This window comes from Acinetobacter schindleri CIP 107287 (assembly GCF_000368625.1).
Taxonomy (GTDB): Bacteria; Pseudomonadota; Gammaproteobacteria; order Pseudomonadales; family Moraxellaceae; genus Acinetobacter; species Acinetobacter schindleri.
The window spans coordinates 114,124-171,794 of sequence record NZ_KB849576.1; the positions used below are offsets into that span (position 1 = coordinate 114,124).

Genomic DNA, 57,671 nt, shown 5'->3' on the forward strand with positions numbered 1-57,671 from the left:
TTACAGCTGTTATCTTCACGCAGATAAGCCAGAGGTTTTGGATCCTGAACAGGTGAACCGGTTTTAAATGGTTCAAGCGCTTCCATGGTTACGATCCATGGCGAGATCGAAGAAGCGAAAGTTTTGGCATTGAATGGACCTAGGGGCACATATTCCCATTGCTGCAAATCGCGCGCCGACCAGTCATTAAATAGCACCATACCAAAAATGTGGTCCCAGGCATTTTCAATCGCAATTGGCTCACCCAGATGATTTGGCTTGCCAATAATAAAACCAGTTTCCAGTTCGAAGTCGAGTTTGCGGCATGCAGAAAAGACTGGACGTTCAGAATCCGGTAACTTGATCTGTCCAGATGGACGCACAATCTCTGTACCGCTGACAATCACGGAGCTGGCACGACCGTTATAACCGACCGGAAGTTCTGACCAGTTGGCTAACAGTGCATTTTTTGGATCACGGAACATACAGCCAACATTGGTGGCATGTTCTTTAGATGAATAGAAATCGGTATAGCCCGGGATATGCACCGGCAGATGCATTTTGACATCTGCCTGTTTAAAGAAAACCTGATCACGGAGTTCCTGATTATCACGCAGTTCGGCATGATCTGCTGACAACAGCGTCTGTAACTCTGCTCGTACTTTAGACCAGTTGGCTTTACCCGACTCAATAAAGGCATTCAGAGTCGGCTGGTTAAAAAATTGCTGGCCTTGTTCCAGCTTTAAATATCCATTGGCTTCCAGTCCTGCCAGGTCAATCACCCATTCTCCCAGTGCCATCCCGGCACGTGGTTGGGCGTTTTGCGCATCACTGAAAATACCATAAGGCAGGTTTTCTAAAGGGAAGTCTGAATCAGGAGCGATGTCGACAAATGACTTTAAACGCGTCGTCATAAATATGGATCCTTTCCGTGGAAAATTTAAGTGCTATACAGAATCATACTTACATTTTTAGATTACGCAATAAATAATTTAATTATGAATAATGTAAATTTGTTAAAATGCCGTTATGATCTGAATCTGGAATCAGATTTGGCTGAGCAAGATTTTTGATTTCAGTAGTAGAATAGATCCCTGGAACCACGAAAATTAATGCATAAATGCAGGATGGAACGATGAGCGTTGAGGAAGAAAAATTACAGGGAGGAGTGCAGTCTCTAGAAGTAGGATTAACTGTGCTCGATGCATTGACTGAACATAATGCACCGATGATGTTAAAAGAGCTGTCAGAAGTCCTGTCTATGCATCCTGCAAAAGTGCATCGCTATGTGGTGAGTCTGATACGTAAAGGTTATGCACAGCAGCTCAGTGACGGGCGCTATAGCTTGGGTGAGCGTGCTCACGTATTTGGGTTGAATGCCTTAAAACGTACCGATATGCTGGAATTAACGCAGAAATATATTGCGCAGATTCAGCAGCATTTAAATTGCAGTATTCATGTCAGTAAGTGGTTTGCCGATGGTGCTGTAGTGGTTCAGTCGCTTGAATCCAACCATGTATTTAATATCATTACCCGGGTCGGTTCGCGCATGCCTTTGCTGAAGTCGGCAACAGGCCGCTTGCATGCTTGCCTCCAGCCGGAACACATCATCAAGCCCTTACTGGAAAAAGAATGGGCAAGTAATGCTAAAACCGGTCAATATCCTGCGAACTGGGAAGAATTCTTGCAGCTTAAGGAGCAAATTCTGCAACAGGGTTATGCCTCAGTCACTGGCGATATGATGGCGGGCATCCATGCCGTGGCAATTCCAGTGTTTAGCTTTAGTCGTCAGCTCGATCATGTAATTACTTGTATCGGTACGGAAGACCAGTTGCCAGCAGACCAGATGAAAGAAGCCATTGATTATCTGCTTGGAATCCAAAAACAGATTGATGGCTTGTTTAATCCAGAGGTTGCTGTCTAAAACTTTCATTTATTGCAGATAAGTTTTCTAAACCTGAACTTATTTCACAGATCCAGATCTGATTCAGGGGTTGGATCTTTTTTTATCAAGATTTTGATCGCTAAATAGGATTAAAAAATGATTTTATTTTTGTAACATAAAACCAAGATGATCACTCGCTTTTAATTTAAAAAAGAATAAAGCAAGATCCATAAAAAAGCCTTCCAATATTAGAATTAGAAGGCTTTCAAAAACTCAATGTTTTTTAAGCAATCAAGGGCTCAGCTTCATTTTGCATTTTAATCACAGCCGCCATCGACTTGGCAACATAATCAATATTGCTGAGGTTCAGGCCCGCCGTACACATCCGGCCACTACGAACCAGATAAATCCCGTAATGCTGTTTTAATAGATCCACCTGATCGGCAGTGAGGCCGGTATAACTAAACATGCCTTGCTGCTGGGTCAGGTAAGTAAAATCCAGTTCCGGCAGCGCCTCGGACAATTTTTCTTTGAGTAAGCCTCGCATACGTAAAATCCGCTGGCGCATTTCTTCAACTTCAGCCTGCCACTGGCTAAACAGTGCAGGATTATTTAATACTTGGCTGACCAGCAGGGCACCATTCGCTGCTGGACTTGAATAAATCCGGCGCACGGTAGCTTTTAACTGACCCAACACATTTTTCGCACTGCTGCCATCATCACAGACGAAACTTAAGCTACCAATACGTTCTCCATATAAAGAGAAGATTTTGGAAAATGAATGGCTCACGATGAAGTTCATTCCGGCCTGATCGAGTGCACGAATGGCATAAGCATCCTGTTCCAGACCCTGACCAAAACCTTGATACGCCATATCCAGGAACGGAATTAAGGATTGAGATTTCAAGACTTCAATGACTTGATCCCACTCATGCGGCTGTAAGTCGGCCCCGGTCGGATTATGACAGCAGGGATGCAGTAGCACGATGCTCTGCGCTGGCAACTGTTTTAAGCATTTCAGCATCGCCGGAACATTTACGGCATTGGTTTCTGCATCATAATAAGGATAAAAATGGGTTTGAATACCAGCGCCATTAAAGATCGCAATATGGTTTTCCCAAGTCGGTTGACTGACCCAGATTTCTGATTCTGGAAAATATTTCTTTAAAAAATCTGCGCCGACTTTCAGCGCTCCCGAGCCGCCCAAGGTCTGAATTGTGACTACACGGCCTTGCTCGCGAGCAGGGCTGGAAGTTCCAAAAATTAATTTCTGTGCAGCCTGGTTAAAGCTGTTCAGTCCATCCATCGGCAAATAGACACGAACTTTATGATAGTCAGGGGTCAGGTAAGTATAAGCTTTCTGAACTGAGTCTAGCTGCGGCACAATGTTATCTTCATTGTAGTACAGACCAATACTTAAGTTGACTTTGTTACTCCGTTGATCTTTGTTGAATTCCTCCATTAAAGAAAGAATCGGATCACCGGCATAGGGATCAATATGTTGAAACATGAATATTTCCTAATCTAATTAATATAGTATTACGCTTCTGGTAAAGAGCTGATTTTGGTCGTGTTTAACACAGCTGTCTGATTTTCTTTTTTGCGTTTGAAGAAATAAGCAATCATCAGAAGTCCAATCCAGACCGGGATCATAACAACCGCAATTCGCATTTCTGGGGTACTGCTCATAATCAGCAGAATACCGCCCATAAATGCGATACATAAATAGTTAGTGAATGGGTAAGCCACACTTGGAAAATCTGTTTTGGTCTGCATGCGGTTCATTGAGGTCTTGAATTTTAAATGGGTATAGGAAATTACCACCCAGTTAATCACAATGGCTGCGACCACCAGCATCATCAGCATGCTAAAGGCTTTTTCTGGCACCAGATAATTCAACAAGACACATAGGAGCGTACAGAACGCCGAGACCATAACGGCATTGACCGGAATACCACGCTGATTGATTTTAGCTAGAAATTTAGGTGCATTACCTTGTTGAGCTAATCCCAACAGCATGCGGCTGGTACAGTAATTAGTACTGTTATAAACCGAAATCGCTGCGGTTAAAACCACAAAATTCAGAACTGCGGCCACCGTTTGGCTACCAAGTGAATCGAAAATCAGCACGAAAGGACTACCGCCTTGCGCCATCATATTCCAAGGATAAAGCGATAGAATCACCACTAGGCTCAGGATATAAAATAACAGAACACGGTAAACAATCTGGTTCACTGCTTTAGGCAAGGTTTTTTTCGGGTTATCTGTTTCTGCCGCTGCAATGCCGACCAGTTCAATACCGCCAAAAGCAAACATGATCATGGCCATTGCCATAATCAGGCCCATAATCCCATTGGGGAAGAAGCCACCTAATTGCCACAAATTTTCCAGACTGGATTGGCTATGACCACTGCCACTGGCCAGTAAATAACTGCCGAAAGCAATCATGGCAATAATGGCACCGACTTTAATGATTGCTAGCCAGAATTCCATTTCTCCGAATAATTTTACGTGAAGTAAGTTGATTACATTAATGAAAATAAAGAAGCCGAGCGCAGACACCCAGGTTGGGATTTCGGGCCACCAGTAATGCACATACAAACCGACAGCGCTTAATTCGGCCATACAGACCAGAATATTCAGTACCCAATAATTCCAGCCAGACATAAATCCGGCAAACTTGCCCCAGTATTTATAAGCGAAATGGCTAAAAGAACCGCTGACAGGTTCATGTACAATCATTTCACCCAACTGGCGCATCATTAGAAAAGCAATCAAGCCTGCAATGGCATAACCCAGAATAACGGAAGGCCCAGCCAGCTTGATGGTTTGTGAGATGCCGAGAAACAGGCCGGTACCAATGGAACCACCCAGTGCAATAAGTTGAATATGCCGGTTACTTAAACCCTTTTTCAGGTTTCCTTGTTCAATATGCTGCATTTTTATTCATCATCCATGTGAGATTAAGTACTGAACAGTGATGATGGGCTTTATTATTTTTATACCGTCATCGGTGCAGAATCTTAAGTTTTATATAAGCGTATATGTTGAAACAGAGGCAGTAATACCGATGCATATGAACTATATGCATCGGTATATTTTAAACAAAGATCAGGCTTTCGAGATGTCCAGAACGCCACGTTTGATCTGATCACGTTCAATGGATTCAAATAAGGCCTTAAAGTTCCCTTCACCGAAGCCATCGTCATCTTTGCGCTGGATAAACTCAAAGAACACCGGACCAATCATATTTTCAGAGAAAATCTGTAACAGCAGGCGTTTATTACCGTCTTTGGTATTGCCATCTAGCAGGATGCCGCGTTTTTGCAGTTCATCTGCCGGTTCACCATGATTTGGCAAGCGCTCATCCAGCATTTCATAATAGGTGCTTGGCGGCGGTGTCATAAACTTGGTACCTAAGGCTTTAAGCTTGTCCCAGGTTTCCAGAAGATCATCACAAATAAAGGCAATATGCTGAATGCCTTCACCATTAAATTCATTTAAGAATTCAGCAATCTGACCATTACCTTTGTCTGAATCTTCATTCAGTGGAATACGGATCTTACCGTCGGGCGCTGTCAGGGCTTTAGAAGTCAGGCCAGTGTATTCACCTTTAATATCGAAATAGCGGATTTCCTGAAAATTGAAAATCTTTTCATAGAAATCTGACCAGTACTGCATACGGCCTTTATACACATTATGGGTTAAATGATCGATTTCATTTAAACCTGTACCCAGTGGACGGGATGGAACGTTATCAAAGAAAATAAAATCATTCTGGTAAATGTCACAATCCACCAGGAAGATTGGAGAACCGCCAATGCCTTTAATCGCCGGAATGTTCAGCTCCATTGGGCCGATTTTGTTGTAAATTGGCTCCGCACCTATTTCAATTGCTTTTTGAAAGGCTTTCGCAGCATTTTTGGTACGGAATCCCATTGCACAGGCAGAAGGGCCATGCTCTTTATAAAAATATGCTGCATATGATTCAGGCTGATAATTCAGAATGATATTAATATTGCCTTGGCGCCATAAGTAAACATTTTTCGATTTATGCTTCGCCACTTTGGTGAATCCGATGGTTTGAAAAACAGGATCCAGCTGGCCATCTTCAGAGACAAATTCAATAAATTCGAATCCGCACAGTTCTAATGGATTGGCTAATTCATTCATACAACATCCTCATTATTTAAAAGCAATCCTATTGCTCATCTTTTACTGTCTTGTTCAGGACTCACGGATGTATCACTGCCATTTTATATTGAGTAGACAAATCCGTTTGCCTGACTTCTTTTCTTGCTGAACTGCATCGATTCCTGATGCATACAAGAAAAAGAAGGAATTTACCTCATCATACTGGATATAAGATATTATTCAATACGTAATTTAATTACGCAATAAATAATAAAATGAAATAATGGGGTAATTTATAACATAAATTAATGTTATTCATAAAAATATTTTTTAGATGATTCCAAGAAATTAATGCACGGGAAATGTAGCTTTTTGTAAGGCTAAGCCGTCTTAAACGAGCTATTTTGCAAGGCTTGCTGAGCTCAGGTTTTTAGGAAAAGAACCTGAAAAATTGAAATATGCAGAACTTGGTTTTAAATTGATTTTCCACAAAGAAAGAAAAGGCCCTTAAATGGTTAAAGGTTTTACTGCTTGAAAGGAATTTAATCTGTCAGTTTTTCCACTTCTATACTTTCACGATAGATACAGGCAACCTTTATACAGTAGGAAAACACCAATTACCTCGGCCACCGCATTGACGATAGAAATGGAGTTTCCGACCATTAAGGTATTTTCATCATATTTATGTGTAATCAGGGTAAATGAAAAAGCAAGGCATATTGTCGACTTGGACATCGACAACTTTATAAACATTTTGGTGGCTTGGAACAGCTGCAAAGTACTTTATAAAATCTGCGGCAGATCAAGAAGTACCTGCTATTACAATTCGAAGAATAAAAACACAATAAAGAAACTGGCCTTTTGCCAGCTTAGGTCGAATATAGAACGCACAGATAAATTTGTGTAGCCACTCAAAAACGTAAAGCATGGCTAAACAAATGCGTCATCTCTTAATCTCTACGCAGAGGTGAGATCATGAATATTGCAAAAAATACCATCTGCCTTTGGTACGATCACGATGCTGAAGAGGCTGCACGGTTTTATGCGCAAACCTTTCCAGACTCGTCAGTAGGAGCAATAGTCCTTGCCCCTGGAGATTATCCGTCAGGAAAAGAGGGAGATGTCATTACAGTCAATTTTACGGTCTTGGGTATTCCATGTATTGGTTTAAATGGTGGACCAGAATTTAAGCATAATGAAGCTTTTTCCTTTCAAGTGGCCACACAAGATCAGGAAGAAACGGACCGATACTGGAATGCGATTGTGAACAATAGTGGGCAGGAAAGTGAATGTGGCTGGTGTAAGGATAAATGGGGAATTTCCTGGCAGATTATCCCCATGGCTTTACTTGAAGCATCTTACAGTCCAGATCCATTAGTAGCAAAAAGGGCATTCGATGCCATGCTTAAAATGAAGAAAATTGATGTAGCAATAATTCAGGCAGCGGTTCGTGGTTAAGTTATGTGGACTGATACAGCTTATATATCTGATGTTTCCGATGAAGCGAGTCACTTTATGAATAGACATAGATTGAACTAAATTTTAAAAATCTTGCGCTTTTTATTTGTACCGACTCAGATTTAAACTTTAATGAATTGTCAGCTTGAGTTAAACAATACTTTTATAAAAAAGCCCTTGGATTTTTAGAGCCAAGGGCTCTAAATTTTCTGCCATAAGCTTGGTTTTACTGGCTTTTAGGAGCTTGATAGTGAGTAAGTTGCAAATTCATTATTAATCTTTATCAAGACAGAAATTGAGAATTTTATTTATAAGTTTTATATATAAATAATAAGGATTAAAGCAGCTTAAATCATAAAATCTTGCAGTATAAAATTGTAATTGATTGAAAAGCTCAGCTTATAAATTAGCGCCATTCCCTCGAATTTTGATAGAAAAGGCTAAACCATTTTTTAAAAAACCGCGTATTATTTCTGCATTCTTTTTTAACATTGATGTTGAGACTATGATTCGCAATGACTGGACGCGTGACGAGATTCAGGCACTTTATGATCAACCACTGATGGATCTGCTATTTCAGGCACAGCAAATTCATCGTGAGCATTTTGATGCCAATACCGTACAGGTCAGCACCTTGCTCTCTATTAAAACCGGTCGTTGTCCGGAAGACTGTAAATACTGCTCCCAGTCTGCCCATTACGATACAGATCTGGAAATTGAAAAAAGGGTAGAGGTACAAAAAGCGATTGCTGAAGCAAAACAGGCGAAAGAATCAGGATCGACCCGTTTCTGTATGGGCGCAGCGTGGCGGAATCCGCATGAGCGCGATATGCCTTATGTGCTGGAATTGATCCAGGAAGTAAAAAAGCTGGGTATGGAAACCTGCATGACCTTAGGTATGTTGAATGCCTCTCAGGCAGAACGTTTAAAAGATGCTGGACTGGATTATTACAATCATAACCTCGACACTTCGCGTGAATATTACGCGAATGTCATTAGCACTCGAACTTTTGACGATCGCTTAAATACTTTAGACCATGTCCGTTCAGCTGGAATTAATGTATGTAGTGGCGGGATTGTCGGGTTAGGTGAAGGTAAACAGGACCGTGTGGGATTATTATTTGAACTGGCGACCATGCCAATTCACCCAGAATCGGTACCAATTAATATGCTGGTGCCAATCGAAGGAACACCGCTCGCCGATGTGGAAAAGCTGGATGTGATTGACTGGATCCGGACGATTGCCGTAGCACGTATCATCATGCCAAAAAGCTATATCCGTCTGTCTGCAGGCCGTGAATCTCTATCTGATTCGGATCAAGCCTTAGCGTTTATGGCAGGTGCTAACTCGCTGTTCTCAGGTGATAAATTGCTGACTGCACCGAATAGTGGTGAAGGCAAGGACAAAGCACTGTTTGCCAAACTGGGGTTAAAAGCGGAAGCACCGAAGAAAACCGGCCGCGAGCTTGCTATGGATGCCATGCAGCCTGCTTAAATTTTTCAGCTGTATATCAGGGATCATTTCGAAAGAGATTGGTCCCTTTTTTATTGAATAGATGACAAAAAATAGGGAACAGGATTGATGAAAATTCTGCTCATCAGCGGCTGGGGACTGGGGACTCAGGTACTGAACGAATTTGTACAGCAGCTAGAACAGCAGTTAACACCACAGCATCAGATCGAAGTCTGGGATATCTTTGATCCGAATAACGCAGCAGTACTGGCAGAAAAGGTACAGGCTGCAGCTGATAAAGATGTACTGATTGGCTGGTCACTTGGCGGGCAGTTAGCAGTGTTATTGGCTAATGCAATCTATCAGCAGATACAAGTCGCCAAGCCCGTAATTGCCTGTATGTCAAACCCTTGCTTTGTGGCGCAAGAAAACTGGCCTCATGCTATGCCCAAAGTGCAGTATGAGCAATTTAAACATGCGGTGATGTTACAACCTCAACAGGCTCTAAAACGCTTCTGTGCACTGGTCACTTTGGGTTCAGTAGCACCACGAGAACGGGCAAAACATTTACAAGAGCAGTTGGTAAATATTGATTTATCCTATCAGCAGGCTTATCTCTATCTTTTAGAACAATTAAATTTGGTAGATATCTTAAAAAGCTATCCTGGCAAGATGCTATTTATAAATTCTGAGAACGATATGTTAGTTCCCTGCAAAATTATACAAAATATTGCACAGTTCAATGCAGATCATCTGAAGTTGGTAAAAATTTCAGCTGCGCACGATGCTATCCTGTTCGATACCAGTTTGGTCATTGAGCCAATCTTGCAATTTTTACAAAAACTTCGTTAATCAGAAAAATGCTAAAGGTCAGCTAGATGTTCATTTCAGAATTAAACCGTTAAGATCAGGACAGCGCTATTGTTTAGGTTATTTTCCGTGCACGATTCTTTTGATCAGCAGCATATCTGGCATCCCTATACTTCCATGAGTCATCCTTTGCCTTGTTACAAGGTGAGGGCGGCACATGGTGCTGTAATTGAACTGGAAGATGGCACACAGCTGATTGATGGGATGTCGTCCTGGTGGTGCACGATTCATGGTTATAACCATCCAAAGCTGAATCAGGCGGTGCAGACCCAGTTGGAATCCATGTCACATGTGATGTTTGGTGGCCTGACCCATCAGCCAGCGATTGATCTGGCTAAATTGCTGATTGAGATTACTCCAGAGCCACTGGATCGGATTTTCTATGCCGATTCCGGTTCGGTTGCTGTGGAAGTGGCTTTGAAAATGGCGGTGCAATACTGGCATGCGCGTGGTCAGGCACAGAAAAGCAATTTTGTTACTACACGTTCTGGCTATCATGGCGATACCTGGAATGCTATGTCGGTCTGCGATCCGGTCACGGGCATGCACCAGATTTTTGGTTCTAGTCTGCCGAACCGTTATTTTGTTCCAGCACCACAAAGCCGTTTTGATGGTGAATGGCAAGTTGATGATATCCGGCCACTGGAACAATTGTTAGCAGAAAAGCATGAACAGATTGCAGCCATGATTATTGAGCCGATTGTGCAGGGAGCAGGTGGCATGCGCCTGTATCATCCGGAATACCTGCGCCAGGTACGTCAGCTGTGTGATCGTTACAATATCCTGTTAATTCTGGATGAAATCGCGACTGGTTTTGGCCGGAGTGGCAAACTGTTTGCCTGTGAACATGCGGGTATTAGCCCAGATATTATGTGTCTGGGCAAGGCGCTGACTGGTGGTTATATGACCTTGTCAGCCACACTGACAACTGTGCATGTCGCAGAAACCATTTCCAGTGGTGAAGCTGGCGTATTTATGCATGGCCCGACCTTTATGGCGAATCCACTGGCCTGTGCTGTGGCACTCAAAAGCACCCAGCTTTTATTGTCACAGGACTGGCAGGCAAGAGTGCAGCAGATTGAACAAGTATTAAAAGACCATTTACAGCCATTAAATGCATTGCCGCAGGTTGCGGATATCCGCGTACTTGGCGCGATTGGAGTCGTGGAGTTACAGCAATCTGTTGATCTGGCTAGCTTCCAGGCAGAATGTGTACGCCGTGGCGTATGGATTCGTCCCTTTGGTCGGTTGGTCTATGTGATGCCACCATTTGTGATTTCTGCTGAACAACTTAAAACTTTACTGGTGCATATGTGCGAGATGATTCAGGCAATGGGAACAACAGAATGAAGCATCTGGAACATTTTCAGCAGCAACTGGATAATTTGAAACAGCAGGGCCAGTACCGCCAGTTTAAGCAGGGGATTTCCAGCCAGCCTTATCTTCAGCTGAATGGGATTGAAATGCTGAATCTGGCATCCAATGACTATCTTGGCTTGGCGGCCAATCTGCAGCTACGGGAAGAATTTTTTGATCTGACACCGCTTGCTGAACGACAGATGAGTGCCAGTTCTTCGCGCCTGCTGACTGGAAATTTCCCGGCCTATGAACAGCTGGAGACCAGCATGGCACAGGCTTTTGGTCGTTCGGTGCTGTTGTTTAACAGCGGCTATCATATGAATATCGGGATTCTGCCAGCATTGGCGGATAGCAAGACCATTATTATTGCCGACAAGCTGGTACATGCCAGCATCATTGATGGTATCCGTTTATCCAATGCCAGCTATGTACGCTACCGGCACAATGATCTGGAACATCTACAACAGCTTTTAGTAAAGTATCAGGCAGATGATAATATTCAGCGCATCATTGTCGTCACTGAATCCATTTTTAGTATGGATGGTGATGAAACGCATCTCGGTGCATTAGTGGCACTCAAACAGCAATTTGATAAGGTTATGCTGTATGTGGATGAAGCCCATGCCATTGGTGTGCGTGGTGAACACGGGCTGGGTTGTGCCGAGCAGTATCAGGTCATAGACCAGATTGACCTGCTGGTCGGAACTTTTGGTAAGGCGCTGGCTTCAGTCGGTGGCTATCTGGTCTGTCATCCGCTTATTCGTGAATATCTGATCAACAGCATGCGTCCGCTAATTTTTAGTACTGCACAGCCCCCAATCTGTATGGCCTGGACGCATTTTATTTTCCAGAAAATGCAAGAAATGCAGGAAGAGCGCCAACAGCTTGCCAGTCTGGCCAGGCGCTGTCATCAGGGCATTCAGGCCTTGGGTTATGCTTGTCCATCCAGTTCTCAAATTGTACCGGTAATTATTGGCGATGCAGCCAAAACCGTCGCTGCAGCAGAATATGTACAGCAAAAGGGTTTTTATGTCCTGCCAGTACGTCCACCGACTGTACCTAAAAACACTTCCAGATTGCGAATCTGTTTACATCAGCAGGTTAGTCCGGTACAGCTGCAACAGTTGCAGGATGCTCTGCAGGAGTTGCCACGATGAAAACTGATCAGGTCGCGCAGCGCTTTGCTCAGGCACAGTCCAGCTATGAACAGCATGCTATTGCCCAGCGTCGGGTAGCAATGCAACTGTTCCAGTATATGCAAGCGCATATTCCGGTAAATTTACAGCGTATCCTGGAAATTGGCTGTGGTTCAGGTCTGTTTACCCGTCAGCTAATGCAGCATTACAGTTTCGACCAGTTGTTTTTAAATGACCTTTATCCAGAAGTTAAACAGCATTTTGAGGAAGATGGCCGGATTTACTGGGGAATTGGCAATATCGAAACTTTGCCACTTCCACAATCGCTGGATCTGGTGGTGTCCTGTTCTGCCTTGCAATGGGTGCAGCATCTGGACGCTTTATTTGGGAAAATTCATCAGGCTTTAAATCCGTCTGGCTGGTTCTGCTTTGCCAGCTATGCACAGGACAATTTAAAAGAAATTAAAGTATTGACTGGACAGGGGCTGGAATATCGCTCACTTCCACAAATGGTTGAACTGCTGGAATCTTGTGGTTATGAGGTCCTGATACAGGAGGAACAGCGCCTGATTCTGGAGTTTGAACATCCTCGCGAGGTACTGAAACATATCAAGGCCACCGGCGTACAGGCGACGGCAGATGGTTTCCGCTGGAGCAAATCTTCTTTGCGGCTTTTTTATGAGCAATATCAACAATTCCAGCTACCAGATAGCCAGAAGTATCCTTTGACCTATCACCCGATTTATCTCATTGCACGGAAGCGCTCATGAACGCAAACATCTATTTTGTCAGCGGTATAGATACCGGTATTGGCAAGACCTATGCCACCGGTTTTCTGGCCAAAATCTGGAATGCGCAGGGCATTCGTACTATTACCCAGAAGTTGATCCAGACGGGCAACACTGATCTCTCTGAAGATATCGAACAGCATCGCAAGATCATGGGCTGTGGCTTGCTGCCAGAAGATCAGCAAAAGCTAACTATGCCGGAAATTTATAGCTATCCGGCATCGCCCCATCTGGCAGCACGTTTGGACCAGCGTCCAGTAGATTTTCAAAAAATTGAACAGGCCACACAGCAACTGGCCGCACAGTTTGACCGTGTTCTGCTGGAAGGAGCAGGTGGCCTGATGGTACCACTGACAGAAGACCTGCTCACCGTAGACTATATTGCCGCACAGCAGCTTCCTGTCATTCTGGTGACCTCAGGTCGTCTTGGCAGTATCAACCACACTCTGCTCAGTCTGGAACTGCTCAAGCAGCGTAAGATTGAGCTGTATGCGCTGGCATTTAACCATGCCGATGATGCTCAGGATGAAGTCATTGCACAGGATACTATTCAGTATCTGCAGCAATGTTTGCAAAAGGATTTTTCAAATGCACAGTGGCTGGATATTCCGGTATTTCAGGAAAGCTGAATCTCTGTTTTAGCCTGGTAGTATGGTGCTATGCAATAAAGAAAATTCATCCGGAACAGTTTCTGTTGACCGGATTTGTGCTGTCGAGAATGTGAAATTTATAGCGTACTGGAACAAAAGCCTGCCTGATTCGGACAGGGTGGTCATTCAGCTAAACTTTTTTCTGCCGGAAAATATTTTAAGTTGAAGCGTAGCTCTCTGTCTGATCCTGCTACTGTAACAAGATGAGAATCTCAATTTAGATATTATTTTTGTGGCTCGGCGCATTCCTGTTCAAAGTATGCGGTGGTACTTTTCCTGAAATGAATAACCTCTAGAACATGAAAATTAATTTCTTATATTCAAAAATCTATAAAAATTAAGAATGAAAATAGGGCTTTTATAATAAATATATATATTATAAGGTTATAATATTAAAGTTGAGTATAATGCTTGGATTTTGATCTAAGCTCAGTCTCAATATTCCTTCACTTCGGTCAATTCGAGAGAATGTTTTGCTGAAACGTAGTGGGTTACTGTTGGCATGTGCAACGCTGCTATTACAGTTTGCTGTATATTTACAGCCGCTATTACCGGAGCAATACCATATTGCCCCGGTCTGTCTCTCTATTACACATAATCTTCTCTCACCGAAGCAGCATCAGCATGTACACGCAAGCTATCATGCGTTGATTGACCATCTGGGGGCCGAATCCGGCCATCATCATGACCATAATGAACATAACCATCAATGCCAGTACTGTACCGTATATGGTGACATTGTGCTGCCGTTTAATTTTGGTATTGATGAGGTCATTGACCGGATTCAGGTAAAGCTGAGTTTCTATAAATCCGCTTACCGACATGTCTATTTTTCCCTGCAACGGCTGTATTTGCTACCGCAAGGCAGAGCACCTCCTGTCACGCTTTAATACGCCAAGTCCGGTAAGGCATGACCTTGCCGCTATCTAAAACGTTTTAAAGAGTGAAATAACATGAACATCACAAATTTCGCATGGCTGACCCATGACGGAGCGAACCCGCTTAGCCTGGAAAAAGGGCAGGATGCAGATATTAAAGTCCTACAGATTTGCAACATTGTGAAAATCGTATACGGCCTAAACTACAAAATAATGAAGCCATTTCAGCTGTTTAAGCTGAAGTTCTCTCACCAACAACTTCTACAATAAGGTGATGACATGGATTTAGGTTTAACTGCGCTGGAACTGGCACGTATCCAATTTGCCTTTACTGTCTCCTTTCATATTATTTTCCCTGCGATTTCCATCGGTTTGGCCAGCTTTCTGGCCGTTCTGGAATGGCGCTGGCTCAAAACCCAAGATCCAGTTTACCGGGATCTGTTTAAATTCTGGATCAAAATTTTTGCATTAGCCTTCGGTATGGGGGTGGTCTCTGGTGTGGTCATGAGTTATCAGTTCGGCACCAACTGGAGTGAATTTTCCAGAGTGGCTGGAAGTGTCACTGGACCACTGCTGGCTTATGAAGTCTTGACAGCTTTTTTCCTGGAAGCCGGTTTCCTCGGTATCATGCTCTTTGGCTGGGATCGGGTCGGTCCGAAAACCCATTTTTTTGCTACGGTAATGGTTGCCCTTGGTACCTGTATTTCCATGTTCTGGATTCTGTCCTCCAACAGCTGGATGCAGACCCCGCAGGGTTTTATTATTGAAAATGGCATCATCATGCCGCAGGACTGGTTTGCTATCGTGTTTAACCCGTCTTTTCCGTATCGTCTATTGCATATGGGGATTGCTGCCTTTCTGGTTTCGGCACTGCTGGTAGCGGCTACAGCTGCTTGGCATCTACTTAAAGGTCGCCGTGATGCACTGGTCAAAAAGTCTTTTTCCATGGCGATGTGGATGATTCTGGTGCTGGCACCCCTACAGGTAATTGTAGGAGATTTTCATGGTTTAAATACCCGTGAATATCAGCCAGCCAAGATTGCTGCGATTGAAGGACACTGGGAAACTAACCGTGGTGAAGGAATGCCACTTTATCTGTTTGGTATTCCAGATATGGAAGCCGAAGAAACCAAATATGCTATCGGCATACCAAACTTGGGCAGCCTGATTCTGACCCATAGTATGGACGGTGAAGTGCAGGGTCTAAAAGATTTTGCGCCTGAAGACCGCCCAAACTCGCTGGTAGTGTTCTGGAGCTTCCGCATCATGGTCGGTCTGGGCATGCTGATGCTTTTGATGGCGCTGGCGGGTCTGATCTTGCGTAAAACGGGTCGTTTCTATGAAGCCCGCTGGTTGCACCGATTCGCCTTTTTCATGGGACCTTCCGGATTTATTGCTTTACTGGCAGGCTGGTTTACTACGGAAGTGGGCCGTCAGCCATGGGTGGTCTATGGGGTTATGCGCACTCGTGATGCACTCTCACCTGTATCAGCTGAACAGGTCGGACTTACTCTGATTATCTTTGTAGTGGTCTATTGTGTCGTATTTGGTGTCGGGATTTATTACATGCTGAAAATGATGCATAAGGGACCAGAATTTATCCATGCCCGTCCGCATACTGAGGGTGAAGTCATCCGTGCGTCTAAACGTCCAATGAGTACCTTTGAGCAAAATGAAGAGGATGACCGTGCTCAACGTGATCAGGAGAATAACAAATGATTGACCTGTCATTGATCTGGATTGCGATCATCGCGCTCGGTGTACTGATGTATGTGGTACTGGATGGCTTTGATCTGGGCATAGGCATTCTGTTTCCCTTCTTTAAGGATCAGCATGAACGCGATGTGATGATGAATACCGTGGCACCGGTTTGGGATGGCAATGAAACCTGGATGGTACTCGGTGGAGCAGGTCTGTTTGCAGCCTTTCCACTGGTCTATTCAACCGTGCTGTCCGCGCTATATATGCCGATTATCTTGATGGTCATCTCACTGATTTTCCGAGGAGTTGCCTTTGAATTTCGCTTTAAGGCACATCGTGGCAGGCATTGGTGGGATATCGCTTTTATTGGTGGTTCGCTTCTGACCTCTTTCTTGCAAGGCGTAATTCTTGGCGCTTACATTCAGGGCATTAAAACCACGAATGGCATTTATAGCGGTGGTGGACTGGACTGGTTGACTCCATTTTCGCTGTTTACCGGAGTAGGTGTGGTAATCCTGTATGCAACCCTAGGTTGTGGCTGGCTGATCTTTAAAACCGACCACGAGTTACAGGACAAAATGTTCCAGTTGATGCCAAAACTTATCATTGTGTTATTACTGGTCTTTGGAGCAGTTAGTCTGTATACGCCATTGGCACATCAACAGATTGCCGAGCGCTGGTTTAGTCAACCACAGATTTTCTATTTTAGTCCGGTGCCGATACTGGTTGTATTATTTACATTTATGGCGCTGCGTGCCTGTAAACGCCGTCAGGAATTTGCACCGTTCATCTATACCTTGGCGCTGGTGATCCTGGCTTACACCGGTTTTCTCATTAGCCTTTGGCCTTATATCATTCCGCCAAGTGTTACCCTTTGGGAAGCCGCCGCACCGCAAAGCAGTCAGCTGTTTTCCTTGATTGGTGCATTGATCCTCATCCCAATTATCCTGTTTTATACCGGTCTGTCTTATTGGGTGTTCCGGGATAAGGTACGGGTAGGTGATGATGGCTATCATTAGGCTTGTGGAGGAAACAGGATGAAACTGAATCGGGCAGGTTGGTTTATTGTGTTATGGCTTGCAGGCTTTGTCACAATGGCTCTCATTGCAGGCTTTTTCCGCTTCCTGCTAAAGCTGGCATATTGATTGTGTAGTAGGTCTCAAGATTCTACATTTTTCTTAAGACAATAAAAAAACCTCCCGATGTGATGGGAGGTTTTTTTATCTGTTTTCAGCTTTAGGATTAAAATAATAATACTGTCAGGCAGGTGTTGATCTGTATTCAGGAGAAGAAGTAAAACATACAACAACCCAGACCAAACTTTGAATCAGCAGAATTACAATTCTCTCCAGATTGTATTTTCATCTTTTAGTGCAACAGTAAAGTTAAACTGGTTGTCTGTAGTGACCAATAGACTGGTTGGTGTTTGCATAACTACTTTCAGCACTGTACCTTCTTCATAAATAATTGGCGTGCAGTTTTCTTTTTCCAAGGTGATTGGCTTCAGTAGTTCAATTACAGAGCTTTCCATGAGTTAACTTCCCGCGGTTATTATGTTTACTATTCATTCAAGGATAGCATAATTTTTCTTTGTTATTTAATAGTTTTTGCAAAATGAAAAATTGGAATGATCTCTTTCAATAGTGCATATCGCTGTAGTGTAGGATGGAAAATAACCATATATCGTATCTATTCTGTACAGGCTTGTTAACTGATGTTAAAACCAACAAAAGATGGATCACAGGATGCGTCACATAAGTATTCAGTTCACTACACACATAATGATTCATGCTTACAAATAGATTGATAAAAATAAGCAGTTTTCAGGCAGATATTTTTTTGATCAGGTTGAAAAACCTGTTATGAACTGCTTTACACTGCTGCAGATTTCATCATGATTGATTGACCTGAGGTCTACTAAAAATAAGGAGCATGCAAAGGACATGTTTAAGTCTTTCTTTCCAAAACCCGTCTGGTTTTTTCTCAGCGTGGTGGTGTGGTTCTTTATCAACCTCGCGATCTGGCATAGTGGAGGTTCAAGCTGGGGCAGTTATGTGGGTTTTAGCGAAGGCTACCATGAAGCGACGATGGCGATTGATATCAGCCGTTTCTGGTCACAGAAATTCCTGTGGTTCTATCTCTGGTTCCTGACTGCAACTGCGCTTTTTGCAGGATTCTGGTATGTGGTAGCGCGTCATCCCTGGCAGCGCTGGTCGGTGTGGGGTTCGGCCTTTATCCTGTTCAATATCTGGTTTGGGGTTCAGGTCAATGTTGTGCTGAATGAATGGTACAGTCCGTTCTATGACCAGATACAGAAGATGCTGACCAGTGGTGGTGGGGACGTAACTTTGCTCTATCAGGGCGCATTGGTCTTTATCTATATCGCGATGATTTATGTCACCCTGGCAGTATTTAACATGTTCTTTGTCAGTCATTATGTGTTCCGTTGGCGGACAGCAATGAATGATTACTATACGGCTTACTGGGAAAAGCTGCGGCATATTGAGGGGGCTTCACAGCGTATTCAGGAAGATACCATGCGCTTTGCTCGCAGTACTGAAGAACTCGGCGTTTCCTTTATTGAATCGTTTATGTTGCTGATGGCTTTTTTGCCAGTTCTGTATAAGCTTTCAAGTCACGTCAAGACCTTACCCATTGTGGGTGAGATTAGTCACGCGCTGGTCTGGGCATCCTTGGGCTGGGCGGTCTTTGGTACAGTGGTATTAATGGTCGTTGGTATGAAACTGCCAGGACTGGAGTTTAATAACCAGAAAGTCGAAGCGGCTTACCGTAAAGAACTGGTATATGGGGAAGATCATGCCGAACGTGCCCAGCCACTGACACTAAAAGAGCTGTTTAGCCGGGTGCGCTGGAATTATTTCCGCCTGTATTTCCACTATGCCTATTTCAATATGGTACGGATCTGGTATTTGCAGCTCGACAATATCTATGGCCTGTTTGTGCTATTTCCGAGTATTGCAGCGGGAGTAATTACTTTAGGTCTGATGATGCAGATCCTGAATGTGTTTAATAAGGTCCGTGAATCATTCCAGTACCTGATTTTGTCTTGGCCAAAGATTATCGAGTTAATGTCGATCTACAAGCGTCTGAAAGCGTTTGAATCTCATATTCATTAAAAAATAGTGTTTGGTATTTTAAAAAGACCAGCCTTATGGCGGGTCTTTTTTATATCAACTCAGGATTGGCCGGAGTATCCGATGAACGGTCAGTTATAGGCAAAATATTTGTAAAACCTCCCAATTTGGGGATATTCAGTGAATATTCGCTTGACTAGAATCCTAAGGGCCAAACGTGTTTGGTACTTAATTTTCAACCCCGCTGACGTATAAAAATAATAAATGTACGTTGATGAAAATTAAGTATTTTAATGCTCATAAACTGAATGCGGATGGTGGAGAGTGGTTTGCTATGCAAGTATAAAAGCTCGATCCAGCCTGCCAGATGAGTGACCAAAGAAGTACGTACTTCCTTCTTTGGTCTTTTTTCTTGAGCAGGTTTTATCTCAAAAATAATACTGCACCACATGAAAGTTAATGCAAATAATTTCAAAAATAACCATTAAAATGTCTCATAGTTATCATTTTTGATATTTTTAAATTTAAAAATAATTCTATTAATCAGATGCTTGTATTTGTTGTTTGCACAGTTTTGCATTATTTTATGTGAATGCTTTGGGTTGAGATATCTACGGTGAAACTGAAAGTATTTTTATTGATAACAATAACAATGAGCTTGGCAGCGTGTAATAGCATGCAAGGCGCAAAGAAAAATATATTACATCCTTTTCACAGTCCTCAGGAACTGATTGTGAAACGGGGCATCAATCAGCCAGATGGCAAGGCGAAAGACTATGTCTATCTATGGGATCAACAACAGCGCCATAATACCACTCAGGCCATGTATCCACGTTCCGTCATGACGCAATATTGCCATGAACAGGGGGGCAAGTTATCCCTGCTGTATAAGAGCAAATTTGGTCTGGTGAATGATTCTGCCCAGCGTACACGTCTCGCTGCAAATCGAGGTGTTGTACAGGGAATCGGTGCCTATAAATGTACGATGGGTGATCTTGCGGAAAGCTGGATTGTGTCGATTGAACCTGTTGCGGAACGTCAGGCAGAAAATAATAGCAAGACCCGTAACGTTCGGTTGCTGACCCGACTGATGAAAACAGCTGAAGCACATAATTTTTATCAGGCGGCTGCGAGCACTGCGAAGACAGCCAAGAAACAGGTCAATGTGGTGAAGGCAACGGCTACTGCCAAAACGTCTGTAACAGCAAAACCAACAGTAGAACAGAAAGACCACGATCGTAAAGAGCTTGAGCGCAAAGAACTGGCCAAAGTCGAAGTTGAGAAGAAAGAGCCTAAGCCGGTGACAGTTGCCGCTCCACGTGCAAGTGTGAACGAAACCCCACAACAGCAGCAAATGAAGCTGTATGTGACTGCCCGGCGTGACATTAATAATGGTAGAAACCTGAATAATGCCTGTAATAATGCTCAGCGTGCTTATAACTATGGCAAGCAGCAAGGCACAGAAGGAACGCGGGTTTATACTGAATCCGGTATGTTGGTGGCGCGTTGTCTGACCAGTATTTCGACGTATAGCAGCCGTTTTCCAAATGCCAAAGGACAGGCTCAACGCGTCCTGAACGGACTGGCATCGCAATATAATCATGCGGGTGCTAAGAATATGTTGAAACAGCTCAATTAAAAGAATCTGACTTTAATCGATAAGAATGCCACGCTTTAGGAACGTGGCATTTTTATTTTGAAATTGGGTGAATGCCTAGCATAATCAACGCGCCAAGTACTTTGCTAAAAATCAGATTGATTTTGCAATGCAATAACAGATGAACTGTTATGCTTTGTGGTACAAAGGGCAAACTGTTCATCGGAGTTTGCTTATGTCTCGCCATGTTTCTCCTGTAAGCCACAGATTTTCCCAAATCGTTCGTTCTGCGCTGATGGCAACTGCCTTGTTGGGAGTAGTGCAAATAGCAAATGCAGGCCCAACGGTCGATCAGCTCAGTAATTGTCTGGAGAGGTCTACCACAACTGCCGATAAAACCACGGTGATGCAATGGACCTTTGTGGCCTTGTCTGCACATCCGGACTTAAAAGCCTATAGCAATGTATCAGCCCAGCAGAAGGAAAGTCTGGATAAAAATCTGGCTTCAGTATTACAGCGTATTTTAGTTGAGCAATGTTCGGCACAGACCAAAGCGGTAATTCAGGCAGAAGGTCTGGAGGCTGTGGGGAATAGTTTTCAGGGACTCGGACGTAGTACGGGTGAGGAAATTTTAAAGAATCCTGAAATCAACAATCAGCTTAAAGGTATATTGCGTTATGTAGATCTGAATAAGCTGGTAACCACGTTTTTAACGCCAGATATTTGGAATAAGTTGGGTTCGATAAGAAGTAAATAATATGAAATGAAAAATCCTCCGATACTGGAGGATTTTTTATGAGGTACTAAATATAAGTATTTATTTCCATGCTTCTGGGAAGCTGAATAAATCCAATCCAAAAGCAAGCGGGAAAATAAAATAGACTGAAGCTACAATTAAAAGGGTAGCGAGAACAGTGACTAATGTCCCTTGCATAAGCATATCGCGAATACTGACTTTACCCGTTGCAAAGATAACGGCTTGAGATGGTGTGCCAATAGGTAACATAAAGGCAAAGCCAGCACCAAGTGCAGCAGCTGTCATTAAAGGTAAGGGGTGTACATCTAGGGCTAGAGCCAAAGTAGCGGCAATCGGCACAAAAATTGTCGTTACAGCAGTATTTGGCGAGACTTGAGTAATACTAATCGTTAGTGCTGTTGTTAATAATAATGCAATTAAATATGGCATATTTTTTAATAGCAGTAACTGCTGACCAATCCACTGTGAAAGATCTGTATTACTAAAACCAGCAGCTAAGGCAAGGCCACCCCCGACCAGTAATAAAACATCCCAAGGCATTTCATTAAGCGAATCTGCATTTAAAAGGCGTTTCCCATCTGTTGCAGGTATTGCATAAAGTGCCATAGCAGCTGTAATAGCAATCATGGTATCCGAAATGCCTGGAATAATATCTTTCCAGATAAATGTACGGGTTAGCCACATAAATGCAGTGACTGCAAATACGATCGCGACCGCTTTTTCTTCATAAGACATTTTGCCTAAGCGGGTTTTTTCTGACTGAATAAATGCCTTACCTTCAGTAATTTTCTTCGCTTTCATTGGATAGGCAATTTTGGTCAACCAGAAGGTCGTGAATATGGCGAGAATTAAGCAAAGGGGAAAAGCAAAAATGAACCATTGTGCAAATCCAATTTCATAACCATAAATTTCCTTGACCAATCCTGCCAGAATCAGGTTGGGTGGCGTACCAATCAGGGTTGCACTGCCACCGATAATGCCACCAAATCCAATTGCAAAAACAATGGCTTTAGTAAATTTGATTTCATCATCCAGATCGTGGCTTGTTTCTTGTTTGAGTAAGGAAATGATTTTATAGACAATTGCCATTCCAATTGGTAACAGCATCATGACCGTTGCTACGTTTGAAATCCACATGGATAAAAACGCTGTGGCGAACATAAATCCATAAATCAGACCATTCACAGTAGACCCGGAAAAACTGATAATACCTAATGAAATGCGTTCGTGCAGATTCCATTTTTCAATTGCAATCGCGATTGCAAAGCCACCTAAGAATAAGAAAATATTCGGGTCGGTATAACTGGAGGTGACTTTGGCGATGGTCAAAGTCCCCATCATTGGCATCACGACAATAGGCAGCAAAGAGGTAATGCCTAAAGGTAGAACTTCTAAAATCCACCAGATGGAAAGCCAGGCGGTGAGTGCTAAAACACCTTGACCTTCTGAAGATAAGCCTTCAAAGCTCATGCCAAAGTATAGCCATACAAATACCAATGGACCGAGGAATAATCCGAGCCATTGGGTTTTATTGTAAGAACCTTTGAACCCATTCTGTTGTTTAGTATTAGAGTGATTATTGTCAGATGAATCTGAGTTCGCTTGAATCTGTTGAGACAAAATAAAGTGTGGATTTAAACGTTTGAATAGGTCCTTAGTTTTATGATGTCTGGACCAGACAGTATTCCAAAGTTGGTTGATCATTGATTTTTCTCCTTGTACCTGAATTTTGGGTGACAGATAGGTGAATAATCAAAGATCTTTGGAGTATATGTTTATGTTGTGGTGGTATGCAGTATTTAATTAGAGCTTTTTAGGTCTTATTCGCGCTTGCTGTCAAAATACCTCTTCCTTGCGCAGCAGTGCTGCTCATCACTTGCGTTTGTTTTTAAAGACCTCTCCCTAACCCTCTCCTAAAAAGAGAGGGAATATCCAATATTAAATTCATGACGGCATTTAATTTATAATGAAAGCTCCTTCTCCCACTGGGATGAGAATCCTCAAAATATATTTTGAGTTCGCAAGGGGATGAGGGTGCTAAACACACATAAAAAAAGAACTTTGAAAGTTGTATACGTCCTAAGTCTTCAAATTTTGCGATGGAGGAGGCTTTTTTAATAGCTATGTTATTTTTTAGATGATATAAACTCATAAAAATTAGGTGAAATCAGTAATTTGCTAATAGATAATTTTTTTAAAAAGCAATCAAAAAATGAGGAAAAATTTATATGGGGATTACTGAACTTGAGGTTAATGCACGTTTAGTTTTACTTGTGTACGAAGCATTATTAAAATCTTTTTGGAGAAAATAGACCTTAAAGAATTTTTTAAGAAATACAGGTATAAGTGAACATATAATTTCAAGTTGGGGAGAAGGTGAGTCAAAACGTGAATTTTTAGATCGGCTATTTACAGCCTTATCAAAAAATCAAAAAGGAAAGTTTGTTTTAATTAAATGGGCTCATGAATTGTCAGAACAAAGAACGTTTCCTGATCTACGGGGTTGGGAAGATTCCGATTTAAAAATACAACAAGCAAATAAGGCAGTTACAGAATTAAGATATTACGTAAATAAAAAATTAGATGAATTAACATTAGAAAACGAAAAGCAAAAAACAAAAGAAAACGTAGAAAAAATTAATAAGGAAATTAAAAAAGCACTTATTGATAGAGAGGCTTTGCAAAAAGCACTTTATGATTTATTACCATCAGTTGGTACTCAACAAGGTGGTTATGACTTTGAAAAGTGGTTTTATGAAGCTTTAGATTATTCAGATATTCAAAGTAGAAGACCTTATAAGGTTGATGGTCGACAGATTGATGGTTCTTTAACACTTGAAGGTACAACATATTTAGTGGAATTGAAATTTACTCAAAAACAGATTGGTTCAGGTGATATTGATAGTTTTAAAGCAAAGATTGATAAAATGGCTGATAATACAATGGGAATTTTTGTATCAATGTCAGGTTATTCTTCTCAGGCTGTTAAAGAGGCATCAGGACGAAAAACTACTCTCATTCTTTTAGAATCAAGTCATATCTTTGCATTTTTACAAGGTGTTGATGCATTGGATGAAATAATAAAAAGAAGTAGAAGGCATGTGTCTCAAACATCAGAAGCCTTATTATCAAGTAGTCATATAGAATAAAAAAACCCGCTCTAAAGCGGGTTTTTTTATTAAAGAAAGATCAGATTAACCAATCAACTTCTTCATCAACTCATTCACTTGAGCAGGATTTGCTTTGCCTTTTGCAGCTTTCATCACTTGACCAACCAGACCGTTGAACGCTTTCTCTTTACCAGATTTATATTCTTCAACCATCTTCTCATTGGTAGCAAGAACTTCTTTAATAATCGCTTCGATTGCGCCTGTATCAGTTTCCTGTTTCAAGCCTTTTTCCGCAATAATTTCGTCCGCAGATTTGCCTTCGTCCCACATAAAGCCGAATACTTGTTTCGCAATCTTACCGTTAATCGTATTATCCACAATACGCGCGATCATACCGCCAAGTTTTTCCGCAGATACAGGCGATTCAGCTAAGTCTAAGCCTGCTTTGTTTAAAGCCCCTGAGAATTCGCCCATCACCCAGTTTGCAGACACTTTACCTTGTGCAGCGCCACCAGCAGCAGCAACAACAGCTTCATAGAACTCTGACATTTCACGTGTCAGCGTTAGAACGTGCGCATCGTACTCAGTCACGCCAAAGTCAGCCACAAAACGCGCACGACGTGCCGCAGGAAGCTCAGGAAGTGCCGCACGTGCCGCTTCAATTTGCGCGTCAGCAATCACCACAGGCAACAAGTCTGGATCTGGGAAGTAGCGGTAATCGTTTGCTTCTTCTTTCGAACGCATTGAACGCGTTTCCATCTTCACAGGGTCGAACAAACGTGTTTCTTGGTCAATCGTGCCATCCCATTCCAGAATTTCCATTTGACGTTCAATTTCAACATTGATCGCTTGCTCAATGAAACGGAATGAGTTCAGGTTCTTCAATTCACAGCGTGTGCCGAACGGTTGACCTGGGCGACGTAAAGACACGTTACAGTCAGCACGGAAAGAACCTTCCGCCATGTTACCGTCAGAGATCCCTAACCAGCGTACCAATGTATGAATTGCTTTAATGTAGGCAACCGCTTCTTCCACAGAACGCATATCGGGTTCAGATACGATTTCAAGCAGCGGCGTACCGGCACGGTTTAAATCGATACCAGACATGCCTTCAAACTGGTCATGAATCGATTTACCTGCATCTTCCTCAAGGTGTGCACGCGTCACACCAATACGTTTGGTTGTGCCATCTTCAAGCTGGATGTCGATATGACCCAAACCCACAATCGGGTTATCCATTTGGCTGATTTGGTAGCCTTTTGGAGAGTCCGGGTAGAAATAGTTTTTACGTGCGAACACAGATGCTTGGTCAATGTAAGCATCAATCCCCAAACCAAAGCGAATCGCAAGATCAACTACTTCTTTGTTCAATACTGGCAATACGCCCGGCATCGCCAAATCTACAAGGCTGGCTTGCGTATTTGGATCATTACCGAAAACAGTCGATGAACCCGAGAAGATTTTAGATTTGGTCGCAAGCTGAGTGTGAATCTCGATACCAATAACGACTTCCCAACCATCAATCAGGTTTGATTTAGGTTTAGCGTTGTTCTTCGCCATTATGCATTCTCCTCAGCAATTGCAGCGCGTTTTGTATGCCAATCTGTTGCTTGTTGATACTGGTGTACCACAGACAACAGTTGAGATTCTGACCAGTAGTTACCAATCAGCTGTAAGCCAACCGGCAAGTTGTTATGGTCAAAACCAACAGGCGCGTTAATCGCAGGAAGACCTGCCAGGTTTACCGCAAGTGTATAAATATCGCCCAGATACATTTCAACCGGCGTTAAATCCGCACCGATTTTATAGGCAGTCGTTGGCGCAGAAGGAGCAGCAATCACATCGACAGATTCAAAAGCTTTAAGGAAATCTTGCTGGATCAGACGGCGTACTTTCTGTGCTTTTACATAATAAGCATCGTAATAACCAGCAGACAGGGCATAGGTACCAATCAGGATACGACGCTGAACTTCGGCACCGAAACCTTCTGAACGGGAACGTTTATATAGGTCGAGAAGATCTTTAGGCTCTTCACAACGGTAGCCATAACGCACGCCGTCATAACGAGACAGGTTTGAAGATGCTTCGGCAGGTGCGATCAGGTAATACGTTGGAACATAGGCTTCTGTCATGTCGAGATCAATCTCAACCAGAATAGCGCCCATTTCTTCCAGTTTTTTTAAGGATTCTTCAACGCGTGCTTTTACATCAGCGGCAAGACCCTCAACATTGAAGTACTGTTTTGGAATACCAATACGTAGGCCTTTCACAGATGTGCCGTTCAGGTTTGCCACATAATCATCTACTTCTTTTTCCATTGAAGTAGAGTCTTTAGCATCGTGGCCTGCCATGACATTCATCAGGTAAGCACAGTCTTCCGCAGAACGTGCCATTGGACCACCTTGGTCCAATGATGATGCGTACGCGATCATACCGAAACGCGATACACGGCCATAAGTCGGTTTCAGACCAGTCAGACCACAGAAAGAGGCTGGCTGACGGATCGAACCACCAGTATCAGTACCGGTTGCAAATGGCGCCAGATCAGCCGCTACAACCGCAGCAGAACCGCCTGAAGAGCCACCCGGAACATGATCCAGTGCCCAAGGGTTTTTGGTCGCGCCAAAGTAAGATGATTCGGAAGTTGAACCCATGGCGAATTCGTCCATGTTCACTTTACCAAGCGTCACCAGGCCCGCAGCTTTACCTTTCGCTACAACGGTCGCGTCGTAAGGAGAGATAAAATTGTCCAGCATTTTAGAACCAGCAGTCGTTTTAATGCCTTGGGTACAGAAGATGTCTTTATGTGCAATTGGCACACCAGTCAGCACATTTGCGCTACCAGCACGACGCAGTGCGTCAGCAGCATCGGCTTGTGCCAGTGCTTGCTCAGCGGTCACAGTCACGTATGACTTCACTTGAGCATCCACTTTTTCGATGCGTTTTAAGTAATGTTCAGTCAATTCGCGTGATGAAAATTTAGCATTGGCCAAACCTTCGGTAAGTTCACGAATTGATAGGCGGTGTAAATCTGTCATGAGAAATAATTCTTTACGTTTAATTTAATAAAAAGATTGAACTGGATAGTAATTACTCAATTACGCGAGGAACAAGGTACAAGCCATCCTGTACCACTGGCGCAACTGCCTGATATTCATCACGGTGATTACTTTCACTCACTACATCTTCACGTAATGGCTGAGGATGGTCGAAAGGGCTTTTTAATGGTTCAACACCGTCAGTATTGATACCTTTCAGCGTTTCCATCATGCCTAAAATTTTATTTAAAATTTGAGCATATTCAGCAGATTGCGTATCATTCAGCGATAATCGTGCAAGGTTCGCAATAGCTGAAACTGTTTCTGCATTTAAATCTGCAGAATGCTGTGCATCCGATGTAGACATAACATTACCTAATCAGTATTAAAAAAAAATCAAATTATCATGCGTTATGATAAGCGATTGACTTGTCCAAAGCATCACATTTAGTTAAAGTTGCCACCTTGCGTCCATATAAAGTTTAATTGAGAACGTCCCCGTGATTCTAAAACGACTAATAGGCTTGTTTTCGCCAGATCTAGCCATTGATTTAGGTACTGCAAATACACTTATTTATGCGCCAGGACGAGGCATTATATTAAATGAACCGACGGTTGTAGCAATCCGTCATAGTGGTTCACAAAAAATTGTTGCTGCCGTAGGTCTTGACGCGAAACAAATGCTTGGTCGTACCCCGGCAAATATTTCAGCAATCCGCCCGATGAAAGATGGTGTGATTGCAGACTTTGAAGTCACTGAAACCATGTTGAATCAGTTCATCGGCAAGGTTCACGAAAAACGTTTATTCCCGCCTGCACCACGTGTTGTAGTGTGTGTTCCATGTAAATCTACCCTGGTTGAACGTCGTGCGATCCGTGAAGCCGTGTATAACGCTGGCGCGCGTGAAGTACGTTTGATTGAAGAACCGATGGCAGCTGCAATTGGCGCTGGCATGCCGGTAGAGCAGGCATGTGGTTCGATGGTTGTGGACGTGGGCGGTGGTACAACAGAAATCGCGATCATCTCGCTGCAGGGCTGTGTCTATGCAGACTCATTGCGTATTGGCGGTGATGTGTTTGATGAACAGATTATTAACTACGTGCGTAAAGCACATGGTTGCGTAATCGGTGAAACGACTGCTGAAATTATTAAAAAAGAAGTCGGTATGGCGCTTCCGGATGAAGGTGCAAAACCACTGGAAATTGAAGTTCGTGGTCGTAATCTGGCTGAAGGTGTGCCGCGTGCAATTACGGTGACTTCTGATGAAGTGACTCAGGCAATTTCTGACCCATTGCAATATATCGTGTCTGCTGTGAAATCTGCACTGGAACAAACCCCTCCTGAACTGTCTTCAGACATTGCTGAGCGCGGGATCGTATTGACGGGTGGTGGTGCATTACTACGTAACTTGGACAAGCTTCTTGCCAAAGAAACTGGTCTTCCTGTGGTGGTTGCAGAAGATCCGCTGTCATGTGTAACACGTGGTGGCGGTAAGGTTCTCGAATTCTTCGACAACCCAAATCATGACATGTTATTCGTAGGCTAAGAACAGGACACGGCGGGTGCAAACACATCTGTTTTCTCGACAACCGCCATCTTTTCGCTCATTCGTCATTGCGTTGGTGACCTGTCTGGTGGTGCTTTTCTTTGATTGGCGCATGCCTCATCTGGTTCAACCTGCAAGGGATGTGCTGAATGCGGCATATAATCCGATATATGCTGTGGCCAGTTATCCTGTATTGTCGCGAGAATGGCTGAATCAACAAACCAAGTCTGAAGCACAACTGCGTCGTGAAAATACCGCGATGCAGGCTGAGCTATTACAGGCGCAGGTACGCTTACAGAAAATTTCTGAACTGTCTGCTGAAAATACCCGTCTGCGCGGGTTGCTGGACACGCCTTTAATTATTGATGGACGTATGGAAATTGCAGAAGTGATTGGTACTGATGCCGATCCGCTGCGTCATATCATCGTGATTAACCGGGGTTCTAACAGCCACCTACGGATAGGACAGACTGTGCTGGATGACAAGGGGATCATGGGACAGATCATTAGTGTCTATCCGCATAGTAGCCGTGTCATGCTGCTCTCAGATAAAGAACATTCACTTTCAGTACGTCTGGAACACACTGGCATGCGTGCCATCGTCTCGGGGACGGGTGATCTTGGGCGTCTGAAAATGGAATATGTACCGACCAGTGCCAACATCAAAGTCGGTGAAAAAGTTTATAGCTCAGGTTTGGGACAGCATTTCCCGGCAGGTTATCTGGTTGGCACCGTCTCTAAAGTACAACGTCATAATTCAGGTGAATTTGCCCAGATTGATGTGATTCCGGCAGCACAGCTGGCTGGTGGTCATCATGTGGTGGTACTGTTTTCTGATTCATTAGCGATGGAGCAGCCACATGTCGATCGCTAAAATGCAGTCCAGAACCCATCGGGATCCATTGTTCCCGATTATTATTTCAGTAATTTTTGCCTCGGTTCTGGTGGTCTATCCTTTATCTTATTCGCTCTCTGGCTGGCGTCCGCAGTTTATGCTGATGGTGATGCTGTTCTGGGTGCTCTGTCAGCCGACCTGGTGTGGGATCTGGTTTGCGTTCAGTACCGGAATCTTGTTAGACCTGCTATTAGATGCACCTTTAGGTCTGAATGCGCTGAGTTTTATTATTATTGCCTTTATGGCGCGCTTCCTGACCCGTGAGCGCCGCATCCTGACTTTTAGCAATCTCTGGATTATTGCTACATTGGCACTCGTTGCCCATCTGATGCTGACCTTCTTTGCTCAGATCATTAGCGGCGTGCAGTTCTCGATTCCACGTCACTGGCTACCGATACTGACTAGCGTTATGGTATGGCCTGTTCTATATTATCTGCTCAGAAAATGGCGCATCTGATTCTGGCCTCCAGTTCACCTCGACGCCGTGAACTGTTGCAACAGTTGGGACTGGAGTTCGAGATTTACAGTCCTGATATTGACGAATCCGTATTGCCCAATGAGTCAGTTGCGGCTTATGTTGAACGTTTGGCACGTGCCAAAGCGGATGCCGTGGCCGAGCGTTATCCAGATGCAATTATCATTGCTGCCGACACCAGTTTGGGGGTTGATAACGAGATTCTGGGTAAACCTGAATCCAAACAGCATGCCTTTGTAATGTGGGCTAAAATATCAGGTCGTAAACATGATGTATTTAGCGGTGTCTGCGTACGCACAAAAAATGAAAAATACAGTATAGTGGTAAGGACACAGGTTGAATTTCAATCACTCACCACCCATGATATGGAAAGTTATTGGGCGACTGGTGAACCGGTAGGCAAGGCAGGCGGTTATGCCATTCAAGGTATTGCAGCACGTTATATCCCCGCGATTCAGGGGAGCTACTCTAATGTAGTCGGTTTGCCCCTATATGAAACGGTACAGTTATTACAGACGGTTAAGGCACTAAATTAACTGCTGAAAAAAGAATTCTTATAATGTTTTGAGTGTTGTTATGTCTGACGAGTTATTGATTAACTTCACACCGATGGAATGTCGTGTGGCGTTAATCGAAAACGGCACGGTGAACGAACTGTTCATCGAGCGTACCGCGAAGCGCGGTCTGGTGGGGAACGTATATAAAGGCAAAGTGGTCCGTGTCCTGCCAGGGATGCAGGCTGCTTTTGTCGATATTGGTCTGTCACGTACTGCTTTTTTGCATATCAATGATATGGTCTGGCCGCGTCAGCAGCCGACACCGAATGTGTTTGAATTACTGCAGCCAGGTCAGATTCTGACGGTGCAGGTGATGAAAGACATGCTCGGGACCAAAGGCGCACGTCTTTCAACTGATCTCTCCATTCCTTCACGTTATCTGGTTTTGATGCCTTATGGCAATCATATTGGCGTATCGCAACGAATTGAATCTGAAGAAGAACGTAATCGTTTACGTTCGATTATTGAACGGATTCAGGCCCAGCATAAACTGCCCGGTTCGGTGATTGTCCGTACTGCGGCAGAAGGCATTGATGAAGCTGAAATTGCCCAGGATATGGCTTATCTGGCCAAGCTTTGGGACTACATTCAGCGCAAACAGAAGAGCATTGCCGTTCCATCACTGATCTTTGAAGAACTGCCGCTGCCACAGCGTGTGATTCGCGATCTGGCCAATGAAAACACTGCCAAAATCTATGTCGATTCACGTGAAATCCACGGCAAACTGAAAGAGTTTGTTAAAGAATTTGTGCCAAGCATGAATGATCGTTTGCTGCACTATCCAGGCGAGCGCCCGATCTTTGACTTATATAATGTTGAAGATGATATCCAGAAGGCTCTACAAACCCGTGTGGCACTGAAATCTGGTGGCTATCTGATGATTGATCAGACTGAGGCCATGACCACCATTGATGTCAATACCGGTTCCTATGTCGGCGGTCGTTCACTGGAAGATACCGTCTTCAAAACCAATATGGAAGCAACTGAGGTGATTGCACGTCAGTTGAGACTGCGTAATCTGGGTGGGATCATTATTATTGATTTCATTGACATGCAGGAAGCACAGCATCGTGACGAGGTAATGAACCAGTTTGAAAAAATGCTGGAACGTGATCATGCCAAAACCAAGATTACCCAGGTATCTGAACTGGGTCTGGTCGAGATGACGCGTAAACGTACGCGTGAATCTCTAGAGCACCTGTTATGCGAATCCTGTCCAACCTGTCAGGGACGTGGATACGTCAAAACAGCAGAATCAGTGTGTTACGAAATATTCCGTGAAATTTTACGTTACGCACGCGCTTATCAATCACAAAGTGGATTTACTGTAGTGGCACATCCGTCAGTGATTGATCGACTGCTGACTGCAGAAGCCCCGGCTGTGGCGGATCTGGAACACTTTATTGATCGCGTGATTAAGTTCCAGGTTGAGAATTTATATACGCAAGAGCAATACGATATCATTCTCAGCTGAAATTGTAACAGAATATCGTAAAACCCTTGTTACAACTGGAATTTTACAAGCGCAGGTGAATTCTGAATACTAGACACATCCAGTAGCCAAAGCCAATCTCCCAATATTTTGGCTTAGCAAAAAATGAGGTGTGTCATGAGTATAAGTAAAGCAGTTATTAATAAGGGTCTAAAACACGTGCTTGAACCGAAAACTGTCCACGCGGGATACATTGTGGACGAACGCGGCAATGAAGTTCAGATTACTTCATCTATGATTCGTACGGTCTGCCATCAGCTATTAAAACAATGTCGTACTGTGAAAAGTTAAAATTTGAATATTGCTTGAATGGTTTGAATAAAAAATAATCAAATAAAAATAAAGGGGCACCATATGCCCCTTTATTATTGCATGAAATTATTGGCAAAAATGTTCATACTTATTTTTGCATAAAAACTTAGTCTTGATTTTAGTCTTCATCGCAGTCTAACTTACTGCTGCGAGCTTTGGGGTTTTGCCACCATCGACAATCCGTTCAAAACGCTGGATTTCGTCCTCAAGATGAGTAAGCAGATTCTGCATTTTAGGCAGGGAATTACGGCAGGCGGTCAGACCCACTTCAAGTTTGTCTAAATAACTGGTCATGGTGATATTGAGTGCCTGACCATCGAGCACGATAGAGGCAGGGTAGAGAGCTTCCAGACGGGCACCATTCCAGTACAGCGGTTCTTGTGGACCTGGAACATTGGAAATCACCAGATTAAATGCCTGGCGTTTTGGCATCAGACCTGATGCAATATTCAAACCTGCAGCGCCATAAACAAAAGCACTATAGTTCAGAATCTGATTGGCATTCATGCGCTTAAAACGTTCTTTGGCATTCAGTACGCTACGACGTACGATCTTGAGACGTTCTAAAGGGTCTTCCTTATGCGTACCCAGATTCGCCAGAATCATGGTAATACGGTTTGATACATCAGAGTCATCAGAACGTACAGAAGCCGGTACCATGGCAATCAACGGTTTCTTCGGTAGAGCATCTTGGCTGATTAAATATTCACGTAAGGCACCGGAACAGATTGCCAGCACGATATCGTTAATGGTTACACCCAAGGCTTTAGAAATACGGCGAAGACGCTCAAATTCAAAGGATTGCGCGGCAAATCGGCGTGATGCACTGACACGTTGATTTAGAATGGATGAAGGGGCCTGGAAACTGGAGACATAATCAGGATTACGTCCCATGTCTTTTAATACAGTTTGCGACAGCTCATAGATGACACGCGGAGTAGATTCCAGTTGTCCTTTCAGCGTAGATAAAACGCCTTTAATGCGACTAACTTTTGGTGCTTTCAGGCGCTTGGCACGTGGTCCTTCTACACACCATGGTGGCACAATACTTTTTCCCTGTGGATCATGAGACAGTGATTTCTCGACCAGACGCATACCCGCAATGCCGTCGACCATGGCATGGTGGATTTTAAAGTACATCGCGAAACGGTTACCTTCTATTCCTTCAATGATATGACAGGTCCAGAGTGGTTTGGCACGGTCAATCAGGGCACTATGTTCCTGTGAAATATAGGTGAGTAATTCACGGATGCGACCCGGTTTTGGCAGGGCAATATGCCGGAAATGATGATCCAGATCGAACTGTTGATCTTCATCCCAGAACAAGCCATTTAAATAATTATTGAAAGGTGGGATTGGAATAGATTTGGAAGTACGGATATCACGCACCAATTCCTGAATAAAAGTTGCCGGTGCATTATCGGGAATCTGAAATAAAAAAAGACCACCTACATGCATAGGTTGCTGCCGTTTCTCTAAAGATAAAAAAATAAGATCAATTGGATGTAATGGACGCATAGCGTGGATTGCCTCACTGCACTCTATATGGCTGTTCTCTATCTGAAAAGCCTTGTTAGAATTATTGCTTTAGTAAAGAAAGTATAGCTGTTTTAACGTAGAAATGAACTGCTTAATCTTAATCTGTTAAGTTAAAAAGTAATAATTGACATGGAGGTTTATACCTTCCTAAGTTTTTGAAATGTGAAAACTTTAGTTTTTAAGGCTACTGCTGAAAATACGTTTTTTAGGTCTGGTGGGAGTATAACTGAATAATTATGCATCATTAAAAGAATGGTATTGAGTTCAATTTCACATTTTTTTGCAAATAAATCTATTCAACAACATTTTATAAATTCTTTGATTATCCTCAGGATCTTTCCTGATGAATGGTAAAAGAGGAGACTTGATATCTTGTCACCAAATGTAAGATTCGTAGTTAAAAAGGCTATCCTGATTCAGGATAGCCTTTTACAAATATGCACAGTCTGATTTAATTTTACTCTTTCAGGTTGCCTGCATGTAAGCCACATTCTTTATGCGTGGCTTCTTCCCACCACCAGCGACCTTCACGTTCGTGCTGGTTCGGTAAAACGGGACGAGTACATGGTTCACAGCCAATAGAAATGAATCCTTTCTCATGCAATGGGTTGTATGGAATTTCCATCATGCGGATATAACTCCATACATCGGCACTCGACCAGTTGGCCAGCGGATTGTATTTAATCAGCTGTTTACCGGGACCTGAAAAACCTGGATCTGCCTGAACCACCGGAATTTCATTCCGTGTACCCGGGCTCTGGTCTTTACGCTGACCGGTAATCCAGCCATCAAGTGTTGCAAGTTTTTTTCGTAATGGTTGAACCTTGCGGATGCCACAACATTCCTGATGACCATCTTGATAGAAACTGAACATCCCTTTACGAGTAGTCAAATTTTCAATGGCTTCACGTTCAGGAAAACAGATTTCAATATCTACATTATAGTGTTTTCGAACTTGCTCGATAAATTGATAGGTTTCAGCGTGCAAGCGGCCTGTATCCAGACTAAAGACACGGAAAGGTTTACCGAGGTGGGAAGCCATGTCAATCAGTACAACATCTTCTGCACCAGAAAATGAAATGGCAATTTCACCTGGTTGATTCAGGGCAAGTGCCAAAATTTCACTTGGAGATTTATCAGCATATTCAGATGCAAGCGCATCCACAATATCAATAGTAGGAATAGTGGTCATGAGAATCCTGGCGATATAGGCTTGGAATGACTCTGCCTATATTAATTAATTTCACATGTATTTTAATAGAAGAGAATTAGTAGTCTTATCACTAAAAAATAAATACTTATGAAAAAAATAGATTTAAAAAAGAACAATGCAAAATATGAATCTTCAGCTATGATATGGAAAATTTTTTAGATGATAACTGAGGGGAATATTCATGGAAGTCGTATGTCTGGATCTTGAAGGTGTATTGGTTCCTGAAATTTGGATTAATTTTGCAAAGAAAACAGGCATTAAAGCGCTTGAAGCAACGACTCGTGATATTCCTGACTATGATGTGTTGATGACACAACGTCTGAATATTCTGAAAGAGCATGGCTTGGGTCTGAATGATATTCAGGAAGTGATTGCAGATATGGGGCCATTTGAAGGCGCCAAAGAATTTGTAGAATGGGTAAGCACTCATTTCCAACTGATTATTTTATCTGATACTTTCTATGAATTTGCGCATCCTTTAATGAAGCAGTTAGGCTGGCCAACAATTTTCTGTCATAAACTTGAAACTGATGAAAAAGGCATGATCACCGCGTACAAACTGCGTCAGCCAGATCAAAAACGTCAAGCGGTAAAAGCATTACATGGCCTGAACTTCCGTGTGATCGCAGCAGGGGATTCTTATAACGATACCACCATGCTGGGTGAAGCGGATCACGGTTTCCTGTTTGATGCACCGGAAAATGTGATTGCTGAATTCCCGCAATTCCCACCGATTCATGGTTATGCAGCGTTGAAAGAAGCCATCCGTAATGCTTCAATCCGTAATATTCCAGCTTAAGTGTTAAAAGCTGAATGAAATAAAAAAGGCGCTTGAGGCCATTGCTGTCCCACAATTTTTCACAAGAGGAAGCTCATTTGAGCTTCCTCTTGTTTTATGGGTATTTTATCGGGTGAAAATAAAGCTTTTAAAGTTCTTCTTTCAAACAAATTCACCTGAATTATTCTGAGTAAACGTTGAACTGTCCAACCCGTTTTTCCTAAATGTTGAGCGAAACTCACCAATAAATAGGCGATCATCGCAATCCAGATTTGTGTCTGAATTGCGTTCCTGCTGCGGCCTAGAAACGCTTTTAATTTGAGATTCTGCTTAATCGCCTTAAAGAACAGCTCAACTTTCCAACGATCTTTATAAATCGCCGCAATGGTAGAGGCGGCTAAATGAAAGTTATTGCTGAGAAAACTAAAGTGCTTGCCACTTTGCTGATCTCTATATTCAATTCTTCTTAACACTGGGGCTTTTCTTTTTAGGGCATGTGCGCTATTCAGCTGAATGGTTTCATCTTTTAGAATACCTTTGGATTCAAGCACTGGATGTTGCTGAATCACCTGATACACAGATTTAGGCCTAAAACGTGTGACAAATCCAATGTTTTGAGCAGTCAGATTTGCATACCATTGGTAATCGACATAGCCTTTATCAAAAACTACAATGCTGCCAGCAGGAAACTGGAATTTGCGGCCTTGTACCATGTCATTTTCTTTGCCATTTTCAACTGCAACAAACTCAGGAATATCATTGCTGTGATTCAATCCTATGCTGAGTTTCATGCTGGCTTTTGAGTCGTGAACTTTGGCCCATTCACATAAGGAAAGCGACAGGTCAATATGACTGGCATCCAAGGAATACAAGGGATTCTTAAAGCGAAATTTATGAGCTACTTTTGAGTGTTCATAGTATTTAAGCAACTTGTAAAATAGCTGTTGATATAAGGCAGCAGGCTGCTGCTCATTGATTCGTGCCAGCGTGCTTCGGGGAATAGACTTTGCTCCGAGATGACTTAGCTTTTCCTGTTGGCACTCCAAATTGGATTGAATATCTCTCAGACTTTGCCTACAAGAGAATTGAGACATCAATATGGCAATAAACTGATCCCACCGGGAAGCCGCTCTAAATTTCTGTCCAACATGGTGTACTTTAGCAAGTTGTTCAAAATCCTGTCGCACAACAGGTTTAATTAGCTCATGAAATACGGTATTCTGATGTGACAAAACCTGAATCCTGGTCGTTAAAGTGTTTGTTTGCACTCATATTTTAACTGTTAGGACTCAGGTTTTTTTATTTAAAGCAAACTATGGGACAGCAGTGGCTTGAGGCGCCTTTTTTATTTTGAGGATATACTGAATTAGAAGCGGTAACCGATCTTCATGCCATATGCCCATGCATTATTATCTTCAAATTCACCTACTGGATTTCCTCCTGTCTGTGCAGTCGCATCACCTAACCAAAGGTGTTTTACACCAGCCTGGATAAAGTAATTTGCAGCAGGGCTATATTGAGCACCTAGACCTAAACTCCAATAGCCTTCAGTTGGGCCAAGTGTTGTCACAGGATTACCTGCACCTGAATCCCAGCCTACTGAAGTAGATGCTGACCATTTGTCATTAAACTTATGACCGACACCGATATTTGCAGACCATTGATCGTCAGAGTAATCGATAAGATTATTCCCTGAATTAGCTTTTAAGAATACAGGAGTTACAGCAAATTGATCCCAATGTACCCAACGTATATTAGCAAAAGCGATGGTATTTTGTGCAACACCAGACTGGAAATCTAAATTCACAGATTGTGGTGTAATTGCATCTACGCGCTCATTACTCATAGGAACAGTAGTACCTGCAGGTACAGTGAATCCCGGTGCTAAGGTAGTAGACTGAGCAAAGGTAAAACTTTCAGTTCCTGTTGCCTTATGTTTAATTTCAGAACGATAAGTTACAGAGGCTTTTAAAGCAATTTCAGGAATAGAATAAGCAAAACCTGCTAACCAGCCATATGCTTCTTTTTCATCGATTTTAATATTGTATCCACTTAATGCTTTTGTTGGATCTAAAGGAGAAATATAAGCGGCGCCTCGTAAAGAGATATCAGCCTCTACTGTTTGCCATACTGGTCCGGCATATAAATTCCAGTTTTCATTCGGTTGATAACCGATGAGAGCTGTAATATTTTGGGTTTTTACTTCAACTTTTGTTCCTTCACCAGCAGCAGAGAAGCTAGATAATGGTCCGTTAGTAGAATAGCTTGCATCTGCACCATAAGGCTGATCGTAAATTAAACCGAGTGAAATTTTATCAGTCGCTTGTACTTTAATTGCTGTGTTGACGAAATAGTAATCTTCAGCCATATCGTCAATTTTTTCACCATTAAAGCTGTTACCAAGTGAACGCACACTTGACTTGCCCTTGACATCCGGATCAAGTACAGAAATACCAGCTTCAGCATAGTTACCAGGCTGTAAAAAAGCTTGTATAGATTGACCAGAACGATCTAAACCACCTGCAAAAACTGCTGTAGTTGGAAGAGTTGCAAGTAATATTGCAGTAGAAATTGGCTTAAGCTTCATGGCTCGTCCTTGAATGTTTCATAAAGATAATAAAAAGTTGTGGAAAAGTAACATAAAATTAAAAAGAGTAAATGCTCAGCTTCGATGAAGATTTGAACTGAGTAGTAATTAAAGTAGAAGAAGTTAGAGTTTTTGTACTAAAAACACGATGTTAAATATGTGAATTAAATAATATTTTAGTGTGATGAATTGGCTAAAATGACACGTAAATAATTTAAAAGTTAAGTGATGTTTAAATCATCAAATAGTTTACAAGTGTATAAAAATAAATTCATAGCAATAAAAAAACCACCCGAAGGCGGTTTTTTTATTAAATTGACTGAATTAGAAACGGTAACCAATTTTTAGACCATAACCCCAAGCATCGTTATCTTCAAAGTCAGCTACATATGAATTAGAACCAAAATCGGACGCCGCTTGAGCTTTTGCATCGCCTAACCAGAAGTATTTAACACCACCAGCAATGAAGTAGTTTGATGCAGGACTAAATTGTAGGCCTAAACCAAGATTCCAATAACCTTCAGTTGGACCTAAAGTAGACACTGGATTACCAGAACCTGAATCCCAGCCTACAGAAACATTACCTGCCCACTGCTCAGAAAATTTACGGCCTAGACCGACAGTAGCAGAGATTTGGTCATCAGTATAAGAAACGACATCAAAGCCATTTGGATTGTTAGGAGTAGCACCAGCTGCGCCTAAAGCTCTTGAAACTTGTTCAAACTGTTGTGGACGAATAGAGAATTCTTTCCAGTTCACCCAACGAAGATTAGCAAAGGCAACCGTGTCAGCCATTACACCTGTCTGGAAATCAAGATTTACAGATTGAGGAGTAGAAATTTCAGTATTTGTATTTACATTATAAAGTGCAGCAGCAGGGTTTTGCGTTACTAAAGCTAAAATATCACTACGACCATACTCATTTGTTTTCAAATCATGATCAATTTCAGAACGATAAGTTAGTGATGCTTTTAGAGCAATTTCAGGAATCTGGTAAGCAATACCTGCTAACCAACCTACAGCACTATCATCGTCCATGTTAGCATTGTATTGACCTAAGGCAGTTGTGCTACCATATGCTAAACCACGTAGTTGAACATTACCTTCAACTGTCTGGTATACAGCACCACCATAAATATTAAAATTTTCAGTAGGTTGATAACCTACGAGCATAGTAATATTTTCTGATTTAACTTCTACTTCTGTGCCTTCTGTTCCGTTATGGAAAACACCACCACCTAAAGGATTTAGATAAGTATCAGTAGAGTAGGTTGCTTTTGCACCAAATGGTTGATCGTAAATCAAACCAAATGAAAAATTATCAGTTAACTGAAACTTTAAGGCTGCACTTGGAAAATAGTAGTCATCAGCCATCTCACCCACTGAAGTGCCGCGGTAAGCAGGAGCTAAAGGTGCAGCCGTTCCACCTGGTGTCCAATTATTTTGAACTTTACCAGATACTGATGGATCTAAAACAGAAATCCCTGCTTCAAAATAGTTACCTGGCTGTAAAAATGCTGCGATAGATTGACCAGAACGGTCGATAGCTGCAGCAAATGCGCCTGACATAGGTAATGCTGCTAAAATCATTGCTGTACTAAGCGCTTTTAATTTCATTCTTCATCTTCCCTTGAGGTACAAATTTGGGTATTTAAAACGTTTTTTCGGTATTAGCTTGATATTGTTTTTGGAGTCATTCCTATGCCTTCAATGGCTGATTTGTTACTCCATGTGACAAAAATAACACAATATAAAAAAGAGTAAATGCTCTAGTATGAATGAATAGTTCAAAAAAACATCAAATTAGAGTAAAAATACTAATTGAAAAGTAATGTAAGAATATAAGCTTTTGAAATTTAAAAATTTAATTAAAAATAGCGAGATAGTGAAAAAAATGAAAAAAATATAAATATATTGAACTATTGCTTAATTTTTTTGTTAATTAGTTCACATATTTGAAATATGTGCGCCCTGCGGGACTCGAACCCACGTCGGTCGCTTAGGAGGCAACTGCTCTATCCAGTTAAGCTAAGGGCGCAAAACGATCCCTAATCTACTCCAAAAAAGACGAAAAAAAAAGTTATTGCCGAAGCAATAACTTTAAAAAATAGTCAATTAAAGCGTTTTATCAATTCTTGGTCTGAAGCAGTTTAAACAGGATAAACATGATCACGACCCAAATCGGCAGCATGTAAACTGATTCTTGGAAGCCCTGAGTCCACATAATGTAAAGAATAGTCGCAATAAAGCCTAATACAAGTACGTTACTTGCTGGAGACCAAAGTGCTGGAAATTTGGTTTTTTCTCCAACTTTTTTCATTGCCTGAATAAACTTGAAATGTGTCAGTGAAATCATTGCCCAGTTCAAGACCAAGGCACCTACCACCACATAGATCAGATGGCTTAAAGCATCTTCTGGTACAAAGTAGTTCAGCAGTACGCAGCCAAAAATCAAAGCAGCAGAGAAGAGTACTGCAGGAATTGGCGTACCTTGTTTATTTACTTTCAGGAAGAGCTTCGGTGCATTGCCTTGTTTGGCCAGACCGTAAAGCATGCGGCTATTCGCATACATACCACTGTTATATACAGACAGTGCAGCAGTTAGAATAATGAAGTTTAGCAGGTGGGCTGCCCAGTCAATACCTAGCTGACTGAAGATCATTACGAATGGACTTTTATCCAGACCGCCGAGTTCCAACTGATTCCAAGGCACTAATGATAACAAGATGGTCAACGCACCAACATAGAAAATCAGAATACGGAAAACAACCTGGTTAATCGCTTTAGGAATGGTCTTTTCCGGATTCTCTGCTTCTGCCGCTGCCATACCAATCAGTTCAATCCCGCCAAAGGCGAACATGAGGAAGGCTAGCATGAAGAATAAACCTTCAAAGCCATTCGGGAAGAAGCCACCTGCGGTCCATAAATTGCTAAAAGATGCAGTAGATGAAGCATCTGCAGTCAGGATCAGGTATAAACCAAAAACAATCATCGAGATGACCGCAATCACTTTAATAATTGAAAGCCAGAACTCTGATTCACCGTAGAATTTCACATTGCCGAGGTTGACCAGGGTAATCACAATGAAGAAAAACAGCACCGATGCCCAGGCAGGAATATGTGGCCACCAGTAGTTAATATATTTTGCGACAGCGGTAAGTTCGGTCATTGCGACCAGGATATACAGAATCCAGTAGTTCCAGCCCGCGAGGAAACCAGGGAATTTACCCCAATATTTATAAGCAAAATGGCTGAAAGAACCTGCAACAGGTTCATGAACAATCATTTCACCCAATTGACGCATAATAAGGAAAGCAATTAAGCCACCAATGGCATAGCCCAGAATAATCGAAGGACCAGCGGATTGGATCACCTGTGCGGAACCTAAGAATAAGCCTGTGCCAATTGCACCGCCCATGGCGATCAACTGAATATGACGGTTCTTTAAGCCACGCTGAAGTTGTGAAGACTCGTTATTCAAAGTATTCAGCCCGACAATGTAAAAATAAGTTGAAAGATTGTAATTGATCAGTCAAAAGAAGCCTAGTAGAAGCCTTGAATGAAAAATTATTATCAGATTAATAAAAAATTATTATAAAAATAAATTAAATAAAAGATAAATGAATCAATATATTAATTTTATTGAATCTGATATTCCTCATCGAATACTAAAAAGACAGCCGTTGTATATGTTGTTTTTTTATACAAAGGTCTTGCAGTCAATTTATCACGATATAAATATACTATACTCAAATTCAACCTCAGTTACATTGCATTTACAAAATAAAGATCAGACAAAGGAAGATAATAACGATGAGTTTTGCCCCGCAAATCAAGATTCCAGCTACCTATATGCGTGGCGGTACCAGTAAAGGTGTATTTTTCAAGCTGGAAGATCTTCCACCTGCAGCACAACAGCCGGGCAAAATCAGAGACCAGTTACTCTTACGTGTGATTGGTAGCCCAGATCCTTATGGCAAGCAGATTGATGGGATGGGGGGAGCCAGTTCCAGTACCAGCAAAACGGTCATTCTGTCTAAAAGCCAGCAGCCTGATCATGACGTAGATTATCTGTTTGGACAGGTTGCAATTGACCGACATTTTGTCGACTGGAGTGGTAACTGCGGTAACCTGACAGCGGGTGTAGGTTCATTTGCGATTAGTAATGGTCTGGTAGATTCCTCTCGTATTCCGGAAAACGGCATCTGCACAGTACGGATCTGGCAGGTCAATATTCAGAAAACCATTATTGCCCATGTGCCAATTGTGAATGGGCAGGTACAGGAATTGGGTGATTTTGAGCTGGATGGTGTCACCTTTCCAGCGGCTGAAGTTCAGATCGAATTTCTGGACCCTGCCGATGATGATGCCGAGGGTGGAGCTATGTTTCCGACAGGTCATTTAGTCGATCAGCTGGTTGTTCCAGAATACGGTACCTTTGAAGCAACTTTGATCAATGCGGGTATTCCGACAATTTTCCTGAAAGCTGAAGACCTGGGCTATCAGGGCACAGAGCTACAGGAAGATATTAATAGTGATCCGATAGCGCTCGCTAAATTTGAAACCATTCGTGCTTATGGCGCATTAAAAATGGGGCTGATTTCAGATATTACTGAAGCAGCTCAACGTCAGCATACGCCGAAAATTGCTTTTGTATCCCAGCCTAAGGCCTATGTATCTTCAGGGGGTAAAGCGATCACCGAATTAGATACCGATGTATTGGTGCGTGCCTTATCGATGGGTAAGCTGCATCATGCCATGATGGGAACCGTCGCGGTTTCGATTGGCACTGCAGCTGCGATTCCAGGAACATTGGTAAATCTGGCAGCAGGTGGGGGGGAGCGTGAAGCAGTGCGATTTGGTCATCCATCAGGGACTTTACGCGTTGGGGCACAAGCTACTCAGGAAAATGGTGAATGGAAAGTGAAGAAAGCCATCATGAGCCGTAGTGCGCGTGTCTTGATGGAAGGCTGGGTACGTGTGCCTGCAGATGTGCTAAAAGAACACAAATGATGCCTTGAGCTTTAGTAATATAAAAACCATTGTCCGCGCAATGGTTTTTTTATATTCAGGTCAGCACCTTTAATACTCTAGACAGCTTCTTCTCATTAAAAATGATCTTGACTCTTGATAGAGCAAAATCAGCAGACGATTTCAAGCTGATAATTCAGGATATTTAGAGGTACAATGCAGGAATAAAGCGGCAAGTTCCTTATTCTTGTCATCGAAAATATATTGAACAACCGATCTGAGGCGAATGTGTCATCTACAACTGAGCTGTCAACCCATGCATTGACTCAAGCACAACATCGTATTCAACAGGACCTATTGACAGCATTAGATGCTTTTGCCATTACTGAGCCGCTGAAATCGGCTGTACACCATGCAGTGATGCTGGGTGGAAAACGTGTACGTCCAGCCTTGTGTTATGCCACAGCCGCGCTTAAACCGAATCAGAATACTGCTGCTGTGCGTCGTGCTGCAGTCGCAATCGAGTTCATTCATTGCTATTCACTAGCTCATGATGATCTGCCTTGTATGGACAATGATTTGCTGCGTCGTGGACAACCAACTTGCCATGTTGCCTTTGGTGAAGATACCGCGTTGCTTGCTGGCGATATTCTGCAATCCATGGCTTTTGAAATTTTAGGCAGCCGTCTGTTTGATCAGGGCCCTGCAGTTGAGCCAGCAATTGTATTAAAGCAGATGCAGATTCTGGCGACAGCATCTTCCAGGATGGTCAATGGTCAGGTTTTAGATCTGCAGTCTGAAGGAAAACGAATTGACCAGGAAGCATTAGAAACCATTCACCGTAATAAGACCGGTGCATTAATCTCAGCAGCCATCATGATGGCTGCGGTGACGATTTTTGAAGGTACGGATCTGGCGATTCCGAAACTGCGTGAATTTGGGCAGGCCATTGGTCTGGCTTTCCAGGTACAGGATGATATTCTGGATATCATTTCTGATACTGAAGTATTAGGAAAAACGGCAGGTAAGGATGAACAGGTAGAGAAATCGACTTATCCTGCGCTTATGGGACTCGAGCAGGCAAAACAGTATGCTAAACAGTTGCATGATCAAGCCTTAAATGCTCTGGCTCACTTCGAAGGTCAGGCTGAAGAATTGACTCAGATTACACAGTTTTTGTTGCATCGTAAAAGTTAATTTTCATAGGGATGCAGCGTATAAAAAAGAGGACATTCAGTCCTCTTTTTTATTTTAGCTCATTTTATTTGCTTTCATTGTACAGACGTTCTGCCTGTTCAAAACGGTCAGTAATTTCTTCTGTCGGCGCTTTGCCCATTAAGCTCACCACAATAATAGTGATCATTGAACAGATGAAACCTGGAATGATTTCGTACAGACCAGTGTCTGCAAACAGGTTTTTCCATAGGATCACAACAGTTGCACCCACAATCATACCGGCCAAGGCACCATTCAGGGTCATGCGTTTCCAGAACAGTGACAGGATAATCAATGGACCAAATGCAGCACCAAAACCAGCCCAAGCATAAGCAACCAGACCAAGCACTTTAGATTCCGGATTACCCGCCATCCAGATCGCAAGCAGGGCAATCAGTAGCACCATCAAACGACCGACCCAAACCAGTTCTTTCTGAGAAGCATTTTTACGCAGGAAAGATTTATAGAAGTCTTCAGTCAAAGTGCTTGAGCAGACCAGTAACTGACAGCTGAGTGTACTCATTACCGCAGCCAGAATTGCAGCCAGAACCACACCGGCAATCCATGGATTGAACAGAATTTTAGTCAGCTCCATAAATACGGTTTCAGGATTGGCATTGACCACACTTGCCAGTTCTGGATGTGCCTGGAAGTAAGCAATACCAAAGAAACCGGCTGCGACCGCACCACCCAGACACAGTATCATCCATGTCATGCCAATACGACGTGCATTCGGAATCGATTTCACCGAATCTGCTGCCATGAAACGCACCAGAATATGCGGTTGACCAAAGTAACCCAGACCCCAAGCCAGTAAGGAAATAATCGCAACAAAGCTCAGATCACCCATGACATTCATGGCTTGTGGACGAGCCGCTTCAAGTGCCAAAGTGATTTGTGACATATCTGAGAAAGATAAAATAGCCACAATTGGTGTCAGCAACAAAGCAAAGATCATCAGACCCGCCTGAATCGTGTCAGTCCAGCTGACTGCCAGGAATCCACCAATGAATACATAACTGATCGTCGCAATCGCGCTAATCCAGAGAGCAGTACTGTATGGCAGCTCAAACATGCTTTCAAACAGACGTGCACCTGCGACCATGCCTGAAGCGCAGTAAATTGCGAAGAAAATCAGGATCACGAATGCAGAAACCACACGCAGAACTTTTTTCTGGTCGTTAAAGCGGTTCGAGAAATAATCTGGCAAGGTCAGTGCATTGTGCTGTACTTCAGTATGTACACGTAAACGTCCAGCGACCAGGAGCCAGTTTAGCCAGGCACCGATAATCAGGCCAATCGCAATCCACATTTCAGACAGACCTGAAAGATAAATTGCCCCGGGAAGACCCATCAGCAGCCAGCCACTCATATCGGAAGCACCAGCAGAAAGTGCAGTAACAAAACTACCTAAACGTCGGCCCCCTAAGATGTAGTCGGAAAAGTTTGTTGTCGCGCGATAAGCCATCAGGCCAATTACGATCATGGCGACAATATAAAATAGAAAGGTGATTAAGGTTGGATTTAGGGAGCTCATACGGTATCCATTTTTAAGTTGGACAGTAGATCGAAATAAGGATTATGGCAAATGTTATGGGCTTTAATCCGAAAGCCATGCAACATTAAATCCAGAAGATTTCAAAATAAACGCGAAATTTAACCATAATTTCACAATCTTTGCTGAGATTTTCTTGATTTAAATGAAAATAGGCAGTCATTCGACTGCCTATTTGATTCATATTTCTTAACAGTTAATTGTTGCGACCCATAACGCCACGAATGGTATTCATAATATCCGCGGGCAAGACCACAGTCTTGGCATTTGGAGATTTCGCCATATCTTGCATGGCTTTTACATATTGCTCGCCAAGTAAGTAAGCCACAGGAATTTCTTTATCACCAATCGCCTGAGTCACCATATCAATAGCACGCTGTGAAGATTCAGCCAATACCACTTGTGCTTCCGCATCACGACGTGAGGCTTCAAGACGACCATCTGCTTCCAGAATGGCTGCCTGTTTTTCACCATCGGCTTTGGTTACTGTGGCACGACGTTGACGTTCAGCCGCTGCCTGTTCTTCCATCGCTGCCTGCATGGTATGCGATGGTTTGATGTCCTGGATTTCTACGGTTTTCAGGGTAATCCCCCAATCTGAAATATCATCAGAAATACTGGCTTTCAAACGTGCCTTAATGTGATCACGAGACGACAATGCATCATCCAGATCCATTTCACCGACAATCGAACGCAATGAAGTCTGAACCAGGTTCTGAATCGCCCAAGAATAGTTTTCAATCCCGTACACGGCTTTTTCAGGTGTAGTCAGATTAATATAAGCTACGGCATTCATCAGCAAGACTGCATTATCACGGGTAATCACTTCCTGAGAAGGAATATCCAGCACGATATCTTTGGTCGTCACCTTATAAGCAACTTCATCGATATAAGGAATCACGAAGTTCAGGCCAGGATTCAGGGTAGAATGGTATTTACCCAGACGCTGTACAATCCACTTATAGCCTTGAGGAACAATTCGTACACCTTTGAAGATGGTGACGGCCACAAAGACCAGCAGGGCCAATACAATAATAGAACTTATACTCATGTCTTTTTCACCTTTTCCTTTTCTTAATTATTGCTATGTGGTTGTACCACCAGGTCATTACCGAGAATATCGACCACACGAACCCGGTCGCCAACTTGTACCGGACTGAGCGTACGACATTCCCATTCATCTGAACCGAGGACAGGAAGCGGAAAGCGGACTTTGACTTGACCGTGATCCAGATTGATTTGAATCACCATCCCCACCTGACCAATAGTTGCTTCACGTGACAGTCCGGCTTTGGTCTTATCTGTAGACAGCGGTTTAATAAACTTGAACCAGGCCAGGGTACACAGCACAGAGAGAACGATCCAGGTCAGCAGCTGCGTTGTCAGTCCCATCATCGGGAACATCCAGTACAGAATACCCACCATAATGGCCCCAATACCAAACCAGAGTGCAGCAAATGCTGGCAGAATTAACTCTGATAGAATCAGGATAATGCCAAGTACAAACCAGTGCCACGGTTCAAGAACAAATTGCATAAATTAACCTATGTAATTCAAAATTAAATATTCATCATGATTTTTATCTTCACTTCAATGTAGCAGATGCAGCAGCGGATGAATACCTGCAATCCCGATTTAGAACCTAGCCTTGCGTGGTGGTTGTAATGCAGCTGGGGACTTGCTGAAATCGCTGATGGCCTTTTCAATGGCTCGGATTTTTAACTGGGCTGCCTTTTCACCTTCCAGAATCGTTTCATTACTCGATTTCAGATCCAGTGTACCAATATGTCCGACCTTCGGCTGAATGACCACGTTAGCCTGAGCCAGTTCTTCATTAATACTTTGCTGACCCATGATATTAATGGTCTGATCCAGCAGGCCAAACATGTTCATGGCTTTGTTGGCATCTGGGCGCGCCGAGATATCAACTGCAATGACAATATCCGCTCCCATATCTTTGGCTGTTTTCACTGGAATTGGACTGACTAATCCACCATCGACATATTTGTTACCCCCAATCACCGCTGGCACAAAGACATTCGGAATACTGCAAGAGGCACGTACCGCCTGACCGGCATTGCCTTTGATAAAGTCAGCCTTACGGCCATTATCCAGGCGGGTAGCTACCGCAGCAAAACGGATCGGGAACTGTTCAATGGGTTTATTGGCCACGTTCTTATTTACATAATCCTGTAGCTTTTGACCGGCGATAATACCCTGACGGTTTAAGGTCAGATCACGAATATCCGCTTCTTTAAAATTAAGCGCAATTTGTTGCAGCTGATATGGAGTTTTACCGCTGGCATACAGACTGCCGACAAAACTGCCGGCACTGGTTCCAGTCACAATTTTAGGTTTAATTCCATGTGATTCAAGGATTTTAATCACGCCGATATGGGCAAAACCTTTCGCTCCGCCACCACCCAAGGCAAGGGCAATGACAGGTTCACGGGCTTTAAGCGTCGGGATAACAACAGGCTTCGATGGGCTTCTATCACAGGCTGCAAGGCTCAGGCCCAAACAGCCAATCATTGCATAACGAATTAATTTCATTCTAAAAATAGAGGATTAAATAAGCAAATTACGGTTATCAGAGCAAAAAAAAAACATTTTGCCTAGCGTTTTTTCACCAGTTTTTGTAAAGGCTTGGCAATCCAGTCCGGATTTTTTGCCGAGATCTTGCCTTTATAATGGGCATAGATCTGCTCCAGATCATATTCATAATCACCGGTTAAATGATATACGCCCAAGATATGAATGGTTTTAATGTCATAGTCAAAAGAAAACATCACAATCGGCAGATTGGCAGCTTTGGCAATATGATAAAAACCGCTACGGATTTTTTCCGGTGCCTTACGCGAACCTTCAGGTGCCATGCCTATCCAGATCCGATCAGTCTTGTTAATGATATCAACAATCTGTCGGGTATGTCCTTGAGGAGTATCACGTACCACCGGAACCACACCAATCCATTCCAGAATCGGTTTAAGTGGTGTACGGAATAAACTGTCCTTGCCAAAAATCGTGATCTGAATGCCGAGACCGAGCAGAGCATTAAAGCCCAACCAGGCATCAATATTAGAGGTATGCGGAGAAATGATGGCAACTGCTTTTGGAAAATTTGGAAATTCACCTTCCATTTTCCAGCCTTGAGCAAGAAAAAGCTTTTTATAAAATGTCCGGCTGAATTTACTGCCACGCCCAGGGACTAAAGCAGGCAGGTCAGGAAAGGAAGTATTTGCCATCTTATAAGACTCTTGAATTACGACAATATTCTTTGTTTTTTATTATATTATTCCTTCGTGATAATTTTTTCACTGGCAAAATATCCATGCCAGATGATGTTTTCTGGAATATTTGATCAGCCAAGGACTTTTAATGCCGGCCATGCGCAACCTCTATGTTTTGCTATTTTCCTTATACTGGGCGCAAGGTTTACCGGTGGGATTTATGACGCATGCACTTCCAGTAATTTTGCGTGCTCAAGGTGTATCTTTGACGCATATTGGGGGATTCGGCCTGCTGATGCTGCCTTGGTCAATCAAAGTCTTTTGGGCACCTCTAGTCGATCGTTATGGTTCTACAAAAGGCCATTATCGTAGCTGGATTATTCCCGCACAGTTATTGTCTGTCATCGTACTCATCATCCTGTCCTTTATACCAATTGAGGCATTAAATCAGCCAGTTTATCTGCTGGCTTTTTTTGTGGCACTGCTATTTATGAATGGCATTGGGGCGACACAGGATATTGCTACGGATGGACTCGCGGTCAATATTCTGAAAAATGACCAGCAACACTGGGGCAATACCTTTCAGGTGATGGGTTCACGTCTGGGTTTTATTGTCGGTGGGGGTGCCATCCTATGGCTTTTGGATGTCCTGCAATGGCAAACGACGTTCCTGATTTTAGCAGCTCTGGTCTTTCTGAATACTTTACCCATACTTTTATTTAAAGAGCCGCAACATGAAAACCTGAACGAGATTGCCAAAGCCCAGCAAAATAAATTCCAGTTAAAAACCTATTTTCAATATTTTCTCCAACAGCCTACTTTACGCTGGTGGCTGGCGATTCTGGTGACGTTTAAAATTGCGGATGGCCTGTCTGGACCTCTATTAAAACCGTTAATGGTAGATATGGGGCTGAGTTTTAGCCAGATCGGGGTTTACGTGACTATGTTCGGTGCATTTGCGGCACTGATTGGAGCAGGGTTGGCTGGTTGGTGCCTGAAAATATTTTCCCGCGCCCGAACCTTGATGGCTTTCTCAATTATCAAGATTATCACTTTAATGGCGTATGCCTGGCTGGCAATGAAATACGAAGCCAAACAGTCAGTTGCACCCGTGGTGATTTACTTGATTAATGCGGCTGAAGATATGATTTCTGCCATGTTACTGGTGGTGATGCTGACTTTAGTTATGCAATACAGCCGTAAACATCTGGCGGGAACGGACTTCACATTTCAAGTAGCGATCATGGCGACGGTGAGTGGCGGGCTTTATAGTATAAGTGGAATATTAGGAGATAGATTGGGTTATCAGGATTATCTGTATGGCATCGTTTTTACTGCAATATTGTGCTTAATCCCGATAAGCGGTTGGCTAAAACAGCGTAAAATTGATTGAAAAATTATCTAAATCAAATGTTTGATTGAATATTAGCCTAAAGTACTAAAAAGAATATATAAATACATTTTTAATAATTTTGTAATATAAAGACGTTGTGTATGATTTGTTACAAAATAAACCAAAGGATTATTGAAATGAAAACCAAGTTAGCGACAGCGATTGCATTGAGCCTATTGGCGGGGACAACTTTTGCAGCACCAACTTTTTATGGTGAGATTGATGCATCAGTAGATTATTTACCTGAAGATAATAGATCTGGTTTTAAAGATCGTGATGTTGTCGAGTTGAACTCTAATAGTTCATTCGTTGGGTTGAAAGGAGATGAAAAGTTAACTGATCGTCTAAGTGCTGTTTATGCAATTGAATGGGCATTCAACTCTGATGGTGAAGGCGATGACTGGTCTAAACGCAACCGTTTTGTTGGCTTAAAAGATGTGCAATTAGGTACTCTAAAAGTAGGCGCACACGATACTCCTTTAAAGCAACTTTCTAGTGTAGTTGATACGTTTAACAATTATGTTGGAAACCGTGCGGACATTACTGGAATTATGACTGGTGAGAACCGTACAGCGAATTCAGTAGTATATGAAGCACCTGCGATTAAATTATCGACTGGCGCAATTAAAGTTAATGCTTTACTGGCAACTGGTGAAAATACAGGATTTAAATCTGATAAAGGTGTAGTTAAAACTGCAGGCCGTGGCTTAGGTGATGCATGGTCTGCATCTGTAGTATATGACAGCCCAGTAATTGTAGCTGGTATTGCATATGATAAAGCCATTCCTAGCACATTTTTAGGTCGTGGTATTTCTAATGCTGAATATCCAGAAGTTGAAGGCGGATCTATTTTAGCTTTAGCTAATACTATTCGTGCTGTAGGTCGTGTAAATCTGAATGGTGGATTGGCGCTTAAAGCTCTTTATCAAACATCTGAAGTTGAAAAAAATAATGATGTAATTAATAGCACAACATTATATACAGCAGTACCAGTTAATCCGGCTAATAATATTGTTGTTACAGCGAATGATATTGATGATTCTCAAGGCTGGTTAATCGGTGCTGAATATAACTTGCCAACAGCAAAAGCATGGACAGTAAAAGGTCAATATAGCCAGAATACGACTGAATTTAATAACGGAACAGCTGATTTCGAAGCACAGCAAATTTTAGTTGGTGCTGATTATGCTTTTAGCAAACAAGTGAAAGCATATGGTTATGCAGGATATTTAACTCAAGAGTTTGACTCCGCTGAAACTAAACAACCGGTGCTTGGTACAGGCTTAGAATACAAATTCTAATTTAGACTTTATAAGCTAAGAAAAGGCGATGCTTTGGCATCGCTTTTTTTATGCTTAAAACAACAAAACTTAGCAATTTTATATCTGATCTAACAAGTTTCGGACTGTTACCATGATTGAAAGTTTTAGCATTTCGTTTTGAAAATTATGCCTATTCAAGCTGTTTTATTTGACCTCGACAACACCTTGACCCATCGTGATCTGACTGCACAGGCCTATAGCCGTTATCTGGCAGAATATTATGCGCCCGCATTGGCACAGGTCGAGTCTGACAAAATTATCGAGATTGTAAGGCGCATTGATAATGGTGGTTATCCTAAAAAGGAATTGCTGACCCATTCCACAATTGGTGGATCAGTCGCTTTTGCGCTTCTGCAAGAATTGTCCTGGCAATCTCAGCCAGCATTAGAAGAATTGAGTGATTTCTGGTTCCAGTATTTTGGCCAGTTCGCCGTCGCCATGCCGCAAGCAGAAAACTTATTGCAATCACTTAAAGCCTCAGATTATAAGCTGGCGATTATTTCCAATGGTGGACATGACACCCGGATGAATATTATTAACGGGCTGGGTTTTGCTCATTATTTTGATGAAATCATGAGTTCAGGTCTGGTTGGCATCAGTAAGCCAAATCCTAAAATTTTTCAATATACTGCACAAAAGCTCGCTGTAGCTCCAGAGCATTGTCTTTATATTGGAGACCATCCTGTCAATGATATTCAGGGTGCACAGAATGCCGGTATGCAGACTTTATGGATGGAAGGATTCCATACGCCTTTACAGCAGATAGAACACAAGATCCAGAATCTGGCTCAAGTGCTGGATTATCTCAAACATTAAGTCTGACGCTGGGTATTGATGGCTTTGATCCATTTGCAATATTCACAGCGCTGGCAGATTGCATCTGGACTAGACAGCAACTCCACGTTGCCGCAATGCAGACAGGCATAATAAGTATGTGGTTCAACTTCTGTAATGAGATCCTTTTGGGCTTTAGGAAATAAGGGCAAGCCATAACGGACTTCTTCGGGACTGTAAAAGAGTATGCTGAATTTACCATCGCTTTCCAGCAGTCCAGTACGAATTTGTCCCAAATGTTCAGCACCTTGCTGACGCATTTCGGCAAAGAATTCATCATGCGACATTTTGCCTTTGGAAATATGCTCAAGCACCATTTCACCATCTTCCACAATATAAAGCGGTTTGCCTTCGAGCAGATCTTCGAAGGACTGATATTGCATAGTCAGGTAAGTGGTAAGACGGTATAAAATAATGATGGTAGACATGACGATAAACGCCTGCAGCAAAGGCAGTGTTTCATCGAACATAGGATCGCCTGCGATCGAACCCAAAGCCAAGATAATTGCGACTTCGAAAATGGAAAGTTGACGTACCCCACGTTTACCGGTCAGGCGCAAGAATACAATGATCATGGTATACATGACCAGGCAGCGCAGCAGAATTTCGCCAATAAAGGTCCAGTCAGTGTCATGGACAAAAATCGTGAAAAAATCCATAGGCTTAGCTCATATTTCCTTAAGTGAACTGAGTGTAGCAATGAACTTGGATGCGAAGTTTAGTGATTATGTTTATACAGGTAAGATCTCGGTATCATCAGTTATCAATTAGCCGATAATGAACATGAATTACCAATTTAAAAATATTATATTTTTCAATTAATAACAAAACTATAAAACTCCAACGACATTCAAGTTTGAGAATGGAATCTTTTGTGCTTGTTTCAAATTTCCGCTCTGTTTTAATAATACCCGTCTGAATTTTTTAATATCATAATCATTATTATAGATATTATTTTATTAATAAATCAGTTGCTTAATTATATCGTATGGAAAATTAATGTATGAATATTCATGCATTTTGACAAGATGATTGATAATAAGGGTGGGTGAATAGATGAAAAAGGCCATGTTATGTGCAGTTGCTTTTGGACTGATGAATACGGCATATGCGGATGCAGACTGGGATTATAAGCATACCCATCAGTGGGGTTCACTGAGCGATAAATATGCTGCATGTAATAGCGTAAATCAGTCACCTATTAATATCGAAGGCAGCGTAAAGGCAGAACTGGAACCTTTAAAGTTCAGCTATAACACCATGATTCATGCGATCAAGAATAAAGGTCATACCGTGCAGGTAGATTTTGCTCAAGGTGGCGAATTGCAGCTGGACGGCGATACCTTTGTGCTGAAACAGTTTCATTTGCATAGCCCGAGTGAAAATCTGATCAAGGGCAAAAGCTATCCACTGGAAATTCACTTTGTGCATGCCAATACTAAAGGTGAGCTTGCTGTGGTCGGCATGATGTTCGAGCAGGGTGCAGAAAGCCAGATGCTCAAACGTATGTGGAACCGTTTGCCGAAAAAACAAGGTGAAAAAGTGGTATTAAGCAAACCGCAACCGGTAAATGAGATGCTGCCTAAAAACCTTGATTATTATCGCTTTAGCGGGTCACTGACGACACCACCATGTTCGGAAGGGGTACGCTGGCTAATTCTAAAAGATATTCAGCAGGCTTCGGCACAACAAATCGCAGCGTTCTCCAAACTTATCGGACATCCGAATAATCGTCCGATTCAGCCCTTAAATGGACGGGTTATTGTTGAAAATTAATTGATAACTCCATTAAGCAGACTGCGGTCTGCTTCGTTTATTTGCAGTAAATCAGCAGTCACTTAAAAGTTTTAGGGATAAAATAGCATTTATTTGCTTTGCATGTTTGCTATGTCTTTTGATTTGAAAACCACTGTTCAGCCCGATACTGAGCTTTCACCGCAGCAGAGAAAGCTGAACCGTCTGATTGATAAAATTGAACAGCAGCAGCTTGAACTGAAGCAGTGGCAGCAGGCGCAGGAACAGATTCAGCAATATACCCGTCAAACCTTGATGCCGGTCTATCATGAGTTACATACAGTGCTGTTTCAGCAACTGGAACAGTTATGGAAGCATTTGCATGAGGCAGAATTTTCCAAGGCCGAGGCGACGCAGCTAGATGTTAAAATCCAGTATCTTGCGACTTATTTAACGGACTCCCAATCTTTATCAAAGCAACAGGTCGAAATTGTTGAGGAGATTTATAGTTACTATCAACAGCATATTGAACATAGCCAAGCCAGAAAAAATAAAAAGCAAAGCGTAAAGGATGTTGAGCTGTTCTTTGCTGATGACGATACTTCGGATCAGGTGGCACCTGAAGATTTTGGAGAATGGGATAGGGAAAAGTACAGACAAGCAAGAGAGCAAGCCAAGCTTAAACGCCAGCAGGAAAAACTGGAACAGGTTGCGAAGTTGGCAGAGCAGTCTTTAAAAACAGTGTATTTAAAAATTGCTGCAACCGTTCACCCGGATCGTGAACCAGATGAAAGTAAAAAAGTAGAAAAGACTGAGTTACTGCAACGCGCGAATGAGGCCTATGCAGCGCAGGATTTATTTTATTTACTGAAATTACAAATCCAGATTGAGCAGAATCGGGGTGTTTCACAAAAGGGTTTAAGTGCCGAGCAGCTAAAGTTTCATCAACTGGCTTTAGATATGCAAAGCCAGAAACTGGATGGTCAAATAGAAGAAATTATTCAATCGTTGAGCTGGAATAAAAAAGGCCATATAGGCAAGGTGAAAATTACCGATTTATATAAGCAGGTGGATGTAGATACTTCAGCGATGAAAAAGCAGTTAAAAGGGGAGAAAGAACGGTTGAAGTATATGAAGAAGGTAAGTGGGGTGGAGATGTTGTTGGAGCATGGAGTGCTGTAAGTTCTGCTTTTCTCCCTTTGGGAAAGGGTCGGGGGAGAGGGCTATCTACTATAATCATTAAAAATAAAATTCAACATGAACAAAAAACTCGATCCCCAGTTATTAGAATTCGCCAAATCCATGCGCCACACCGCCACCGATGCAGAAGCACTCATGTGGTAAATCCTACGTGCCAAGCGATTTATGAATCTTAAATTTCGTCGTCAGCATGTGATCAAACCGTATATCGTAGATTTTTACTGTCATGAACTTGGTTTAGTCATCGAGTTAGATGGCAGTCAGCATGGAGCAAATGATGCGATTGAATATGATGCCGAACGGACAAAGTTTTTAGAGGCGTTGGGGCTAACAGTTGTGCGATATTGTAATCATGATGTGTTGGAGCGGACGGATGTGGTTTTAGAACACTTATGGCAAGTATGTATTGGATTGGAAGAGAGTAGATAATGAAAGCTCCCTCTCCCTTTGGGAGAGGGTTGGGGTGAGGGATTATGAAAAAATTTTATCCATAATTAGGCTTAGCTCACAATGTTGAGTTTCTCTATAAGGTATTTGGGGAAGATAACTTATATTTGATTCCTCAATAATTTTTAAAGCATTTAGGGCTTTAGATGGTTTATCTTCACCTGAAGAGAGCTCAGGGTAATAAGCTTCAATTGCTCCTAAATTTAATACAAAATACCCTAAATCATATAACCGATTTATGAGTTGGATTTTTTCATCTAAATAGAAGGTTTCAGATAATTTTAAAGCTTCGCGACGCTTGTTATTGGTTTCAAATTCGAAAAGCTCATCAATTTCTTGTAGTTCAATGTCTTCAATTTCCTCTTTATTTTTGACTTTATAGGCTAATTCTTTTAATCGAGTATATTTTTCTTGCCACGAACGTTTTTTAACATGTTCTGAAATCATCGAGCCGTTGATTCTACTTTCAATACCTTGTTCTTCACAA

Annotated in this window: 53 protein-coding genes, 1 tRNA gene and 2 pseudogenes (2 of these 56 only partly in view); 32 read left to right on the top strand and 24 right to left on the bottom strand. The window is 42.5% G+C overall.

Annotated elements, in window-relative coordinates; genetic code table 11:
• Positions 1-893, bottom strand: partial view of a fumarylacetoacetase gene (fahA, locus tag F955_RS08155; protein WP_004893352.1) — the 5' portion only. The gene continues 391 nt to the left of window position 1, outside the view; the window shows 893 of its 1,284 coding nt (coding positions 1-893); its start codon is at positions 891-893; its stop codon lies off the left edge, out of view.
• A 221-nt stretch (positions 894-1,114) separates the two neighbouring features.
• Here fahA and F955_RS08160 point away from each other — a divergent pair, with 221 nt between their 5' ends.
• Complete coding sequence (locus F955_RS08160) at positions 1,115-1,903, top strand: IclR family transcriptional regulator (protein ID WP_004893353.1); 789 nt, start codon at positions 1,115-1,117, stop codon at positions 1,901-1,903.
• Between the two features lie 244 nt (positions 1,904-2,147).
• Here the strand turns inward: F955_RS08160 and F955_RS08165 are convergent, their stop codons facing one another.
• The 4 genes and pseudogenes from F955_RS08165 to F955_RS16840 form a co-directional block, all read right to left on the bottom strand.
• Positions 2,148-3,374, bottom strand: a complete 1,227-nt coding sequence (locus tag F955_RS08165) for an amino acid aminotransferase (protein ID WP_004893354.1) — start codon at positions 3,372-3,374, stop codon at positions 2,148-2,150.
• A gap of 29 nt (positions 3,375-3,403) precedes the next feature.
• Complete coding sequence (locus F955_RS08170) at positions 3,404-4,804, bottom strand: amino acid permease (RefSeq protein ID WP_004893355.1); 1,401 nt, start codon at positions 4,802-4,804, stop codon at positions 3,404-3,406.
• A 171-nt stretch (positions 4,805-4,975) separates the two neighbouring features.
• Entirely contained in the window at positions 4,976-6,037 is a 1,062-nt protein-coding gene (gene hppD, locus F955_RS08175) for a 4-hydroxyphenylpyruvate dioxygenase (RefSeq protein ID WP_004893356.1), read from the bottom strand.
• A gap of 503 nt (positions 6,038-6,540) precedes the next feature.
• A pseudogene (locus tag F955_RS16840) lies at positions 6,541-6,694 on the bottom strand (spinster family MFS transporter); the annotation flags it as partial.
• A 279-nt stretch (positions 6,695-6,973) separates the two neighbouring features.
• On the opposite strand from F955_RS16840, the gene F955_RS08180 reads away from it, so the two are divergent.
• From F955_RS08180 to F955_RS16595, 12 genes are all read left to right on the top strand, one after another.
• Positions 6,974-7,456: a VOC family protein gene (locus F955_RS08180; protein WP_004893357.1), complete on the top strand. Its 483-nt coding sequence runs from the start codon at positions 6,974-6,976 to the stop codon at positions 7,454-7,456.
• A 505-nt stretch (positions 7,457-7,961) separates the two neighbouring features.
• On the top strand, positions 7,962-8,951 hold the full coding sequence (bioB, locus tag F955_RS08185) for a biotin synthase BioB (RefSeq protein WP_008305604.1): 990 nt from the start codon (positions 7,962-7,964) through the stop codon (positions 8,949-8,951).
• An 87-nt stretch (positions 8,952-9,038) separates the two neighbouring features.
• The gene (locus F955_RS08190; RefSeq protein ID WP_004811016.1) at positions 9,039-9,761 is read left to right on the top strand and encodes an alpha/beta hydrolase family protein; all 723 of its coding nucleotides are present in this window, start codon (positions 9,039-9,041) and stop codon (positions 9,759-9,761) included.
• 87 nt (positions 9,762-9,848) lie between these two features.
• Positions 9,849-11,129 (top strand): adenosylmethionine--8-amino-7-oxononanoate transaminase, encoded by a 1,281-nt coding sequence (bioA, locus tag F955_RS08195; protein ID WP_017401651.1) that lies wholly within the window; start codon positions 9,849-9,851, stop codon positions 11,127-11,129.
• The gene (locus F955_RS08200; protein ID WP_004811013.1) at positions 11,126-12,295 is read left to right on the top strand and encodes an 8-amino-7-oxononanoate synthase; all 1,170 of its coding nucleotides are present in this window, start codon (positions 11,126-11,128) and stop codon (positions 12,293-12,295) included. Before bioA ends, F955_RS08200 begins: the two co-directional genes overlap by 4 nt.
• Entirely contained in the window at positions 12,292-13,044 is a 753-nt protein-coding gene (gene bioC, locus F955_RS08205) for a malonyl-ACP O-methyltransferase BioC (RefSeq protein ID WP_004893360.1), read from the top strand. Before F955_RS08200 ends, bioC begins: the two co-directional genes overlap by 4 nt.
• Positions 13,041-13,691 carry a dethiobiotin synthase gene (gene bioD, locus F955_RS08210; RefSeq protein WP_004893362.1) on the top strand — a complete coding sequence of 217 codons (651 nt, stop codon included), beginning with the start codon at positions 13,041-13,043 and terminating at the stop codon, positions 13,689-13,691. Before bioC ends, bioD begins: the two co-directional genes overlap by 4 nt.
• A 494-nt stretch (positions 13,692-14,185) precedes the next feature.
• The gene (locus F955_RS08215; RefSeq protein WP_004811008.1) at positions 14,186-14,602 is read left to right on the top strand and encodes a hypothetical protein; all 417 of its coding nucleotides are present in this window, start codon (positions 14,186-14,188) and stop codon (positions 14,600-14,602) included.
• A gap of 63 nt (positions 14,603-14,665) precedes the next feature.
• Complete coding sequence (locus tag F955_RS08220) at positions 14,666-14,860, top strand: hypothetical protein (RefSeq protein ID WP_004893363.1); 195 nt, start codon at positions 14,666-14,668, stop codon at positions 14,858-14,860.
• A 9-nt stretch (positions 14,861-14,869) separates the two neighbouring features.
• A complete protein-coding gene (locus tag F955_RS08225) occupies positions 14,870-16,309 on the top strand; it encodes a cytochrome ubiquinol oxidase subunit I (RefSeq protein ID WP_004811005.1) in 1,440 nt (479 codons plus the stop codon).
• The gene (gene cydB, locus F955_RS08230) at positions 16,306-17,310 is read left to right on the top strand and encodes a cytochrome d ubiquinol oxidase subunit II (RefSeq protein WP_004811002.1); all 1,005 of its coding nucleotides are present in this window, start codon (positions 16,306-16,308) and stop codon (positions 17,308-17,310) included. The genes F955_RS08225 and cydB overlap by 4 nt, the downstream gene beginning before the upstream one ends.
• 18 nt (positions 17,311-17,328) lie before the next feature.
• The gene (locus tag F955_RS16595; RefSeq protein WP_017401650.1) at positions 17,329-17,436 is read left to right on the top strand and encodes a hypothetical protein; all 108 of its coding nucleotides are present in this window, start codon (positions 17,329-17,331) and stop codon (positions 17,434-17,436) included.
• Positions 17,437-17,627: 191 nt separating this feature from the next.
• Here F955_RS16595 and F955_RS08235 read toward each other — a convergent pair whose 3' ends face one another.
• The gene (locus tag F955_RS08235; RefSeq protein WP_004810999.1) at positions 17,628-17,822 is read right to left on the bottom strand and encodes a hypothetical protein; all 195 of its coding nucleotides are present in this window, start codon (positions 17,820-17,822) and stop codon (positions 17,628-17,630) included.
• A 412-nt stretch (positions 17,823-18,234) separates the two neighbouring features.
• Here F955_RS08235 and sbmA point away from each other — a divergent pair, with 412 nt between their 5' ends.
• The 3 genes from sbmA (at position 18,235) to F955_RS08255 (ending at position 21,740) form a co-directional block, all read left to right on the top strand.
• Positions 18,235-19,428: a peptide antibiotic transporter SbmA gene (sbmA, locus tag F955_RS08240; RefSeq protein ID WP_004893364.1), complete on the top strand. Its 1,194-nt coding sequence runs from the start codon at positions 18,235-18,237 to the stop codon at positions 19,426-19,428.
• 610 nt (positions 19,429-20,038) lie between these two features.
• Complete coding sequence (locus F955_RS08250; protein ID WP_004893365.1) at positions 20,039-21,025, top strand: hypothetical protein; 987 nt, start codon at positions 20,039-20,041, stop codon at positions 21,023-21,025.
• Positions 21,026-21,218: 193 nt separating this feature from the next.
• Positions 21,219-21,740, top strand: a complete 522-nt coding sequence (locus F955_RS08255; RefSeq protein WP_004893368.1) for a hypothetical protein — start codon at positions 21,219-21,221, stop codon at positions 21,738-21,740.
• A 60-nt stretch (positions 21,741-21,800) separates the two neighbouring features.
• On the opposite strand, the gene F955_RS08260 is transcribed toward F955_RS08255, so the two are convergent.
• Positions 21,801-23,444 (bottom strand): SLC13 family permease, encoded by a 1,644-nt coding sequence (locus F955_RS08260; protein ID WP_004893370.1) that lies wholly within the window; start codon positions 23,442-23,444, stop codon positions 21,801-21,803.
• Between the two features lie 764 nt (positions 23,445-24,208).
• On the opposite strand from F955_RS08260, the gene F955_RS08265 reads away from it, so the two are divergent.
• Positions 24,209-24,889 carry a restriction endonuclease gene (locus F955_RS08265; RefSeq protein WP_004893371.1) on the top strand — a complete coding sequence of 227 codons (681 nt, stop codon included), beginning with the start codon at positions 24,209-24,211 and terminating at the stop codon, positions 24,887-24,889.
• A 45-nt stretch (positions 24,890-24,934) separates the two neighbouring features.
• Here F955_RS08265 and gatB read toward each other — a convergent pair whose 3' ends face one another.
• From gatB to gatC, 3 genes are read right to left on the bottom strand one after another with little or no spacing between them, the layout of a single operon-like run.
• Positions 24,935-26,410: an Asp-tRNA(Asn)/Glu-tRNA(Gln) amidotransferase subunit GatB gene (gatB, locus tag F955_RS08270; protein WP_004893374.1), complete on the bottom strand. Its 1,476-nt coding sequence runs from the start codon at positions 26,408-26,410 to the stop codon at positions 24,935-24,937.
• Positions 26,410-27,888 carry an Asp-tRNA(Asn)/Glu-tRNA(Gln) amidotransferase subunit GatA gene (gene gatA / locus F955_RS08275; protein ID WP_004893377.1) on the bottom strand — a complete coding sequence of 493 codons (1,479 nt, stop codon included), beginning with the start codon at positions 27,886-27,888 and terminating at the stop codon, positions 26,410-26,412. The genes gatB and gatA overlap by 1 nt, the downstream gene beginning before the upstream one ends.
• Positions 27,889-27,940: 52 nt before the next feature.
• A complete protein-coding gene (gatC, locus tag F955_RS08280) occupies positions 27,941-28,255 on the bottom strand; it encodes an Asp-tRNA(Asn)/Glu-tRNA(Gln) amidotransferase subunit GatC (protein ID WP_004893380.1) in 315 nt (104 codons plus the stop codon).
• 133 nt (positions 28,256-28,388) lie between these two features.
• On the opposite strand from gatC, the gene F955_RS08285 reads away from it, so the two are divergent.
• The 6 genes from F955_RS08285 to F955_RS17060 all read left to right on the top strand — a co-directional run bounded on the left by F955_RS08285 (position 28,389) and on the right by F955_RS17060 (position 33,145).
• Entirely contained in the window at positions 28,389-29,435 is a 1,047-nt protein-coding gene (locus tag F955_RS08285) for a rod shape-determining protein (protein WP_004893381.1), read from the top strand.
• A gap of 16 nt (positions 29,436-29,451) precedes the next feature.
• Positions 29,452-30,309, top strand: a complete 858-nt coding sequence (mreC, locus tag F955_RS08290; RefSeq protein ID WP_004810981.1) for a rod shape-determining protein MreC — start codon at positions 29,452-29,454, stop codon at positions 30,307-30,309.
• Positions 30,296-30,787, top strand: a complete 492-nt coding sequence (gene mreD, locus F955_RS08295) for a rod shape-determining protein MreD (protein ID WP_004893383.1) — start codon at positions 30,296-30,298, stop codon at positions 30,785-30,787. The genes mreC and mreD overlap by 14 nt, the downstream gene beginning before the upstream one ends.
• On the top strand, positions 30,775-31,341 hold the full coding sequence (locus tag F955_RS08300) for a Maf-like protein (RefSeq protein ID WP_004893384.1): 567 nt from the start codon (positions 30,775-30,777) through the stop codon (positions 31,339-31,341). Before mreD ends, F955_RS08300 begins: the two co-directional genes overlap by 13 nt.
• A gap of 40 nt (positions 31,342-31,381) precedes the next feature.
• Positions 31,382-32,836 (top strand): ribonuclease G, encoded by a 1,455-nt coding sequence (gene rng, locus F955_RS08305; protein ID WP_004810976.1) that lies wholly within the window; start codon positions 31,382-31,384, stop codon positions 32,834-32,836.
• 135 nt (positions 32,837-32,971) lie between these two features.
• The gene (locus F955_RS17060; RefSeq protein WP_004810972.1) at positions 32,972-33,145 is read left to right on the top strand and encodes a PA1571 family protein; all 174 of its coding nucleotides are present in this window, start codon (positions 32,972-32,974) and stop codon (positions 33,143-33,145) included.
• A gap of 156 nt (positions 33,146-33,301) precedes the next feature.
• On the opposite strand, the gene F955_RS08310 is transcribed toward F955_RS17060, so the two are convergent.
• Both F955_RS08310 and F955_RS08315 read right to left on the bottom strand, forming a co-directional pair.
• Entirely contained in the window at positions 33,302-34,684 is a 1,383-nt protein-coding gene (locus F955_RS08310; RefSeq protein ID WP_004893385.1) for a WS/DGAT/MGAT family O-acyltransferase, read from the bottom strand.
• 478 nt (positions 34,685-35,162) lie between these two features.
• Complete coding sequence (locus F955_RS08315; protein ID WP_004893386.1) at positions 35,163-35,897, bottom strand: phosphoadenylyl-sulfate reductase; 735 nt, start codon at positions 35,895-35,897, stop codon at positions 35,163-35,165.
• A 202-nt stretch (positions 35,898-36,099) separates the two neighbouring features.
• On the opposite strand from F955_RS08315, the gene thrH reads away from it, so the two are divergent.
• Positions 36,100-36,717, top strand: a complete 618-nt coding sequence (gene thrH, locus F955_RS08320) for a bifunctional phosphoserine phosphatase/homoserine phosphotransferase ThrH (protein ID WP_004810966.1) — start codon at positions 36,100-36,102, stop codon at positions 36,715-36,717.
• A gap of 59 nt (positions 36,718-36,776) precedes the next feature.
• On the opposite strand, the gene F955_RS08325 is transcribed toward thrH, so the two are convergent.
• The 5 genes from F955_RS08325 to F955_RS08345 all read right to left on the bottom strand — a co-directional run bounded on the left by F955_RS08325 (position 36,777) and on the right by F955_RS08345 (position 42,764).
• Positions 36,777-37,928 carry an IS4-like element ISAbe18 family transposase gene (locus F955_RS08325; RefSeq protein WP_004646736.1) on the bottom strand — a complete coding sequence of 384 codons (1,152 nt, stop codon included), beginning with the start codon at positions 37,926-37,928 and terminating at the stop codon, positions 36,777-36,779.
• A gap of 134 nt (positions 37,929-38,062) precedes the next feature.
• The gene (locus tag F955_RS08330; protein ID WP_004893388.1) at positions 38,063-39,283 is read right to left on the bottom strand and encodes an OmpP1/FadL family transporter; all 1,221 of its coding nucleotides are present in this window, start codon (positions 39,281-39,283) and stop codon (positions 38,063-38,065) included.
• Positions 39,284-39,607: 324 nt separating this feature from the next.
• Complete coding sequence (locus F955_RS08335) at positions 39,608-40,900, bottom strand: OmpP1/FadL family transporter (protein ID WP_004893390.1); 1,293 nt, start codon at positions 40,898-40,900, stop codon at positions 39,608-39,610.
• Between the two features lie 348 nt (positions 40,901-41,248).
• Positions 41,249-41,321, bottom strand: a tRNA-Arg gene (locus F955_RS08340).
• A gap of 90 nt (positions 41,322-41,411) precedes the next feature.
• Positions 41,412-42,764, bottom strand: a complete 1,353-nt coding sequence (locus tag F955_RS08345; protein WP_004893391.1) for an amino acid permease — start codon at positions 42,762-42,764, stop codon at positions 41,412-41,414.
• A gap of 332 nt (positions 42,765-43,096) precedes the next feature.
• Here F955_RS08345 and prpF point away from each other — a divergent pair, with 332 nt between their 5' ends.
• Positions 43,097-44,296 (top strand): 2-methylaconitate cis-trans isomerase PrpF, encoded by a 1,200-nt coding sequence (gene prpF, locus F955_RS08350; RefSeq protein WP_004893392.1) that lies wholly within the window; start codon positions 43,097-43,099, stop codon positions 44,294-44,296.
• Between the two features lie 246 nt (positions 44,297-44,542).
• Positions 44,543-45,451, top strand: coding sequence for a polyprenyl synthetase family protein (locus F955_RS08355; RefSeq protein ID WP_004893393.1), 909 nt, complete (start codon positions 44,543-44,545; stop codon positions 45,449-45,451).
• 64 nt (positions 45,452-45,515) lie between these two features.
• Here the strand turns inward: F955_RS08355 and putP are convergent, their stop codons facing one another.
• The 5 genes from putP to F955_RS08380 all read right to left on the bottom strand — a co-directional run bounded on the left by putP (position 45,516) and on the right by F955_RS08380 (position 50,269).
• Positions 45,516-47,006 carry a sodium/proline symporter PutP gene (gene putP / locus F955_RS08360; RefSeq protein ID WP_004893396.1) on the bottom strand — a complete coding sequence of 497 codons (1,491 nt, stop codon included), beginning with the start codon at positions 47,004-47,006 and terminating at the stop codon, positions 45,516-45,518.
• A 214-nt stretch (positions 47,007-47,220) separates the two neighbouring features.
• Positions 47,221-48,075: an SPFH domain-containing protein gene (locus tag F955_RS08365; protein ID WP_004810953.1), complete on the bottom strand. Its 855-nt coding sequence runs from the start codon at positions 48,073-48,075 to the stop codon at positions 47,221-47,223.
• A gap of 23 nt (positions 48,076-48,098) precedes the next feature.
• Complete coding sequence (locus F955_RS08370) at positions 48,099-48,560, bottom strand: NfeD family protein (protein ID WP_004893400.1); 462 nt, start codon at positions 48,558-48,560, stop codon at positions 48,099-48,101.
• A gap of 99 nt (positions 48,561-48,659) precedes the next feature.
• Positions 48,660-49,577 carry a patatin-like phospholipase family protein gene (locus F955_RS08375; RefSeq protein ID WP_004893402.1) on the bottom strand — a complete coding sequence of 306 codons (918 nt, stop codon included), beginning with the start codon at positions 49,575-49,577 and terminating at the stop codon, positions 48,660-48,662.
• Positions 49,578-49,639: 62 nt separating this feature from the next.
• The gene (locus tag F955_RS08380; RefSeq protein ID WP_004810947.1) at positions 49,640-50,269 is read right to left on the bottom strand and encodes a 1-acyl-sn-glycerol-3-phosphate acyltransferase; all 630 of its coding nucleotides are present in this window, start codon (positions 50,267-50,269) and stop codon (positions 49,640-49,642) included.
• A 133-nt stretch (positions 50,270-50,402) separates the two neighbouring features.
• On the opposite strand from F955_RS08380, the gene F955_RS08385 reads away from it, so the two are divergent.
• From F955_RS08385 to F955_RS08395, 3 genes are all read left to right on the top strand, one after another.
• Positions 50,403-51,647, top strand: coding sequence for an MFS transporter (locus F955_RS08385; RefSeq protein ID WP_004810946.1), 1,245 nt, complete (start codon positions 50,403-50,405; stop codon positions 51,645-51,647).
• A 137-nt stretch (positions 51,648-51,784) separates the two neighbouring features.
• The gene (locus F955_RS08390) at positions 51,785-52,948 is read left to right on the top strand and encodes a porin (protein WP_004893406.1); all 1,164 of its coding nucleotides are present in this window, start codon (positions 51,785-51,787) and stop codon (positions 52,946-52,948) included.
• A gap of 147 nt (positions 52,949-53,095) precedes the next feature.
• Positions 53,096-53,785: an HAD family hydrolase gene (locus tag F955_RS08395; protein WP_004893408.1), complete on the top strand. Its 690-nt coding sequence runs from the start codon at positions 53,096-53,098 to the stop codon at positions 53,783-53,785.
• Here the strand turns inward: F955_RS08395 and F955_RS08400 are convergent.
• Entirely contained in the window at positions 53,782-54,462 is a 681-nt protein-coding gene (locus F955_RS08400) for a DUF421 domain-containing protein (RefSeq protein ID WP_004893409.1), read from the bottom strand. The genes F955_RS08395 and F955_RS08400 overlap by 4 nt on opposite strands.
• Before the next feature lie 397 nt (positions 54,463-54,859).
• On the opposite strand from F955_RS08400, the gene F955_RS08405 reads away from it, so the two are divergent.
• The 3 genes and pseudogenes from F955_RS08405 (at position 54,860) to F955_RS08415 (ending at position 57,166) form a co-directional block, all read left to right on the top strand.
• On the top strand, positions 54,860-55,579 hold the full coding sequence (locus F955_RS08405; RefSeq protein WP_004893412.1) for a carbonic anhydrase: 720 nt from the start codon (positions 54,860-54,862) through the stop codon (positions 55,577-55,579).
• 111 nt (positions 55,580-55,690) lie between these two features.
• Positions 55,691-56,719 carry a molecular chaperone DnaJ gene (locus tag F955_RS08410; protein WP_026056789.1) on the top strand — a complete coding sequence of 343 codons (1,029 nt, stop codon included), beginning with the start codon at positions 55,691-55,693 and terminating at the stop codon, positions 56,717-56,719.
• Between the two features lie 75 nt (positions 56,720-56,794).
• A pseudogene (locus F955_RS08415) lies at positions 56,795-57,166 on the top strand (endonuclease domain-containing protein).
• A gap of 42 nt (positions 57,167-57,208) precedes the next feature.
• Here the strand turns inward: F955_RS08415 and F955_RS08420 are convergent.
• Positions 57,209-57,671, bottom strand: the 3' end of a protein-coding gene (locus F955_RS08420) for an ATP-dependent nuclease (RefSeq protein ID WP_004893417.1). 1,649 nt of this gene lie beyond the right edge of the window; only the last 463 of its 2,112 coding nucleotides appear in the window; its start codon lies beyond the right edge, outside the window; its stop codon occupies positions 57,209-57,211.

What these genes read in the sequence shown, in the direction of transcription:
- F955_RS08180 (WP_004893357.1), top strand. Translation starts at nt 6,974, where the DNA reads ATGAATATTGCAAAAAATACCATCTGCCTTTGGTACGATCACGATGCT.
- F955_RS08380 (WP_004810947.1), bottom strand. Translation starts at nt 50,269, where the DNA reads ATGGCAAATACTTCCTTTCCTGACCTGCCTGCTTTAGTCCCTGGGCGT.
- F955_RS08400 (WP_004893409.1), bottom strand. Translation starts at nt 54,462, where the DNA reads ATGGATTTTTTCACGATTTTTGTCCATGACACTGACTGGACCTTTATT.
- F955_RS08260 (WP_004893370.1), bottom strand. Translation starts at nt 23,444, where the DNA reads ATGATCAACCAACTTTGGAATACTGTCTGGTCCAGACATCATAAAACT.
- mreD (WP_004893383.1), top strand. Translation starts at nt 30,296, where the DNA reads ATGTCGATCGCTAAAATGCAGTCCAGAACCCATCGGGATCCATTGTTC.
- F955_RS08405 (WP_004893412.1), top strand. Translation starts at nt 54,860, where the DNA reads ATGAAAAAGGCCATGTTATGTGCAGTTGCTTTTGGACTGATGAATACG.
- F955_RS08365 (WP_004810953.1), bottom strand. Translation starts at nt 48,075, where the DNA reads ATGAGTATAAGTTCTATTATTGTATTGGCCCTGCTGGTCTTTGTGGCC.
- F955_RS08330 (WP_004893388.1), bottom strand. Translation starts at nt 39,283, where the DNA reads ATGAAGCTTAAGCCAATTTCTACTGCAATATTACTTGCAACTCTTCCA.
- F955_RS08395 (WP_004893408.1), top strand. Translation starts at nt 53,096, where the DNA reads ATGCCTATTCAAGCTGTTTTATTTGACCTCGACAACACCTTGACCCAT.
- F955_RS17060 (WP_004810972.1), top strand. Translation starts at nt 32,972, where the DNA reads ATGAGTATAAGTAAAGCAGTTATTAATAAGGGTCTAAAACACGTGCTT.
- F955_RS08190 (WP_004811016.1), top strand. Translation starts at nt 9,039, where the DNA reads ATGAAAATTCTGCTCATCAGCGGCTGGGGACTGGGGACTCAGGTACTG.
- cydB (WP_004811002.1), top strand. Translation starts at nt 16,306, where the DNA reads ATGATTGACCTGTCATTGATCTGGATTGCGATCATCGCGCTCGGTGTA.
- gatC (WP_004893380.1), bottom strand. Translation starts at nt 28,255, where the DNA reads ATGTCTACATCGGATGCACAGCATTCTGCAGATTTAAATGCAGAAACA.
- F955_RS08165 (WP_004893354.1), bottom strand. Translation starts at nt 3,374, where the DNA reads ATGTTTCAACATATTGATCCCTATGCCGGTGATCCGATTCTTTCTTTA.
- gatB (WP_004893374.1), bottom strand. Translation starts at nt 26,410, where the DNA reads ATGGCGAAGAACAACGCTAAACCTAAATCAAACCTGATTGATGGTTGG.
- F955_RS08225 (WP_004811005.1), top strand. Translation starts at nt 14,870, where the DNA reads ATGGATTTAGGTTTAACTGCGCTGGAACTGGCACGTATCCAATTTGCC.
- bioC (WP_004893360.1), top strand. Translation starts at nt 12,292, where the DNA reads ATGAAAACTGATCAGGTCGCGCAGCGCTTTGCTCAGGCACAGTCCAGC.
- prpF (WP_004893392.1), top strand. Translation starts at nt 43,097, where the DNA reads ATGAGTTTTGCCCCGCAAATCAAGATTCCAGCTACCTATATGCGTGGC.
- gatA (WP_004893377.1), bottom strand. Translation starts at nt 27,888, where the DNA reads ATGACAGATTTACACCGCCTATCAATTCGTGAACTTACCGAAGGTTTG.
- F955_RS08300 (WP_004893384.1), top strand. Translation starts at nt 30,775, where the DNA reads ATGGCGCATCTGATTCTGGCCTCCAGTTCACCTCGACGCCGTGAACTG.
- F955_RS08410 (WP_026056789.1), top strand. Translation starts at nt 55,691, where the DNA reads ATGTCTTTTGATTTGAAAACCACTGTTCAGCCCGATACTGAGCTTTCA.
- F955_RS08375 (WP_004893402.1), bottom strand. Translation starts at nt 49,577, where the DNA reads ATGAAATTAATTCGTTATGCAATGATTGGCTGTTTGGGCCTGAGCCTT.
- F955_RS08160 (WP_004893353.1), top strand. Translation starts at nt 1,115, where the DNA reads ATGAGCGTTGAGGAAGAAAAATTACAGGGAGGAGTGCAGTCTCTAGAA.
- thrH (WP_004810966.1), top strand. Translation starts at nt 36,100, where the DNA reads ATGGAAGTCGTATGTCTGGATCTTGAAGGTGTATTGGTTCCTGAAATT.
- bioD (WP_004893362.1), top strand. Translation starts at nt 13,041, where the DNA reads ATGAACGCAAACATCTATTTTGTCAGCGGTATAGATACCGGTATTGGC.
- F955_RS08385 (WP_004810946.1), top strand. Translation starts at nt 50,403, where the DNA reads ATGCCGGCCATGCGCAACCTCTATGTTTTGCTATTTTCCTTATACTGG.
- F955_RS08200 (WP_004811013.1), top strand. Translation starts at nt 11,126, where the DNA reads ATGAAGCATCTGGAACATTTTCAGCAGCAACTGGATAATTTGAAACAG.
- F955_RS16595 (WP_017401650.1), top strand. Translation starts at nt 17,329, where the DNA reads ATGAAACTGAATCGGGCAGGTTGGTTTATTGTGTTATGGCTTGCAGGC.
- F955_RS08370 (WP_004893400.1), bottom strand. Translation starts at nt 48,560, where the DNA reads ATGCAATTTGTTCTTGAACCGTGGCACTGGTTTGTACTTGGCATTATC.
- F955_RS08235 (WP_004810999.1), bottom strand. Translation starts at nt 17,822, where the DNA reads ATGGAAAGCTCTGTAATTGAACTACTGAAGCCAATCACCTTGGAAAAA.
- F955_RS08335 (WP_004893390.1), bottom strand. Translation starts at nt 40,900, where the DNA reads ATGAAATTAAAAGCGCTTAGTACAGCAATGATTTTAGCAGCATTACCT.
- F955_RS08170 (WP_004893355.1), bottom strand. Translation starts at nt 4,804, where the DNA reads ATGCAGCATATTGAACAAGGAAACCTGAAAAAGGGTTTAAGTAACCGG.
- bioB (WP_008305604.1), top strand. Translation starts at nt 7,962, where the DNA reads ATGATTCGCAATGACTGGACGCGTGACGAGATTCAGGCACTTTATGAT.
- F955_RS08255 (WP_004893368.1), top strand. Translation starts at nt 21,219, where the DNA reads ATGTCTCGCCATGTTTCTCCTGTAAGCCACAGATTTTCCCAAATCGTT.
- hppD (WP_004893356.1), bottom strand. Translation starts at nt 6,037, where the DNA reads ATGAATGAATTAGCCAATCCATTAGAACTGTGCGGATTCGAATTTATT.
- F955_RS08220 (WP_004893363.1), top strand. Translation starts at nt 14,666, where the DNA reads ATGAACATCACAAATTTCGCATGGCTGACCCATGACGGAGCGAACCCG.
- F955_RS08310 (WP_004893385.1), bottom strand. Translation starts at nt 34,684, where the DNA reads ATGCGTCCATTACATCCAATTGATCTTATTTTTTTATCTTTAGAGAAA.
- sbmA (WP_004893364.1), top strand. Translation starts at nt 18,235, where the DNA reads ATGTTTAAGTCTTTCTTTCCAAAACCCGTCTGGTTTTTTCTCAGCGTG.
- F955_RS08250 (WP_004893365.1), top strand. Translation starts at nt 20,039, where the DNA reads ATGAGCTTGGCAGCGTGTAATAGCATGCAAGGCGCAAAGAAAAATATA.
- F955_RS08390 (WP_004893406.1), top strand. Translation starts at nt 51,785, where the DNA reads ATGAAAACCAAGTTAGCGACAGCGATTGCATTGAGCCTATTGGCGGGG.
- putP (WP_004893396.1), bottom strand. Translation starts at nt 47,006, where the DNA reads ATGAGCTCCCTAAATCCAACCTTAATCACCTTTCTATTTTATATTGTC.
- F955_RS08315 (WP_004893386.1), bottom strand. Translation starts at nt 35,897, where the DNA reads ATGACCACTATTCCTACTATTGATATTGTGGATGCGCTTGCATCTGAA.
- rng (WP_004810976.1), top strand. Translation starts at nt 31,382, where the DNA reads ATGTCTGACGAGTTATTGATTAACTTCACACCGATGGAATGTCGTGTG.